Here is a 55,900-nt window from a genome sequence, read left to right as displayed (position 1 = left end):
AGTCCTACGAGGCCCAGTACCAGGCCCCCGAGGCGCTCCAGGCGGGCGGCTACGGGGTTCCGCCGCAGCACCAGTCCGCGCAGACCCAGGTGGTCACGGCTCCGGGCGGGCACGGCGGCCATGGTGGGCACGGTGGTGGCGGCGGCGGTGGTGGCGGTTCCAGCCGTCGCGGGCTGCTGATAGCGGCGGTCGCGGTGGTCGGCGCGGTCGTGATCGGCATCGGTGCGGCGGTCGTCTTCGGCAACGAGGGCAAGGGCAAGGACAAGGACGACAAGGGCCAGGCGGCCGGTCAGTCCCAGCAGCCGGCTTCCCCGAAGGAGTCGACGAAGCCCGAGCCGAGCGGCTCCCCGGAGGCCTCGCAGGCGCCGCTCCCGAAGGGTGACGCGGCGGGCGCCGGCATGTTCCTGTCGGGCGGTGCGCAGTTGCAGAGCGCCGTGCCCGGGTCGAAGAGCACCGGCGGCCAGTACGTGGGTGAGTTCAACCACCAGGGCGCCGCGCTGACGTGGACGGTCGACCTGCCCGAGGACGGCAAGTACACGCTCTTCGTGAACTACGGGGTGCCCGGCAAGGACGCGAAGGCGACCCTGACGATCAACGGGCAGAGCCCCAACCAGAGCCTGAACCTGGCGAACTTCGCCAAGGCGCCCGAGGGCGCCTGGGACAAGGGGTGGACGACCACCTTCGCCTGGATAAACCTGAAGAAGGGCACGAACACGATGAAGATCTCGTGTGAGGCCGGGGACAAGTGCGAGACGATCTTCGACCAGCTCAACCTGGGCCGGGGACACATAAGGCGCTGACCGGGCGCGGCACCCGCGACGGACGGGCCGAACGGGCGGGCCGAACGGACGGGCCGAACGGACGGGCCGGAAACAGGCTGAACGAAACGGGCGGGGCGCACCACGTGAGTGGTGCGCCCCGCCCGTTCGTCTTCCGGCCGCGCGTCGGACCCTCAGGCCCGGCGTCCGACACGGGGGTTGTGGGGGCGCGTCCCCCGATGGGCGTCCGGCGAGCCGGTCGGGGCGGCGCCGGTGACGGCGACGGCGTCGCGGAACTCCTCGTAGGTGCGCGCGTCGAACTCGCCCGCCGCCGGTGCGTGGACGGTGGCCGCCGAGAGGGCGACGGCGCGGGTCAGCCGCTCCGGCCAGGCCAGTCCCTCCACCAGGCCCGACAGCAGGCCCGCGACCGCGGAGTCGCCGGCCCCGGTGGGGTTGCCGCCGAGCACGCGGGGCGGGGTCGCACGCCAGGTGCCGTCGGCGGTGTCGGCGAGGAGTCCGCCCGGGCCGAGCGAGGTGACCACGGCGTGGGCGCCGCGCCGGCGGGCGTCGCGGGTGGCGGGCAGCGGGTCGCGGGAGCCGGTGAGTTCGGCGAGTTCGGCCGCGTTCGGTTTGATCATTTCGGGGCGGGCGGCGATGCCCCGGCGCAGGGCCTCGCCGCCGGTGTCGAGCAGGACGGGGACCCCGGCGGCGCGGGCCGTCCGTATGAGCAGCGCGTAGGAGCCGACCGGTACGCCGGGCGGCAGGCTGCCGCACAGGGCGACCGCCCGGGCGCCGGCGAGGAGTTCGCCGTAGCGGGACAGGAACCCGGTCCACTCGGCGGGGGTGATGTGCGGGCCCGGTTCGTTGAACTGGGTGGTGTCGCCCGAGGTTTCGTCGACGACGGCCAGGGTGCGGCGGGTGTCGCCGGCGCAGGGGACCAGGGCGTCCACCACGCCGGGCGAGTCCGCGAGGAGGTCGCGCAGGACCGCGCCCACCGACCCGCCCGCGAAGCCGGTGGCGGTGACCTCGTGGCCGAGGGCCGCGAGGACGCGGGCCACGTTGAGGCCCTTGCCGCCGGGGCGTTCGCGGGCGCCGGTGACCCGGTGCGAGGTGTGCGGGTGCAGTCGCGGCACCCGGTAGGTGACGTCGAGTGCGGTGTTGAGCGTCACGGTGAGGATCATGGCAGGCCCCGGTCTCGGTGGATGCCGGGATCATGCCAAACGGAAGGCGGCCCGCCCAGTCCCGCCGGCCGACCGCCCCGTCCCCGCCGCCGATCCGGCGCTCAGGAAACCGGGCTGACGATCCATTCGCCGCGCCGCATGACTCCCCTGACCTCGAACTCCGCGTCCAGGACGACCAGGTCGGCGTACTTGCCGGCTTCCAGCGAGCCGACCTCGTCGTACAGGCCGAGGAGCTTGGCCGGGTTCGCGGAGATCGCCTGGACGACGGACTCGACGGGGAGCTTGTCCACGGTCACCGACCGCTTGAAGGCGGTGTCCAGGGTCAGGGTGGAACCGGCGATGGAGCCGCCTTCGACGAGGCGGGCCACACCCTCCTTGACCTCGACCTCCAGCGGTCCGAGGTGGTAGGTGCCGTCGCCGAACCCGGCCGCGTCCATCGCGTCGGTGATCAGCGCGACGCGGTGGGCGCCCGCGTGGTGGAAGGCCAGTTCCAGCATGGCGGGGTGCAGGTGCGTGCCGTCGTTGATCAGCTCGACGGTGACCCGCTCGTCCTCCAGCAACGCCGCGATCGGCCCGGGGGAGCGGTGCTCCAGGCCGGGCATGGCGTTGTAGAGGTGGGTGGCCACGGTCGCTCCCGCGTCGATGGCCTGGCGCGTCTGCTCGTACGTGGAGTCGGTGTGGCCGATCGCCGCGATGACCCCGTGCTCGGCCAACAGCCGTACGGAGTCCAGCCCGCCCGGCAGCTCGGTGGCCAGGGTGAACATCCGGGCGGTGCCGTGCGAGGCGTCGATCAGCTTGCGGACCTCGGCCGGGTCGGGGTCGCGGAGCAGGTCCTCCTTGTGCGCGCCCTTGCGGCAGGGGTTGATGAAGGGCCCCTCGAAGTGGATGCCCGCGATCTCGCCCTGCTGCGTCAGTTCGGCGAGCAGGCCCGCGCGTCGGGCCAGCTCGTCGAGGTCCCCGGTGACGGTGGAGGCGATGACCGTGGTGGTGCCGTGCTCGCGGTGGGTGCGTACCCCCCGGAGGACCTCCTCGGCGGTGCCGGAGGTGAAGGAGGCGCCGCCCCCGCCGTGATTGTGCATGTCCACGAAGCCCGGGACGATCCAGTGTCCGGTCAGGTCCACGACGCGGGTGTCCTCGCGGGCACTGCCCGCGACGCGCTCGCCGTCGACGATGACGCGACCGCCCGCCACGATCCCGGTGGGCAGCACCACCTTGGCGCCGGAGAGAACAGTGCTGTGCGCGCTTCCGGACATCAGGCAGGTACCTCCGTGGCGAGTAGGTCCCAGGCGAGCAGCCCTGCGCCCAGGCATCCGGCGGTGTCCCCGAGGGCCGCCGGAACGATCTCGGGCAGCCGCTGGAACGTCACGCGCTCCTCCACGGCCGTCCGTAGTGGTGTGAACAAGGTTTCCCCCGCCTCGGCGAGCCCGCCACCGATGATCAGCGTGCGGGGGTCCAGCAGGGTGATCGCGGTGACCAGGCCGTCGGCGAGGGCGCTGATGGCGGTCTGCCACACCACTCGGGCGCGTGCGTCGCCGGAGGCGACGGCCTTGGCGCAGTCGGCCGCGTCGGCTTCGGGGTCGCCGGAGGCGGCGGCCCAGGCGCGGCTGACGGCGGAGGCGGAGGCGAGGGTCTCCAGGCAGCCGTGTTGGCCGCAGCCGCAGGCGGGTCCGCCGGGGCGGACCACGATGTGACCGATCTCGCCGGCGTAGCCGTGCGCGCCGGCCTCGATGCGGCCGGCGATGCCGATGGCGCCGGCGATGCCGGTGCCGAGGGGGACGAAGAGGAACCGGTCCGCGCCCCTGCCCGCGCCGATGCGGCCCTCCGCGAGTCCGCCCGTGCGCACGTCGTGGCCGAGGGCCACGGGGATGCCGCCGAGGCGTCTGCCGAGGAGCGCGCGCAGGGGTACGTCGCGCCAGCCCAGGTTCGCCGCGTAGACGGCGATCCCGTTCTCGGCGTCGACGATGCCGGGCACGGCCACGCCGGCGGCCGAGGCGGCCGTGGCGAAGCGGGTACGGCCCAGGTCGAGGAGTTCGCGGGCGAAGTCCAGGATCGTCTCGACGACGGCTTCGGGGCCCCGCTCGCGGCCGGTGGCGCGGCGCGCCTCGTGCAGCAGGGTGCCGTCCTCGGCGACGAGGGCGGCCTTCATCCCGGTGCCGCCCACATCGAGGGCGATGACGTGTTTCACGGGTTTCACAGAGACAGTCTCGCGCGCTTGGGAGGCAAAGGTCTAGTCCAATGGGGAGGATTGTTGAGCGGCCATACAAAATCGGGACCCTGGTCCGGCAACAGTCCGGACACGGTCCGGGCCCGGGGCGCTCCAGGATGTGGACGCGTCGCCAAAGTGGTGTAGACCTTACGTCGAATCGTACGTACAACAAGGGGTGGATCGAGAACTGTGAAGGGCCGTTACCTGAGCCTGGCCGCGACCGGGGCCGCGCTGTGCCTGACCACGACGCTGACCGGTTGCGGATCCGTGTCGGCGCTCACCGGGGACAACGAGGTGACCCTCCGGGTCGTGGCGGCCGACTACGGCGACAATCCGCAGAACTCCTCGACCGGCTACTGGAAGGGCCTCGCCGAGAAGTTCCAGAAGGACCACCCGGGCATCAAGGTCGAGGTCAGCGTCTACTCCTGGACCGAGGTCGACGCGAAGGTCGCCGAGATGGTCAAGGCGAACAAGGCCCCCGACATCGCCCAGATCGGCGCCTACGCCGACTACGCCGAGGCGGACAAGCTCTACACCGCCGACGAGCTGCTCTCCGTGCAGACCGAGGCCGACTTCCTCGCCCCGCTCGCCGACGCCGGCAAGCACAAGCGCACCCAGTACGGCCTGCCCTTCGTGGCCAGCACCCGACTGCTCTTCTACAACGAGAAGATGCTCACGGACGCGGGCGTGCTGGCGAAGGACGCCAAGGGCGGCTGGCAGCCGAAGAGCTGGGCGGAGCTGGAGGCGGCCGCCAAGAAGCTCAAGGGCAACGGCGTCCCCACCCCCTTCGCGCTGCCGCTCGGCCGCGAGGAGGCCCAGGCCGAGACGATGAACTGGCTCCTCGCGGGCGGTGGCGGTTACACCGACAACGAGGAGAACTACTCCATCGACTCCGCGGAGAACGTCAAGACGCTGGAGTTCCTGCGCGACAAGCTGGTCGGCCAGGGCCTGACCGGATCCGTGGAGCCGGGCAAGTACGACCGCCAGGGCGCCTTCGACGCCTTCACCCGAGGCGAGGTCGGCATGCTCAACGGCCACCCCACGCTGATCAAGCAGGCCGCCGCGAAGGGCCTCAAGTTCGGCATGGTGCCCATGCCCACGGTCGACGGCACCGAGCACTCCGCCATGGGCGTCGCCGACTGGGTGATGGCCTTCAAGAACGGCCACCAGAAGGAGTCCGGGCAGTTCCTCGACTTCCTGTACCAGGCCGACAACGTGACCGCCTTCACCGAGCAGTACGGCCTGCTGCCCGTCACCACCAGCGGCTTCCGGGCCATGCAGAACGCCACCGGCGGCTCCGCCCCGCAACTGAGGACCTTCCTGGCGGCCCTGCCCACCTCGAAGCTGTACCCGGTCGGCAAGAAGTCCTGGGCGGGCGTCAGCGAGGACGTGAAGAAGAACATCGGCTCGACCGTCAAGCCCGGCGGCAACCCCGAGAAGGTCCTCGGCGAGATCGCCCAGTCCGCGCGGAAGGCGGACGGGGACCAGTGACGCCCGCGCCGCACCGCCCCGGGGCCGCCGGGGCGGTGTCGGTGGCCGGCGTTAATCTGGCCGTATGACGGACGACGGGCGGTTGACGGCCACCGAGGCCGCCGTGCTCGCGTACGAGGGACGTACCTGGTCGGGGCCCGGCGCCAAGGAGCGGGCCATTCGCGAAGGGCTGGGCATGACCCCCGTCCGGTACTACCAACTGCTCAACGCCCTGATGGACGATCCGCGGGCACTGGAGCACGCCCCCGGCACGGTCAACCGACTCCGCAGGATCCGCGAAGCGCAGCGGGCCCGGCGATAGCCGTCCCACGACCGGACCGTTAGGGTCGTGCCCATGGGGAGCCACCCGCACGATCTGCCGATGCCCGTGCCCGCCACAGCCGCCGGACGCGAGGGACTCGAAGCCCTGCTCCGCGCCCCGCGCCGGTCCGTCGTCGCCCTCGACTTCGACGGCACCCTCGCCGACATCGTTCCCGACCCCGACCAGGCCCGCGCCCACCCGGACGCCGTACCGGCGCTGGCCGCGCTCGCCCCCGAGGTGGCCGCCGTCGCCGTCGTCACCGGCCGGCCCGCCGGGGTCGCCGTCCGCTACGGCGGGTTCGCCGGCGTCCCGGGACTGGAGCACCTGGTGGTGCTCGGGCACTACGGGGCCGAACGGTGGGACGCCGTCACCGGCATCGTGCACGCGCCCGCCGAACACCCCGGGGTGGCGGCCGTGCGCGCCGAACTCCCGGGCTTCCTGGAGTCCATCGGGGCCTGGCGCGGCACCTGGATCGAGGAGAAGGGCCAGGCGCTGGCCGTCCACACCCGCAGGGCCGCCGACCCGGAAGCGGCCTTCGCCGCGCTCCGCGAGCCCCTCGCCGACCTCGCGGCCCGACACGGGCTGATGGTCGAGCCGGGCCGGGCCGTGCTGGAGCTGCGACCGCCCGGCATGGACAAGGGCGTCGCCCTCACCGAGTACCTCGCGGAGGTGGGCGCCGAGGCGGTGCTGTACGCCGGGGACGACCTCGGGGACCTCGCCGCCTACGCCGCCGTCGAGAAGCGCCGCGCCGACGGACTGCCGGGGCTGCTCGTCGCCAGCGGCTCCGAGGTGCCCGAACTCGCCTCCCGCGCCGACCTCGTCCTCCCCGGCCCCGGACAGGTCGCCGCCCTCCTCGCGACGCTGGCCGCGACCCTGCGCGCCTGACGACCCCGGCGGCCGGCGGGAACCCCCGCCGGCCGCCGCCCGCTCACGCGTCCCGCAGGGTGTCCAACTGGGCGCGGAACCAGCGGGCCGGGGGCAGGGAAGTCGCGGCGGCGGCCAGCCGCTTGGTGCGCTCCGTCCGCTCCGACCTCGGCATCGTCAGCGCCAGGTGCAGCGCCTGCGCCGTCTGTGTCACGTCGAACGGATTCACCGTCAGCGCGTCGTCGCCCAGCTCCCCGAACGCCCCCGCACCCGTGGACAGCACCAGGGCGACACCCCGCTCCGAGACCACCGGGATCTCCTTCGCCACCAGGTTCATGCCGTCCCGCACCGGGTTGACCAGCGCCACGTCCGCCAGCCGGTAGGCCGCCAGGGAACGCGCGAAGTCGTCCTCCACCGACACCAGCACCGGCGTCCAGTCCTCCGTGCCGAACTCCGCGTTGATCTCCGCGGCCAGCTCGGCGACCGCCTCCGTGTACGACCGGTACACCGCGAGGTCCTGCCGCGAGGGGTACGCCGACGCCAGGTGCACCACCTGGCCCACCCACTCGGGGCGGGTGGTGAGCAGCTCCCGGTAGGCCAGCAGGCCGCGCAGGATGTTCTTCGACAGCTCCGTGCGGTCCACCCGCACGATCGTCTTGAGGTCGCCGACCTCCGCGCGCAGCGCCGCCAGCTTCTCGTCCACCTCCGGACGGTGGGCCAGCGCCCGCAGCTCCTCGCCGTCCACGCCCAACCCGAAGACCGCCACCTCGGTGCTCCGCTGCGGCCAGATCGAGTACCGGCGGTGCTCGACCCTCGTGCCGTGCACCTGTGCCAGGCCCCACGCGTCGTCCAGGTCCATGGCCCCCAGGAACGCCGCCGCCCACTCCTGGGTGTGGAAGCCGAGCAGGTCGGCGCCGAGCATGCCCCAGGACAGCTCCTCGACCACGTACTGCGGGAGGATCCGCAGGGAGTCCGGCGAGGCCCACGGGGTGTGCGTGAAGTGCGCGATCCGCAGGTCCGGCCGCAGGACCCGCAGCATGCCCGGCACCAGCGCCAGGTGATAGTCCTGCACCAGCACCGACGCGCCCTCGCCGGCCTCCTCGGCGAGCGCTTCCGCGAAGGCCCGGTTGTAGGCGCCGTACGACTCCCAGAGCCGCCGGAACTCGGCGTCGAAGGCCGGCTCGCGCGGGATGTCGTACAGGTGGTGGTGGGTGAACCAGAGCACCGAGTTCGCGATGCCGTTGTACGCGTCGTCGTACACCGCCGGATCGATGTCCAGCATCCGGACCCCGGGCTCGGACACGCCCCGGCGCACCGCCTCCCGGTCCGCGTCGGACAGCGCCGCGCAGATCCACACCGTCTCCGGCTGCTCCGCGAGGGCGGCGGAGAGCCCGGAGACCAGACCGCCCCCGCCGCGCCGGGTGTCGAGGGTGCCGTCGTCGGCGAGGGAGTACGAGAGCGGGCCGCGATTCGCGGCGACGAGTACCTGAGAAGCCATGCGCCGAACCTAGCCCGACCGGAACCCGCTCAAACGTCCGGTTCGTCACGCCACCCGGCGGCCCGCGTACTCCTTGACCTCGATCATCGGCGGCCGTTCCTCGGTGTCGACGGCGTACGTCCGCGGCACGAAGCCGTCCGGGCCCCGCTCGAACTGCGTCAGCTCCGGCCGCGCGAGGTGCCCGCGCGACAGACGCAGTTGCGCCGTCCGGTAGATCGCCGCGGCCATCCGGCCGAGCGCCTGACCGTCCTGGTGCCGATGCAGTCGTACCCCGACGTCCACCTGGGCCAGCGCGTCCAGTCCGACCGTGTGCAGCGCGTCCACCAGCAGCCCCAGCTCGACGCCGTAGCCGACGGGGAACGGCAGCCGCTCCAGCAGCGACCGGCGCACCGCGTACTCGCCGCCCAGCGGCTGGACGAAGCCCGCCAACCGCGGCCAGTGCAGGTTGAGCAGTGGGCGGGCCACCAGCTCGGTCACCCGGCCGCCCTGCCCCGGCGCGTCGCCCAGCGGGCGGTCGTACATCGCCTTCACGAACTGCACCTCGGGGTCGGTCAGCAGCGGACCGACGATCCCGGACACGAAGGAGGCCGAGAAGTCGCGCAGGTCGGCGTCCACGAAGCAGACGACGTCGCCGGTCGTGGCCAGCAGCGAGCGCCACAGCACCTCGCCCTTGCCGGGCAGGGCCGGCAGCCGCGGCAGGATCTCGTCGCGGTGCACCACGCGGGCACCGGCCTTCGCGGCCACCTCGGCCGTCCGGTCGCGGGAGCCCGAGTCGACGACCACCAGCTCGTCCACCAACGGCGTCCCCGGCCCCTCGATCAGCTCGCGGCGGATCACCTCGACGATCTCGCCGACCGTGGCCTCCTCGTCGAGCGCGGGCAGCACCACACTGACCGTGGTGCCCGCCGCCCGTTTCCGGTCGAGCAGCCGGTCGAGCGGTCGATCGGCAGCGGACCAGGAGCGCTCGGCCAGCCAGCGCTCCACCTCTTCCAGCACTTTCGGCACTCCCTGATGGGTCGATCGAGCGTCGGCGGTTTCGGGCGAAATGTGATCCATCTCGCCGTTCGGACGGCTGTCTCAACCGCCCGGGGCTTCGGTTACAGTCTTGAACAACGCGATGGACCACCGCATGCCGGGGGTCCCGCGTGTACAAACGCCCGGGCCCGCCATGGAGTGCGTCACCCGGTGCCATACCGCTCATCCAGAGGGGCAGAGGGACACGGCCCGTTGAAGCCCCGGCAACCCTCCAGTCGGTCTCGCGATCACGCACATCCGCTGCGTCAGCGAGGTCCCCGGCTAGGGAAGGTGCCAATTCCGTCTCATGGCGAAGTGCGCCATGGGGAAGATGAGGAGAAAGGGCCTCGCCATCATGGCTGCACAGACCGTCGCAACCTCTGCCGAAACCGTAGATCTCGGACCCGCCACCGGCCTTTCCTGCCGCGAGTGCGCCACCCGCTTCGAACTCGGTCCGATCTTCGCCTGCGCCGAGTGTTTCGGACCGCTCGAAGTCGCCTACGACCTGCCGACCGGTGACCCCGAGGCGCTGCGCGCCGCGATCGAGGCCGGCCCGAACAACATCTGGCGCTACGCGCCGCTGCTGCCCGTCCCGGCCGACGTGGCCTCCAAGCCGAGCCTGAACCCCGGTTTCACCAAGCTCGTGGACGCCGAGAACCTGGCCAAGGAGCTGGGCGTCACCGGCAAGCTCTACGTCAAGGACGACTCCGGCAACCCGACGCACTCCTTCAAGGACCGCGTCGTCGCCATCGCCGTCGAGGCCGCCCGCGCCTTCGGCTTCACCACCCTCTCCTGCTCCTCCACGGGCAACCTGGCCGGAGCCGTCGGCGCCGCTGCCGCCCGCGCCGGCTTCCGGTCCTGCGTGTTCATCCCGCACGACCTGGAGCAGGGCAAGGTCGTCATGGCCGGCGTCTACGGCGGCGACCTGGTCGGCATCGAGGGCAACTACGACGACGTCAACCGCTTCTGCTCCGAGCTCATCGGCGACCCGCTCGGCGAGGGCTGGGGCTTCGTCAACGTCAACCTGCGCCCGTACTACGGCGAGGGCTCCAAGACCCTCGCGTACGAGATCTGCGAGCAGCTCGGCTGGGAGCTGCCCGACCAGATCGTCATCCCGATCGCGTCCGGCTCGCAGCTGACGAAGATCGACAAGGGCCTCCAGGAGCTGATCAGGCTCGGCCTCGTCGAGGACAGGCCGTACAAGATCTTCGGCGCCCAGGCCGAGGGCTGCTCGCCCGTCTCCACCGCCTTCAAGGCCGGCCACGAGGTGGTCCGCCCGCAGAAGCCGAACACCATCGCCAAGTCCCTCGCCATCGGCAACCCGGCGGACGGCCCGTACGTCCTGGACATCGCCCGCCGCACCGGCGGCTACGTCGAGGACGTCAACGACGAGCAGGTCGTCGAGGCCATCAAGATCCTCGCGCAGACCGAGGGCATCTTCGCCGAGACCGCGGGCGGCGTGACCGTCGGCGTGACGAAGAAGCTCATCGACAACGGGCAGCTCGACCCCGCGCTGACCACGGTCATCCTGAACACGGGTGACGGTCTCAAGACCCTGGAGGCGGTGGCCGCGGACAGCGGGCAGACCGCCACCATCCGCCCGAGCCTGGACGCGTTCCGCGCCGCCGGCCTGGCCTGACCCTCCCCCCGTACTCCGGAAAGGCAGTAGCGCCATGAGCGTCAACGTCCGCATCCCCACCATCCTGCGCACCTACACCGGCGGCCGGGCCGAGGTGTCCGCCGAGGGCGCGACCCTCTCCGAGGTCATCGAGTCCCTGGAGAAGAGCCACCCGGGCATCGCCGCCCGCGTCCTGGACGACCAGGGCAAGCTGCGCCGCTTCGTGAACGTCTATGTCAACGACGACGACGTGCGCTTCGAGGGCGGGCTGCAGACGGCGACGCCCGACGGCGCCGGCATCTCGATCATTCCGGCGGTCGCGGGCGGCTGCTGACCCGTCCCGGACTTCCACGACGGACTTCCGCCGGGACTTCCGCGGGCACTTCCGCGGGCACTTCCGCCGAGCGTCGTCCGTCGACGAAGAGCAAACAGAATTGCCCCCTCCGCCGATAAGCGGAGGGGGCAATTCTGGTTGATTGGGCGCGGTAGAGTTGGGGAAGTCCCCTCCGCCGTACTTGCCCGCCGCATATGAGCGGGCCGCCGGATGGTTGACATTGAGTCAACATGCAAGCGCGCTATGGGTCTTTGGTGCCGAATGTCAGGCCCGAGTTGCCCGGCCATATGCCAAATTTTCACTCTATTTCAATGTTTCCTCGTGTCCTGAATTCTCGTCGGAATGACCTGTTGCACACAGCACTGGTGCGGATACATTCAGCCGCGGTCGAGGCGTTCCGGCGCAAGTTCTGACCCGGGTCCGCGAAGTGCGGTCCTGCGCAAGGGCCAGTAATAGGGGAGTTAGGCATGGCTCAGGGCACCGTCAAGTGGTTCAACGCGGAGAAGGGCTACGGCTTCATCGCGGTCGACGGTGGTGCGGATGTGTTCGTCCACTACAGCGCCATCCAGATGGACGGGTACCGCACCCTTGAAGAGGGTCAGCGGGTCGAGTTCGAGATCTCGCAGGGCCAGAAGGGTCCGCAGGCGGACATGGTCAAGCTCGCACTCGGCTAGTCCCGGCGCGATCGACCACCGACGTACAGACAACGAGGGGCCCACATCCTGGACAAGGGATGTGGGCCCCTCGTGCGTGACCCCGTCCGACCGGCGCGTTCGCGGGGTGTTGCCCGAAGCCGCTTGCACTCGCGGGGGTCGAGTGCTAATCATTGGCGTTAGCACTCTCCAGGTGAGAGTGCTACTCAACGAGGACCGGGCCGGTGAGGCTCGCAGGGTCCGGCGGGAAGGAACCGCCGGGCTCGCTGGCCGTCCGTCGCGGGCGCGGGCGCGGTCCGGAGCAATCCACCCCTGTCCGGGAGGACCACTTCAGATGGCCAAGATCATTGCGTTCAACGAGGAGGCCCGGCGCGGTCTCGAGCGTGGGATGAACCAGCTCGCCGACGCCGTCAAGGTCACCCTTGGCCCCAAGGGTCGCAACGTCGTCCTTGAGAAGAAGTGGGGCGCCCCCACGATCACCAACGATGGTGTCTCCATCGCCAAGGAGATCGAGCTCGAGGACCCGTACGAGAAGATCGGCGCCGAGCTGGTCAAGGAAGTCGCCAAGAAGACGGACGACGTCGCCGGCGACGGTACGACCACCGCCACCGTGCTCGCCCAGGCTCTCGTACGCGAGGGTCTGCGCAACGTGGCCGCCGGCGCCAACCCGATGGCCCTCAAGCGTGGCATCGAGAAGGCCGTCGAGGCCGTCTCCGCCGCCCTGCTCTCGCAGGCCAAGGACGTCGAGACCAAGGAGCAGATCGCCTCCACGGCCTCCATCTCCGCCGCCGACACCCAGATCGGCGAGCTCATCGCCGAGGCGATGGACAAGGTCGGCAAGGAAGGCGTCATCACCGTCGAGGAGTCGCAGACCTTCGGTCTGGAGCTCGAGCTCACCGAGGGCATGCGCTTCGACAAGGGCTACATCTCGGCGTACTTCGCCACCGACATGGAGCGCATGGAGTCGTCCCTCGACGACCCGTACATCCTGATCGTCAACTCCAAGATCGGCTCGGTCAAGGACCTGCTGCCGCTCCTGGAGAAGGTCATGCAGTCCGGCAAGCCGCTGCTGATCATCGCCGAGGACGTCGAGGGCGAGGCCCTGTCGACCCTGGTCGTCAACAAGATCCGCGGCACCTTCAAGTCCGTCGCCGTCAAGGCCCCGGGCTTCGGTGACCGTCGCAAGGCCATGCTCGGTGACATCGCCATCCTCACGGGCGGCACGGTCATCTCCGAGGAGGTCGGCCTCAAGCTGGAGAACGCCGGTCTCGACCTGCTCGGCCGCGCCCGCAAGGTCGTCATCACCAAGGACGAGACCACCATCGTCGACGGTGCCGGTGACAGCGACCAGGTCCAGGGTCGCGTCAACCAGATCCGCGCCGAGATCGAGAACTCCGACTCGGACTACGACCGCGAGAAGCTCCAGGAGCGCCTCGCGAAGCTGGCCGGCGGCGTGGCCGTCATCAAGGCCGGCGCCGCGACCGAGGTCGAGCTCAAGGAGCGCAAGCACCGCATCGAGGACGCCGTTCGCAACGCGAAGGCGGCCGTCGAAGAGGGCATCGTCGCCGGCGGTGGCGTGGCCCTCCTCCAGGCCTCCGCGGTCTTCGAGAAGCTGGAGCTCACGGGTGACGAGGCCACCGGCGCCAACGCCGTGCGCCTGGCCCTGGAGGCCCCGCTGAAGCAGATCGCCGTCAACGGTGGTCTCGAAGGCGGCGTCGTCGTCGAGAAGGTGCGCAACCTGCCCATCGGTCACGGCCTGAACGCCGCGACCGGCGAGTACGTCGACATGATCGCCGAGGGCATCATCGACCCGGCGAAGGTCACGCGCTCCGCGCTGCAGAACGCCGCGTCGATCGCCGCGCTGTTCCTGACGACCGAGGCCGTCATCGCCGACAAGCCCGAGAAGGCCGGTGCCCCCGCGGGCGGCGGCATGCCGGGCGGTGACATGGACTTCTGATCCGCCTCCGGCAGATCGGCAGTTCCGTTCGCGTTCCGAAGGCGGCACCCCCGTGGGGGTGCCGCCTTCGGGCGTTCCGCGGGGCGGACGCGGGGGCGTCGGGAGTGCCGCTGGTGGTTGACTGGACGGATGACTGACGTGTTCATCAAGATCTGTGGGCTGCGGACCGCGCGGGACGTCGCCGCCGCCGTCGACGCCGGGGCCGATGCCGTCGGGTTCGTCTTCGCGCCCGGCAGCCCGCGTACGGTCGACGTCGCCACGGCGCGCGAACTCGCCGCCCGGGTGCCGGCCGGGATCCTCACGGTCGGGGTGTTCCGCGGGCAGTCGGTGGAGGAGGTCGGGCGGCTGACGCGGGAGAGCGGGGTGCGCTCCGTACAACTGCACGGCGACGAGGGGCCCGAGTACTACGAGGAACTGCGCGCGGAGGGCCGGACGCTGATCCGCGCGACGGCCGCCGCCGTCGCCGCCGCGGGGGAGTACGGCGAGGACCTGCTGCTGATCGACGCACCGGACCCGGGCTCGGGCAAGCCCTGGAACTGGGGCTCGGCGGAGTTCACCGCACCCGAGGGCCGCTGGCTCCTGGCGGGCGGGCTGACCCCGGGCACCGTGCGCGAGGCGCTGGCGACCACCGGGGCGTGGGGCGTGGACGTGTCCAGCGGGGTGGAACGGGAGCGCGGGGTCAAGTCCCCCGAGCTGATCCGCGCGTTCATCGAGGCCGTGCGGGGCTGAACCCGGCCGGCGCACCCCGGCGCACCCCGGCGCAGGTCGTTGCCGAATGAAGTCATGTGATTACTCTCGGCAAGATTTATGTGTGCGGGTACAGGTCGGATGGGCATGCCACAGGCATGGACACGGACATGTTCGGATGGTTGCGGCGCCTGACCCGCCGCCTCGCCCCGGGGGACGGTGGCGGTGGCGCCGCGGTGTACTCGCCGCGCCGCGCCCCCGCCTTCACCGCCGACTTCGCCTCGCCCACCCAGTGGATCGCCGGCCGCTCCTGGGCCTATCCCAACGGCGGCCCGGTCAATCCGGGCGACAACAAGCTCGACCACCTCGTCTCCGACCCCTCCTACAGTCGCGGTGGCGTCTTCCGGGCCACGCGACGCCCCGACGGCAACTGGGACGCCGGGCTGCTCACCACGGAGGGCAGCGACGAAGGCTTCATGGTGCGCACCGGCGACGTGCTGGAGGCGCGGGTGAAGCTGCCGGCGGAGCGCGGTGCCTGGCCCGCCATCTGGACCTGGCGGGACGGCGGCCAGGAGATCGACGTCTTCGAGTACCACCCCGACAACCCCGACCTGCTGGAGCTGTCCAACCACGTCCGGGACGCGCACCGCTACCACCGGGACCCGTCGGTGCGGCCCGGCGCGTGGCTCGACCTGAAGGTCGAGTTCGGGCGGAACTCGGTCGTCTGGTGGGTCAACGGAGCCCGCGTCTTCAGCGACGGGCGGGGCGTGGGCCGCTCCTGGCGCGCGTACCTGATCGTCAACCTGTCGGTGTGCGCGGGCAGGTACCACCCGGCGCCCGACCCCGGGGCCAGGGAGATGTCGTACGAGGTGTCCCAACTGCGGGTGTACCGGGGCTAGGTCCTCGCGGTGTCGGTCGGGGGTCGGGGGAGACCCCCTGACGGCAGGGCTTCGGCTCAGGCGTCCGTGCGCAGGCGGGCGTGCAGGTGCTCGTCGTGCCAGCCGTCCGCGTGGAGGAGGGCGCCCCGCATGGTGCCCTCCAGGGGGAAGCCGGCGCCGGTCGCGACGCGGCACGAGGCCGGGTTGGCCACGGAGTGGGTGATGCGCACGCGGTGCAGGCCGAGTTCCTCGAAGGCCCAGCGGCCGACGAGTTCCGTCGCCGGGATCATGGCCCCCTTGCCGCGGCCCTCGGGCAGCAGCCAGTACAGGATCTCCCCGCTCCCGCCCGCGAGGTCGAGGTCCCCGATGCCGATCAGGCCGACCGCCGGGGCGTCCTCGGGGGCGACGGCCCAGATCGTGGCCTGCTCGTTCTGCCAACGGGACCGGAACACGGCGACCTTCGTGACGGCCTCCGCTTCCGTCAGGGGGGTGGTCCGGTTCCAGTGCACGATGTCCGGGTCCAGGCCGGCGGCGGTCAGGGCGGGCGCGTCCGAGGGTTCCCAGGGACGCAGGCGCAGACCGCCGGGAAGCTCGAACGAGGGCTGGGCCAGGCCGCGCAGCCGGCCGGGCGGGACCACGGCGGGTATCGATTCGATCATCGGTCCATGATGCCGCCCGGACGGGGTCCGGCCGTCGGGGGGGTGGTGCGGGCGGGTCAGTGGGTGGGCGCGGGGACGGGCGTCGGGGTGTCCCGCGGGGTGGGCGCCGGTTCGGTGTCGGGTTCCGGGGAGGTGTTCAGCTCGGTCAGCATCTGCCGGGTGAAGCCGAAGAAGTACGTCGCGACGAAGCCCACCAGGTAGCCGACGGCCAGCCCGCCGGCGTAGATCGCGATGGTCGCGCCCATCCCCGCGGCGCCGTCGAGCAGCGGGAACAGGGCCCAGCCGGACGGGCCGATCGCGGTGGAACCGAACGACGAGCCCAGCTGGTTGAAGAGGCCCACGAAGGCCCCGCCGGCCGCGCCGCCCACGCAGGCGGTGACGAAGGGACGGCCCAGCGGCAGCGAGACACCGTAGATCAGCGGCTCGCCGACGCCCAGGAAGCCGGCCGGGAGCGCCGACTTGATGGTCGTGCGGATCGACCGGTTGCGCGGGAGCCGGTAGTAGACGGCGATCGCCGCGCCGACCTGGCCCGCGCCCGCCATGGCGAGGATGGGCAGCAGGACGGTGTGTCCGGACTGCTGGATGAGGGTGGTGTGGATCGGGATCAGGGCCTGGTGGAGGCCCAGCATCACCAGCGGCAGGAAGAGCCCGCCGAGGACGAGGCCCGCGAAGGCGCCGCCGGTGGCGAGCAGCCAGTTGGCGAAGGAGCCGATCGCGGTGGAGACCTCGCCGGCGAGGAACATCAGGCCGTAGAGGGTGACCAGGCCGGAGACCAGCACCGTGAGCGTCGGGGTGACGAGGACGTCCAGCGCCTCGGGGACCCATGCGCGGCACCACTTCTCCACCTGGACGGCGAGCAGGGCCGCCGCGAGCGCGCCGAGCACACCGCCCTGGCCGGGGGAGAGCTGCTGGCCGAACGCGTCGATCTTCGCGACGCCCGGGAAGACGATGATCGCGGCGACCGCGCCGCCGAGGATCGCGGTGCCGCCGAACTCCTTCGCGGTGTTGTAGCCGACGAACACCGCGATCAGCGACATGAACCCGGACGCGATGGCCGCCAGGGCCGGGACGACCGTCGGCAGCCATCCCGCGTTCGTCAGCACGCCGTTCAGGCCGGCGATGATGCCGCAGCCGATCAGCGCGGGGATCAGCGGGACGAAGATGTTCGCGATCCGGCGCAGGAACAGTTTGAACGGCGTGGAGTTCCGCGCGGTGCGCGCGTCCTTCATCGCCGCGCCCTGCGCGGCCAGTTCGTCCGCCGTCACGGGGGCGGGCGGGCCGGCCGCCGAGCGGCCCTCCTCCACCAGCGCCTCGAACTCGGGCGTCACCCGGGCGACGGTGCCCGGGCCCAGGACGATCTGGTACGTGTCGTCCTCGACCACGCCCATCACGCCGGGCACGGCCTTGAGGGCCTCGTCGCGGACCAGGGAACGGTCGCGCAGGCCGATGCGCAGACGCGTCATGCAGTGCGCGATGGAGGTGATGTTGTCCGGGCCGCCGACCAGAGGAAGGATCGCGGCGGCCGTGGCGCGGTTCTTGTCAGTGGACATCGTGGTGTTCGCCTTGCTGCCGGGGGTCAGCGGGTCTGGGTGAGGGCGGCCCGGAGGTGGCCCTGGGAGGCGGTGAGGAGTGCGGCCGCGGTGGGGCCGTCGACCCCGCCGAGGATGACGAGGACGGCGTTCTTGACCTCGCCGCCGGTGGCGGTCAGCGCGGCCTCGATCTCCGCGTCGGGCGCGCCGGTGGCCAGGGCGACGATGCGGCGGGAGCGGGCGCGCAGCTTCTCGTTCGAGGCGCGCACGTCGACCATGAGGTTCCCGTACGTCTTCCCGAGACGGATCATCGTCACGGTCGAGAGGAGGTTCAGTACGAGCTTCTGCGCGGTGCCCGCCTTGAGGCGGGTGGAGCCGGTGAGCAGTTCGGGTCCCACGACCACCTCGATGCCGTGCTCGGCGGCGGCGGCGAGCACGGAGCCGGCGTTGCAGGACAGTCCGACGGTGAGCGCGCCGCGTGCGCGGGCGAACTCGACCGCGCCGACGGCGTACGGGGTGCGGCCGGAGGCGGAGATGCCGACGACGGTGTCGTCGGCGGTCAGGGCGAGGGCGGTGAGGTCCTCGGCGGCCAGTTCCTTGGAGTCCTCGGCGCCCTCGACGGCCTTGACCATGGCGGACGGGCCACCCGCGATCAGGCCGATGACCTGGGACGGGTCCGTGTTGAAGGTGGGCGGGCACTCGCTCGCGTCGAGGACGCCCAGCCGGCCGGCGGTGCCGGCGCCCGCGTAGATCAGCCGGCCACCGCGGGCCATCCGGGGGGCGATGTCGTCGACGGCCGCGGCGATCCGCTCCAACCGGCCGGCGACGGCGGCCGGGACGCCGGCGTCCTCGGCGTTCATCACGCGGGCGATCTCAAGGGTGGACAGCCGGTCGATCTCGGCCAGTTCGGGGCGGAAGGCCTCGGTGGTCAGGGTGTCGAGCTGGGCGCGGAGTTCGGCGTGCGCGGTCATGGGCGGGGGGCTCCTAGCGGGTGGTGCGCCTACTGGTGGGGGCGGTGGCGGAGTGTCGGGGCGCGAGCGCCTCGTAGGAGGCGGCCAGGGCGGGCGCCGCGGTCGCGTACGTCTGCTGCGCGACCCCGACGAACAGGCAGTCCACGACGAGCAACTGACTGGTGCGGCTGGACATGGCCGCCGGGCGCAGCCGGCTCTCGCGGGCGGCGGAGGTGGCGAGCACGTGGTCGGCGTAGTGCGCGACGGGCGCGCCGGGGCGGCCGGTGACGGCGATGGTCGTCGCGCCGCGTTCGAAGGCCCGGCGCAGCGGCTCGATCACGTCGCCGGTGGCGCCGGAGTGGGTGACGGCGACGGCGACGTCGCCGGGGCGCAGTTGGACGGCGTTGGTCACGGCGAGGTGGGGGTCGGTGTGGGCGTGGGCGATGAGGCCGATGCGCAGCAGTTTCTGCGCGAGGTCCTGGCCGACGAGGGAGGACGCGCCGACGCCGTACACGTCGATGCGGCGGGCCGTCGCGAGCGCGGTGACGGCCGCGGCGAGCTGCCCGAGGTCCAGGCCGGCGGCGGTGTCGGCGAGGGTCTGTGCCTCCTCGTGCGCGAGCTTCGCGACGACGTCGGCGATCGGGTCGTCGACCGCTATGTCCACGGTGACGGCGGGGGCCGCGCCGGACTCCTGCTGCGCGGCGAGCGCGGCGAGGGCCAGGCGCAGGTCGCGGTAGCCGGGGTAGCCGAGGAGGCGGGCGGTGCGTACGACGGTGGCCTCGCTGGTGCCGGTGTGTGCGGCGAGGGCGGAGACGGTGAGCCTGGCGCAGCCGGCGGGGTCGGAGGCGACGGCCTCGGCGACGGCCTGCATGGAGCGGGTCATGTGCGGTCCGAGGCTGCGGACGCGGGCGCGGAGGGCGGCCGGGGCGGGGGCCTCGACCGGGAGGGCGGGGGCAGGGGCGTCGACCGGACGGACCGGGGCGGGGGCGTCGGCGGTGGAAGTTTCTTTCACGTTCTCGCTCACTCCTGAAATCTATTTTCAGGCGGGGGTGCGGTCAAGACGCCATGAGGCACCGGTTCCGGTTCCGCGGGACTTCCGCGCCCGGGGCGGGCGTCCTCGGTCCCTCTTCGGCTCGGTCCTCTTTGTCCGGGGGCCTTCGTTCCGGGACCGCCTCGGGTTCACAATGGGCGCATGGACCACGCGACCCCCCTGGAGCAGGCGCTGCACGCCGCCCGTGCCCTCGTACTGACCGATCTCGTCGCGGGCGACGTCGCCGAGGCCGATGTCGTCTCCCTCGTGGAGGACGCCGTCACGCACCGGCGCTGGTGGGTGGAGCAGTGGCCCGAGGGCGTCGACTTCCTCGCCGGCCTCGTCGCCCAGGACGTCCAGGACGCGCTGTTGGAGAAGTACGGCCGCTGGCCCCTGTGTCCCGTCTGCGCGCACGGCGAGCCGCACGCGCTGGACGTGGAACCGGAACTCGGGCCCGACCCGCACTGGGTGTGCTCCGAGGCGGGCGTCCGCGTGGCGGCCGTCGGCGGGCTCGCCCCCGTATTCGGCCGGCGGTGAGCCGCCGGTGACGGTGTACATCGATCCGCCGACCTGGCCGGGGCACGGCCGGATGTGGTCGCACCTGGTCAGTGACGTCTCGTACGAGGAGCTCCACGCCTTCGCGGCGGCGATCGGCTGCCCGCCGAGGGCCTTCGAGCGGGACCACTACGACGTGCCCTCGTACCGGTACGCGGACGCGGTCGGGGCGGGCGCGGTGGAGATCGGCGGCAAGGAACTCGTCCGCCGGCTGACGGCGGCGGGCCTGCGCCGCCCGAAGGGACGCCCGGCGTAGGTCGGGCGGGTGGCGGAAGCGGCCCCCGGAAAGAGCGTGAGACGGCCTCCGCCCCTCGTGGGCGCAGGCCGTCTCGCTGTCCGCGACCGGGCGGCGTCAGTGGGTCCGGGCCGGCTGCGGTTCGGGGACGCCGCCGGAGGCGGACGCGACGACCCGGTACCTGCGGACCGTCCTGCCCCCGCCGTCGCGCCGGTCCAGCCGCAGCGCGGCCACGGCCAGGCCGATCGCGGTGACCGTCATCGCCGCGCCCGCCCAGGCCGTGGCGGAGAAGCCCATGCCGGCGTCTATGACGGTGCCGCCGAGCCAGGGGCCACCGGTGTTGCCGAGGTTGAACGCGGCGGTGGTGGTGGCGCCCGCCAGGGTGGGGGCGGCGCCCGCGATGTTGAACATGCGGGCGTTCAGGGCCGGGGCCGTGAAGAACGCCGACACGCCGAGCAGGAACGACAGCCCGATCGCCGCCACCTGCACGGAGGCCAGCAGGGCCAGGGCCGTGAGGAAGACCGTGGAGGCGGTGATGCCCCAGATCAGCACGCCGAACAGGTGCGCGTCGGCGACCCGCCCGCCGATGGTGGTGCCGATCAGCGCGCCCACCCCGAAGAGGCCCAGGATCCACGGCACCCACCCGGAATCCAGCCCGGCCACGTCCGTGAGCAGCGGAGACAGATAGCTGAACGCGCAGAAGACGCCGCCGGCGGCGAGGGCGGTCATGCCGATGGACAGCCACACCTGGCGGTCCCGGTAGATCCGCAGCTCGCTCTTGATCCGCGGCTTCTCGGCGGGCAGCGGGATCTTCGGGATCAGCGTCAGGATGCCGACGAGGGCGACGGCGGAGGCCGCGCCGACCGACCAGAACGCGGAGCGCCAGCCCAGGTGCTCCCCGAGGAAGGCGCCGGCGGGCACGCCGAGGACGTTGGCGATGGACAGGCCGCCGATCATGACGGCCATGGCGCGGGCCCGCTGGTCCTTGTCGACCATGGCGATGGCGACGGCCGCGCCGACGGCCCAGAAGCCGGCGCAGGCGAGGGCGGAGACCACGCGGGAGGCGAAGAGGAGCTCGTACGAGGGGGCCAGCGCGCCCGCGACCTGCCCGAGTCCGAAGAGGGAGATCAGGGAGACGAGGGTGGTGCGGCGCGGCAACCGCAGTGTGGCGACGGCCAGCAGCGGCGCCCCGACGACCATGCCGATCGCGAAGGCGGATATGAGCAGGCCCGCCTGCGGGATGCTGACGCCCATGTCCTCGGCGATGGGTGGCAGGAGCCCGGAGAGCATGAATTCGCTGGTCCCGAGGGCGAAGACGGACAGGCCGAGCACGTAGACGGCGACGGGCATGCGGGATCGTGTGGGGTCTGCGGGCATGACAGTCACAAACCATCGCGAACGTGCTCGCATTCCCCGGCCGCCCCGCCGGCCTCCGCCCGCCCCCTCAGCCCGGGTCGCCGAGGTCGGTGAGGGTGGCCAGCTCGGCGGCCAGGTTGCGGCGGGCCGGCGCCTCCCAGTGCGCGGCGCCGTACGGGGTGCGGAAGAGCCGGGGCAGGCCCAGCAACTGGCGCAGGACGGCGGCCCGGCCCTCGCGGAAGGTGTCGTCCGGCACGAAGCCGTACTCGGCGCGCACGGCGGCGACGTACGCGGCGTACGCGTCGGGCTCCCCGGCGAGGACGGCGAGGTCGGCGTCACAGAGGACCTCGCCGTCGGCGTCCCCGGGGGCCGGGTCGTGGGTGACGGTGAGCCGGACCAGGCGGGCGACGGAGGCGGTGCGGTCGGCGTCGATGCCCAGCTCGGGCAGGGCGCGCTCGGCGAGGACCGCGCTGCGCTCCTCGTTCTCGGAGCGGTCCGGGCGGTAGACGGCGTCGTGGAACCACGCCGCGAGCTCCACGGCGGCGAGGTCGCGCGCGTGCGGCGCGAGGACGTCGATCCGCCCGAGGACGTCCGTCAGGTGCGCGGTGGTGTGGTAGCGCCGCTGCGGCTCCGCCCAGGCCGCGAGGAGGCGTTTCGCGTACGGGGCGGGGTCCGTGTCGGGCGCCGCTCCGGCGGCGGTGACGGTGGCCTGCCAGCGGGCGCGCAGCGGGGCGGTGTCGAGCGGCGCGGTGTCGTGCGCCGGGTCAGGGGTCATGGGCACATTGTGCGGGTGGCGTGATTGTGCTGGTGGAGCGCGGGCCGAGGCCCGTACCCTGGATATTGGACTAGACCTATTTCCGTACGGGTCGCATACCGGTCACATACGGGCAGTTTTCCGAAGGATGGATGGAATCGAATGAGCAACCGTGCGCTCCTGGAGGTGATCGCCCTCGACGCGGAGGACGCGATCGCCGCCCAGGCCGGTGGGGCGGACCGACTGGAGCTGGTCACCGACATGGCCGCCGACGGTCTCACGCCGCCGCGCGAGACCTTCGCGGCGATCCGGGCGGCGGTCGACATCCCGCTGCGCGTGATGATCCGCCGCACGGACGGTTTCGCGGCCGGACCGCTCGACCTCCTCGTCGAGCAGGCGCGGGCGCTGCGGGCCGAAGGGGCGCGGGAGTTCGTCCTCGGCTTCCTGAACCCGGACGGCAGCCCCGACCTCACCGCCGTGGAAGCGGTCGTCGCGGAGCTGGACGGCTGCCCGTGGACCTTCCACCGGGCCATCGACCGGGCGGCCGACCGCGACCACCTGCGCAAGGCGCTCGCCGACCTGCCGGGCCTGGACACCTACCTCACCGCGGGCTCGGCGACGGGCGTGGACGCGGGCCTGCCGACCCTGCTGGCGGAGGCCGCGCGCGGTGGCGAGCCGGGCTACGGGGCGCGGATCCTGGTCGGCGGCGGCCTCACCCTGGCCCACCTCCCGGTGCTCCGCGAAGCGGGCGTCGACGCCTTCCACATCGGTGGCGCGGCCCGTCCCTCCGGGTGGGACCGGCCGGTGTCCCCGGCGGCGGTCGCGCAGTGGCGCACGGCGCTGGGCTGACCGCCGGCGACCCGGGCCGCCGGGGGTGGCGGGGCAGCGGGGGCGGGTCATCGGTACGCGCCCCGGTCCGCACGTCGCACCCGCGGCCCCGGGTCCCGCGTCCCGCGTCCCGCGTCCCGGGTCCCGGGTCCCGGGTCCCGGGTCCCGGGTCCCGGGTCCCGGGTCCCGCGTCCCGGGTCCCGCGCTCCGAGGCCCGCGTTCCGGGTCCCGCGCTCCGAGGCCCGCGTTCCGGGTCCCGCGCTCCGAGGCCCCCGCAACCCCGGGAGGGCCGGTCACGGCCCGGTCAGGGCCTCCGGGAGGGCGCCGGTCGTGTGGATGACCCGGAGTCCGGAAACCGCGCGGGTCAGGCACACGTACAGCCGCCGCAGCCCCGTCCGCTCGTCCGGTTCGCCGGAGACGACGGCCCCCGGCTCGTCCAGGACCACGTAGTCGTACTCCAGGCCCTTCGCCAGCGACGCGGGCACCAGCGTCAACCGGGACTGCGCCGTCGTCTCCTCACCGGGGTCCAGGTACGGCATGCCCGCCGCCCGCAGGGCCTCCGCGAGTTCCGGGACACGGGCGTCCGCCGCGATCAGTCCGATGGATCCCTCGTGCGCGAAGGAGGCGCGGCAGGCGTCGAGGACCGCGGCCGTGAGGTCGGCGGGGTCGGCGGTCTCCTCGATCAGCAGGGAGCCGGGGGTCTCGCGGACGGAGGAGACGGGGGCCAGGCCGGGGGAGATCGCCGGCAGCAGCCGCGAGGCGTACGCGATCACCTCGCGCGGCACGCGGAAGCCCGCCGTCAGCTCCTCCAGCACCGCCTCCGGCTTGCCCAGGTGGGTCAGCGCCTCGTCCCAACTGCGCGTGGCCCACGGGGTGGTGCCCTGCGCGAGGTCGCCGAGCACGGTCGCGGAGCCCGTCGTGCAGCGCCGTCCGACCGCCCGGTACTGCATCGGGGACAGGTCCTGGGCCTCGTCGAGCACGACGTGGCCGAGCGAGTGCGTGCGCTCCACCAGGTCGGCCGCCTCGTCGATCAGGACCAGGTCGGCCGCCGACCACTTCGCCGACTTCGCGCTCCGGTACGGCTTCGACCACAGCAGCAGTTCCTGCTCGTCGTCCGACAGGATCCCGGCGGCGTGCTCCGCCAGGAACTTCGGGTCGGACAGCAGCCGCAGCACCAGTTTCGCCGGCTCGACCAGCGGCCAGATCGCCTTCACCGCCGCCTTGACGGCCGCGTTCCGGGCCACCGCGTCCTGCACCCGGTCGTCGGGGGCCTCGCCCGCCTGTTCCATCCGTACGAGGATCGCGTGCGCGATCCGCTGCGGCAGCGCCTCGCGGGCGGCGCCGTAGCGGATCTCCCGCTTCTGGAGCTCCTCGACGATCTCCGTCAGCTCGTACGCGGGCACCCGCCACCGGCGCGAGCCGCGGACCACCATCAGAGGTTCCTCGGGGTGGCTGACGTGGGAGTGGACCGCGTTGCGCAGCACCGACGCCATGCGGGCGTCGCCCTTGACCACGGCGGTGGCCGCGCCGTCGGTGCCGCGCACCTCCAGGCCGTCCCGCGAGACGAGGTCGTCGACCGTGCCCTGCTTGACCTCCAGCTCGCCCAGGGCCGGCAGCACCTGCTCGATGTAGTGCAGGAAGGACCGGTTCGGGCCGATGACGAGCGTGCCGGTGCGGGCGAGCCGGTCGCGGTGCGCGTACAGGAGGTACGCGACGCGGTGCAGGCCGACGGCCGTCTTCCCGGTGCCGGGACCCCCCTGCACGCACACGGAACCGGACAGGCCGGAGCGGACGATCTCGTCCTGCTCGGGCTGGATCGTGGCGACGATGTCCCGCATGGGGCCCACGCGCGGCCGCTCGATCTCCTGCTGGAGCAGCCTGCTGACGGAGGCCGCCTCGGCCGGGTCGGAGAGGTGCTCGTCCTCGTACGCGGTCAGCGAACCGCCGGTGTAACCGAAGCGGCGGCGCAGCGCGATGTCCTGCGGGTCGGTCTTGGAGGCCCGGTAGAACGGCTGGGAGACGGGCGCGCGCCAGTCGATCACCATCGGGTCGCCGTCGGCGTCGTGGACGTGCCGGCGGCCGATGTAGAACTGCTCCCCCTCCGCGCCCTCGGCGAGTTCGGCGCCCGGCGCGTGCAGGTAGTCGAGGCGGCCGAAGAAGAGCGGGGTGTGCGCGAGGTCGGCGAGGGCTTTGACGCGGTCGTCGATCTGGGCCTGGAGGACGATCGCGTTGACCCAGTTCGCGGTGACGTCGCGGATGTCGAGGGACTCCACGTCCTCGCGCATCGCGCGGAGCGCGGAGCGGGAGGCGGCGAGGTGCGCCTGTTCGCGGGCGAGGGGGTGCGCGGGGTCGGTTTCGACGGGGGCCCCGCCGGGGGCGGTGACGGTGGCGGGTTCGGGGGCGTGCGCGGGCACGGGACTGCCTCCAGCTACTGATCATCTGCGGCGATCGGAACGGACAGATGCCCGCCGGTTTCCGTGCGGCGGGCGGCTCTCCCCGGTGCGGCGGGAGGCGGCAAGAGCGGAGATTCTAGTCATGGTCGGGGTGGTGCGCGAACGGGTTTCGCGGGGCGCAGGTTCCCCCCGGCGGGACGCCCGTCCGGGTGTCATACCCGGGTGTGTCAGACCTCGGGTAGGGGGACTCGGGGGTGACCTGCGCCTTGAGGAGGACCCGGAATCCCTGATGTTTCCGTCCTGCGGCCGATGTGACATCCCGGGCGAAAACGCATCATGGATATATGAGCACCGCAACCTTCACACCGATCCGGGGCGGCCTCCCCAGCGGGGCCACCGCCACTTCCGATTCCCGTCCGCGCCTCGGCCTCGGCAGCCTCCTGCGCGCCGCCAAGGTCTTCGCCGCCACCGCGGTGAGCGTCGTCGTCCTGGGCGAGTACGCCGAGGACGCGGGCGTCATACGCCGCTGACGAGGACGCCGCGCCTCGCCGGCGCGTCCGCGTACCCCGTCCCCTCGGCCCGGTTCCGACGGCTCGCCCGCACCGGGGCCGTGGCCTGATCCGACTGCGGCCCACCGCTGATCCACTAGGGTCACGCTTCGTGACCCGGAGTCCCGCCCCCGACCGCTTGCCGTCGTTCCTCTCCGGCGTGCTGGTGACGGGCTCGCTGCTCGCGCTGGGAGTGCTCTGCATCGCCTTGCGCGTCCCCGTGGCCGACGCGCTCGCACGCGGTTTCTCCGCCGCCGAGTGGCATCCGCCGGCCGCCTATCCGCCGTTCGCGGCGATCCTGTTCACGCCGGCCGCCTGGCTGCCGACCGGTGTGCTGAGAGCCGTGCTCCTCCTCGGCAGCGCCGGGCTCCTCGCCGTGCTGATCCTGCTGTCGTGCCGCCTCGCGGGGCTGCGCGCACGGCCGGGTCCGGTGTTGGCCGCGACCATCGCCGGGCTGTGGCTGGAGCCGCTGTTCCAGGCCCCGCTGCCCGGACAGATCAACCTGGCGCTGGCCTGTCTCGCCGTCTGGGACCTGAGCCGGCCCCCGGCCGCGCTGGGCCGGGGATTCGCGTTGGGCACCGCCGCGGGGATCACCCTGACCCCGGCGGTCCTCATCGCGTACCTGCTGCTGGCGGGCCGTGTCCGGACCGGCCTGACGGCCCTGGCCGCGTTCGCCGGTACCGCCCTGCTGGGCCTGCTCGTGTTCCCGCAGGCCTCCGCGGAGTTCTGGAGCCGCCACCTTCCCGCGACGGGCCTGGCCCTGCTGCCGGACTGGCCGCCCCTGTGGGTGTGGTGCGTCCCGCTGCTGGCGTACCTCGCGCGTACGGTCCGCCGGGCCCACCGCGAGCACCGCGTCCGCCGCGTCGGCCGTCCCCGGGCCCACGACCGCCCGGAGCACACCGCACCGCCGGCGGCCGTACCGGTCGCTGCACCGATCGCTGCACCGGTCGCCGTACCTGTCGCGGGTGAGACCCCGGGAGGGACATCGGACGAGGTTTCGGACGAGGTCTCGGGCAAGGGGCTGGACGAGGTCCCGGGTGAGGTGCCGGAAGAGGCGTCGGGCGAGGCGTCGGGCGAGGCGTCGGGCGAGGCCCGGGACGGGGTGCCCTCCCCGAGATCAGCCTTCGGGGAGGAGGATGTCCGCGTCGTCGAAGACCCGCAGCACCACGAGCAGCAGACGCCCGCGCGACACCATGTACTCCGCCACGATCTGTGACGTCAGCCGGATCTCACGATCCTGTTCGCCGGCGCCTATCGGCCGGGACAACTCCGTGTAAGGGTCACGCGCCAGTATGTCGAGGGCCTTGTCGAAGGACGCCCGGCGCGGCGGGTCCAGCCGGTCCCGATCGCGGCCCGCCGACTCCGTGAAGAGGACTTCGTAGATCTCCTGGTGCGCCATGCGTCTCTCCTTGCCCGGGCGGGTCACTTCCAGCGTAGTGCCCCGCCCCGACCCCCCTCAGTCGTTGGTCAGGAGCTCGTCGGCGTCCATGATCCGGTACGCGTAGCCCTGTTCGGCCAGGAAGCGCTGGCGGTGTGCGGCGAAGTCCTGGTCGATCGTGTCGCGGGCGACGACCGAGTAGAAGCGCGCCTCGTGGCCGTCCGCCTTCGGGCGCAGCACGCGGCCGAGGCGCTGTGCCTCCTCCTGCCGGGAGCCGAAGGTGCCGGACACCTGGATGGCGACCGTCGCCTCGGGCAGGTCGATGGAGAAGTTCGCGACCTTGGAGACGACAAGGACGCTGATCTCGCCCTCGCGGAAGGCGTTGAAGAGCTTCTCGCGCTGGGCGTTGGAGGTCTCGCCCTTGATGACGGGCGCGTCCAGGTGCTCGCCGAGTTCGTCGAGCTGGTCGATGTACTGCCCGATGACCAGCGTCTGCTCGCCCTGGTGCTTGCGCACCAACGCCTCGGTGACCTTCCGCTTCGTCGCCGTCGTCGCGCAGAAGCGGTACTTCTCCTCCGTCTCGGCGGTGGCGTAGGCGAGCCGCTCGGAGTCGGTGAGGTTGACGCGCACCTCGACGCAGTCCGCCGGGGCGATGTAGCCCTGCGCCTCGATCTCCTTCCAGGGGGCGTCGAACCGCTTGGGCCCGATCAGCGAGAACACGTCCGACTCGCGCCCGTCCTCGCGCACCAGCGTCGCCGTCAGTCCGAGGCGACGGCGGGCCTGGAGGTCGGCGGTGAACTTGAAGACCGGCGCGGGCAGCAGGTGCACCTCGTCGTAGAGGATCAGGCCCCAGTCCCGGGAGTCGAAGAGCTCCAGGTGCGGGTAGACGCCCTTCCGCTTCGTCGTCAGCACCTGGTAGGTGGCGATCGTGACGGGGCGGATCTCCTTGCGGGTGCCGGAGTACTCGCCGATCTCCTCCTCCGTCAGGGACGTCCGCTTGATCAGCTCGTGCTTCCACTGGCGGGCGGAGACGGTGTTCGTGACCAGGATCAGCGTGGTCGCCTTGGCCATCGCCATGGCGCCCGCGCCGACCAGCGTCTTGCCGGCGCCACAGGGCAGCACGACCACGCCGGAGCCGCCGTGCCAGAAGCCCTCGACGGCCTGCTGCTGGTACGGGCGCAGTGCCCAGCCGTCCTCGACCAGGTCGATCTGGTGCGCCTCGCCGTCGACGTACCCGGCGAGGTCCTCGGCCGGCCATCCCAGCTTGAGCAGGGTCTGCTTGATCTGCCCGCGCTCGGAGGGGTGTACGGCCACGGTGTCGGGGTCGAGCCGGGCGCCGACGAGCGGGATGATCCGCTTGGACCGCAGGATCTCCTCCAACACGGGCCGGTCGGTGCTGGTCAGGACCAGACCGTGGACGGGGTGCTTGGAGAGGGTGAGTCGGCCGTAGCGGGCCATGGTCTCGGCGACGTCGACGAGCAGGGCGTGCGGGACGGGGTAGCGGGAGAACTCCACGAGGGCGTCGACGACCTGCTCGGCGTCGTGTCCCGCGGCGCGGGCGTTCCACAGTCCGAGCGGCGTGATCCGGTAGGTGTGGATGTGCTCGGGGGCCCGCTCCAGCTCGGCGAACGGGGCGATGGCCCGGCGCGCGGCGCCGGCGAGCTCGTGGTCGACCTCGAGAAGGAGTGTCTTGTCGCTCTGGACGATGAGAGGCCCGTTCACAGAGGTCCCTTCCGGTGGCGGCGACCGCCCGAACGCGGACGGCCAAACCTCCAGTCTGCCGCATCGCCCCGCGGACGGGGTGGTTCTGGGGCCGACGGCCCGGGACGTGACCCGCGAACCCGCCCGGCACCGCGGGCTCCGAACCGGGCGGGGGTGGCCGGGGGGCGGGCCGGGGGCGGCCGGGGGCAGGGCGGTCAACAGTTCGGCCGCGCCGTCGAAAGCCGCGTAGACGCCGGACCGGACGTCCTCGTCCTCCAACTCGTGCAGCGCGGCCAGGCACGCGTGCGGGTCGTGGTCGGGGGCGACGGCCGCGAAGGTATCCATCGGGCGGGTCCGCAGGGCCACCGCGTGGACCTCGTCGGCGTCCGGACCGTACCGCGCGGCCCAGGTCTCCCAGACCCGGCGCTGGTTGGCGACGGCGTCGATCAGCGTGCCGTCCACGTCGAACAGGATGTGACGGGAGGCGGGAAGGGGTGCGGGGGCTGCGCTGGTCACCGGTGGATCACGCCGGAGCGGCCGGAGCGGCCGGAGCGGCCGGAGCCGGGATCCCCCGCCTCCAGACCTGACCCCCCGCCTCCAGAGAGGGGCCCCCGTTTCCGGACCGGGTCCCCGCCTCTAGACCTGGTCCTCCGCCAGTTCCGCGACACCCGTGATCCGGTGCAGCGCGTACGTGCGCACCTCGTCGGCCGTGTGGTCGTAGCCGGTGACGAAGCCGCCCTCCACCCGCACCGGGGCGATGACGCGTTGGCTCGCCGCGCCCTCCGCGTTGACGTACCCGATCCACACCGCGGACCCCGTCAGCGCGGCCGCCTGCACCGTCGCCAGGGTCTCCGCCGCGCTCGTGCGCGGGAGTTCGCCCGGGGCGCCGGGGAGGCCGGCGGCCGGCGCGGGTTCCTTGCGGACCGCCGTCGCCGCCAGGTCGCCCGCGCGGATGGCCCGTACGGCCGCCCCGAGCAGGGTCGCGTCCGGGACCGGCGGCCCGTCCGGCACCGGGGTCGGCGCCGAACGCGCCGGGGTGCGGTGCGCGTCGGCCCGGGCGACGAGCACGTCGCCGGTACGGGACTCGGCGGCCGGGGCGTAGCCCATCGCCCGCAACCCGTCGAGCAGCACCGTCGGGTCGGCTTGAGCGGCCAGCACCGTCGGCGCGAGTCGGCGCAGCCCCAGTCCGGCGGAGCGCTTGTCGGCGAGGATCTCGCCCAGCATGGCGTCGTCGTCGCAGCGCACGTACGAGGAGGCGGCGCCCACGCGCAGGTGCCCGTGCCGCCGCGCCACGTCGTCGATCAGGTACGCCAGCGGCTGCGGGACCGGGGTGCGGCTGTGCTCGGCGAGGAAGGCGTGCAGGTCGACGGCGGTGTGCCCGGAGTCCAGGGCCCTGCGTACCGAGCCCGGGGTGAACCGGTACACCGTCGCCCCGCCCTTGGACTCCACGTCGGCCAGCGTGGCCAGGACGTCGCCGATCCCGCGCCGCAGCGGCCCGGGGGCCACCGCCGTCAGGTCGGCCTGGAGCAGGACGTGGTCCACCGGCTCGGGCAGCAGTGGGGCGAGCAGCGGCGCCGGGTCGCGGTGTTCCAGCAGGGCCCGGCCGAAGGCGGCCAGCGCACCGCGGCCGGTGACGCCGAGGACCTCGGCCTCGGTCAGCGTCCAGTGCGCGAGGCGGGCGCGCAGATCGCTCGTGCCGCGCACCGGGCGTTCCCAGGCGAGCCGGGCGAGCAGGGTGTCCGGGTCGGCGGAACCGCCCTCGGGCAGTTCGGCGAGCAGGTCGAGGACCCGGCGGCGGACCTCCGGGGCGGCGGACCGGTCGAGGTCCGGGCCGAGCACCGCCAGGGTGCGGCCCTTGCCGTCCTGTTCGCCGACGAGGGCGTTGGTGCGGGTCGCGGGCAGCCAGGCCCGTGCGAGCGTCGACCAGCGTTCCGCGGGCGGGAGTTCGCACCAGTCGTCGAAGGCGGGGGTGGGCGCGTACCGCTCGTCGGCCTCGCCGTCACTTGCCAACAGGCCCGCCGCATAAGCGAGTTCGATCCAGAACGCCGCCGATGCCTCGGTGGTGTCCAGGGTCGACGCCGTCCGCTTGAGGTCCCGTACGGACAGTCCGCCGGCCCGCAGCACCGCCGGACCGGCGTGCTCCCAGGACTTCACCAGTTCCTCGACGGTCGACAGCGCGGCGAGCGCCTGCCCCGCCGCGTTCGCGTCCACAAGCTGTGGACGGTGCTCGCGGTGCGCGGGCACGGCGGGCGCGAGCGGCTCCGTCACGCGGTGCGCGAGCCCGCCCCGCAGGTACAGCGCCACCTCGCGGGGCAGGACCACCGTCCGGGCCGAGGAGGGCAGCAGCAGACCCCGGTCGCGCAGCCACCGCACCGGCGGCGTCGGATCCGGGGTCACCTCCCCGTACGGCGGCCCCCACACGAGCCGCCCCAGCACCTGGTGCGCCTCCGCCGGCGCCTCGTCGAGCAGCGCCGACATCCGTTCCGGGTCGGTGAACAGCCCGGTCAGCGCGGTCACCGCCGACACCGGGTCGTGGGTGGCGGGCAGCCCGGCCGCCGCCACGATCTCCTGCACCCGGGTCGGTGACATCCCCGCGGTGGCCTCGGCGACCGTCGGGCCCAGCCCGGTCGGGGACGGTCTCCCGGCGGCCGGGGCGAGCAGTTCCCGGGCGGTGCGCACCAACCGCAGCCGCTCGTGGTCCCCCCACACCAGGGCCTGGTCGCGCAGGGTGCCCAGGGCTCGGGGGAGGGCGGCACGGGCCCCGTTGTCCTCGGCGGAGGCGGTCCCGGTGTCGCCGGTCAGCAGCGCCTCCAGCACCGGGTACGGGCAGGGGTCCGGGGCGACCGCGAGGGCCTCCGCCGTCTGGAGGGCGAACCGGTCCAGGCGGTCCAGGGCGCGCACCACCGACGCCCGGGTGCCGGCTCGGGTGGCCAACTGGGTCACGTCGCCCGGCACCGGGTTCAGCAGGTCCGGGCGGGCGTGCAGCAGCGCGGCGAGCGCCACGTCGTCGCGGGCGCGCAGCGCCTCGGCGAGGGAGCGCGGGGCGCTCGCCGAGGTTTCGGCGGCTCCCGCGGCGTTGCTTGGCTCGGGCACCTGTCGCCTCCTGGTCACGTCGGCCGGTCGTCGGCCGGTCCCCATCCGGTCAACGGTATCCGCTGTGCCCGCGCCGGCTCCACGGGCGCACGCGCTACCGTCGGGACAGACGGGACGGGAGGAGCCGGGGCGTGGGCATCGAGAGCGACCAACTGGTCTACGAATACCTCAGCAGGGTCGGGGACTTGGCGCAGCGGCGACAGCTGCCGTCGGGTGACCGGATGCGGCTGGTGTCGGGGTTGCGGGACGAGATCGACCGTCGGCGCGCCAAGTACGAACCGGAGACCCCGGCGGCGGTACGGCGCATCCTGGAGCGGATCGGCACGCCGGAGGAGGTGCTGGACACGCTGGGCACCCTGAGCCGGCCGGCGTCCGCGTCCTCCGCCGCCCCCGCGCGCCCCGACCCCGCCCCCGATCCGGCGCCCGCCGTGCCGACGCAGCGCACGGGCCTGCGCCGCAAACCCGCCCCGCAGCCGCGCCCCGCCGAGAACGTGCCGCCGCACCTGGCCGGGCTCGACGAGCTCGGCGACGGGGCCGACGCCGAGCCCGACTGGTGGCGGCTGTCCCCGGGCGGACCGGGCGGGTTCGGGGGGCCGCAGGTCGAGGGCTTCGCGGGCGGGATCGAGATCCCGGACCTCTTCAAGGACCCGGAGGAGGACGAGGGCCCGGCCGGCGGCGCGCGGCAGCCCGAGCAGCCGCCCGGACCGCCCGAGTCCCGTACGAGGACCCTCGTGAGCTTCCTGCGCGAACGCCGGCGGAAGCGGAAGGCGGCGGCGGCCGAACCGGCCCCGGCCGCCGAGGTCGTCGCCGTGGCCCGTCCCAAACCGCACGCCTTCCTGCTGCTGGCGGCCGTGGTGCTCGTCGTCGGCGCGGTCACCGGCCACTGGCTGCTCCTCGTGGGCGGCTGGCTCCTCGCGTACGTCTCGCGGGTGCTGGGGCCGACCGAGCGCAAGGCGGTGGTGTTCGGCGTGCCCGGCGCGGTCTTCGCCGGGGCGGTGGTGTGGCTGTGGGGCCGCGGCGACGGCCGGTGGGGCGACGCGTTGGCCGGAGACCAGATGTCCGGGGTGTTCCAGGACATGTGGCCGTGGCTGGCCCGGGTCGCGGGCGTCGCCTCCGCGCTCTACCTGGCGTGGCGGGCGCGCCGCAGGTAGGCCCTGGCCGTCCCCTCTCGGACCGCTGTTCACCGACCGGCAAGACGGGCCCCGGACCGCGTTCCCGCCCACGTGGTCCGGCTCGGCACAATGGCGGCATGAGCTCCGAGACCACGTCCACCGCGCCCGCCGTCCCGCTGCTGACGGTCGGCTTCGACCTCGACATGACCCTCATCGATTCGCGCCCCGGCATCAAGGCCGCCTACCAGGCACTGTCGGCCGAGACCGGTACGTTCATCGACGCGGACCAGGCGGTCACGCGGCTCGGACCGCCGCTGGACGAGGAGCTCGCGAACTGGTTCCCGGCGGCGGAGATCCCCGCGATGGCCGACCGCTACCGGGAGATCTATCCCACACACGCCATCGACCCCACCCCGGCGATGCCCGGCGCCCGCGAGGCGATCGAGGCCGTCCAGGCGCTCGGCGGGCGCGCGATCGTGGTCACGGCGAAGCACCAGCCGAACGCCGTCCTGCACCTCAGGCACCTGGGCATCGAGCCGGACGCGGTCGTCGGTTGGCTGTGGGCCGAGGCGAAGGCGGTCGCCCTGCGCGAGTACGGCGCGCAGGTCTACGTCGGCGACCACGTGGGCGACGTACGCGGTGCCCGCGCGGCCGGCGCGGTCTCGGTGACCGTGCCGACCGGCCCCTGCCCGGAGCCGGAGCTGCGCGCGGCGGGCGCCGACGTGGTGCTCCCCGACCTCACCGCGCTGCCGGGGTGGCTCACGGAGTACGTCCGCACGCGCGAGGTCTGATCCCGGCGCGGAACGCCCGACGCCGTCAGGCGGCCTGGGAGGCCCGGGCCGCCTTGCGTTGCGCCGCGGCCGAGCGGAGCACGCCCGCCGCCGAGATGGCGAAGCCGACGCCCATCAGCATGCAGACGGCCCACGCGTACGAGGGGAACGGGTCGGTGTCGAGGAAGAGCGGGGCCATCGTCGCGAGCGTGGCGACGGCGCCGGCGATGAACACGATGCCGCCGGCCTTGACCAGTCCGTCGCCGGGCCGGGCCGCGTCGTCGTCGGGATGAGGAGTAACAGTCACCCCACCAGGGTAGTTCCCTGGCCGAAGCGGCGGAGCGCGAAGGACCGGGGAACGACTTGTCTCCGCATTCCGGAGCACTAGCCTGGAGGTGGCGGGTCAGGGGACCCGCCGCGCTGCTATCCGGCAACCGCCCACGCGGTGTCCCGGACCCGACGAGTACAAGGACAGAGGACGGACGTGCCTACCGGCAAGGTCAAGTGGTTCAACAGTGAGAAGGGCTTCGGCTTTCTCTCCCGCGACGACGGCGGCGACGTCTTCGTCCACTCGTCGGTGCTGCCTGCCGGGGTGGACGCCCTCAAGCCGGGCCAGCGGGTCGAGTTCGGTGTCGTCGCGGGACAACGCGGTGACCAGGCACTTTCGGTGACCGTGCTGGATCCGACGCCTTCGGTCGCGGCCGCTCAGCGCCGCAAGCCGGACGAGCTGGCCTCGATCGTGCAGGACCTGACGACCCTGCTGGAGAACATCACCCCGATGCTGGAACGCGGCCGCTACCCCGACAAGGTGCACGGCGGGAAGATCGCCGGCCTGCTGCGGGCGGTCGCCGACCAACTCGACGTCTGACCCCCGCCGACTCCGCGCACGACCGCGCCCCGCCACTCGAAAGAGCGGCGGGGCGCGGTCGATTCGGTACCTCTCGCGGCTAAGGGAAAGTCAGCGCGTCGGGCCCGATGGCCGGAACCAGCCCCTCGGCCGCGGCCCTGGTCAGCAGCCCGCGGACGGCCGCGTACCCGGCGTCACCGAGGTCGGCGGTGAACTCGTTGACGTACAGCCCGATGTGCTGGTCGGCGACCTTCGGGTCCAGCTCCTGCGCGTGGGCGCGCACGTACGGCCGGGACGCCTCGGGGTCCTCCCACGCCATCCGCACCGACGTGCGGGCCGCGTCGGCGAGCACGCGCAGCGTGTCCTCGCCCAGCGAGCGCCTGGCGATGATCGCCCCGAGCGGGATCGGCAGGCCGGTGGTGGACTCCCAGTGCTCGCCCATGTCGGCCAGGCAGTGCAGCCCGTAGTCCCGATAGGTGAACCGGGCCTCGTGGATGACCAGTCCGGCGTCCACCCGACCGTCGCGCACCGCGGGCATGATCTCGTGGAACGGCAGCACGACCACCTTGCCGACCCCCTCGGGCAGCACGTCCGCCGCCCAGAGCCGGAACAACAGGTAGGCGGTGGACCGTTCGCTCGGCACGGCGACGGTCCTGCCGGTCAGGTCCACCCCGGGCTCACGGGTGAGGACCAGCGGTCCGCAGCCGCGCCCCAGTGCCCCGCCGCAGGGAAGCAGCGCGTACTCCTCCAACACCCAGGGCAGCACCGCGTACGACACCTTCAGCACGTCCAGCTCGCCGCGCTCGGCCATGCCGTTGGTGATGTCGATGTCGGCGAAGGTGACGTCCAGTTCGGGTGCCCCGGGGACCCGGCCGTGCGCCCAGGCGTCGAAGACGAACGTGTCGTTCGGGCACGGCGAGTAGGCGATGCGGAGCGGCTCACCTGTGCTGTTCATGCTGTCCTCCCCAGTGGGCGAGTACGGGTCCCAGCGCGCGGAAGCCGTCGCCCAGCGCGGCCAGCGCGTCCCCGATCCGCCACGCGTCGCGGTCACGGGGTCCGACCGCGTTGGACACGGCGCGGATCTCCAGTACGGGCAGCCCGTGTGCGGCGGCCGCCTCCGCCACCCCGAAGCCCTCCATGGCCTCCGCGCCGGCGAGCGGGTGCCGGGCGGCGAGTTCGGCTGCCCGTGCGGCGGTGCCGGTGACGGTGGAGACGGTGAGGACGGGTGCGAGGAGCGCCCCGGTCGCCTCGGCGGCGCGGGCGGCGAGTTCGGCGGGCGGCAGGTGCGCGCTGCGGCCGAAGCCGAGCGCGTCGACGGACAGGTACCCGTCCGGTGTGTCGGCGCCCAGGTCGGCGGCGACCACCGCGTCGGCGACGACGAGCGTGCCGAGCGGGGCGGCGGGCGCGAACCCGCCGCCGATGCCGGCGGAGACGACGAGCGTGTAGTCGGCCAGCGCGAGCGCGGTGGCCGTGGCGGCCGCCGCTGCGGCCGGGCCGACGCCGCCGACGAGCACGTCGACGGCGAGGCCGGGCAGGTCCCGGCGGGTGACGAGGTAGCCGCCGCGGGACAGGGTGCGCGGGTCCGGCGTGGCCGGGTCCGGATGAGGGGTGAGACCGGCGACCACGGAGTCTGCCTCCGCGGCCACGGCGGTCACGATGAGCGCGCGCACCCTGCTGCCCTTCGCCGAGTACTGCGTGGAGCCGCTAGGACTTGAGCTTGAGCTTGAACGCCCAGACGGCGAGCGGCTTGCCCCCGTCGCCCACCTGGACGAAGCCGAGCATCTTCGACGTGGGCGCCTCGCCCTGGCCGCCGGTCGCGAAGACGTCGGCGCCGCTGAAGCTGCGGTAGGTGTTCGAGGAGGGCTCGGTGATGGGCTGGCCGTCCAGGAGGGCCTGCCACTGCTTGCCGTCCTCGACGACCTCGGGCTCGACACCGAGGCGCAGCGTGTCGCCGCGGCCGTACTCGATGGTCTTGGCTTCCTTCACGTTGGTGAGGCACTCCTGGACCTTGTCCACGGAGAGTTCCTTGCCGTCGTTCTGGCAGGCGGCCTCGGCGGACACCGAGGACGTGCCGACGGTCACCGTCGCGAGCGGCGTCGGCTTGTCGCAGGCGGACAGGAGGAGGAGGCCGGCGGAAACGGCTCCGAGGGCCGCGACGCTGCGGCGGGCCCTACCCGAGAAAAGCGGTGCGGTCATGAGCCGAAGGCTATCGGGCCGCCCGGCCTCGTCGCCGCACGGGGGTCCTCCGGCGGTGCGCGTGGCTCCGCCGCCGTGCCGGACGGCGACGCCCCGGCGCTCGGCCCGGGAGCCGTCCCACCGCTCGACCCGTTCGTCGGCGCGCCCGGCGACTACGCCACCCGGGCCCGCGCGGAACCCTGCGGCCGGCGCGGGGAGGTGAGGACGCCGCGCAGGGCCATCGTGGTGCCGGCCGCGACGATGGCCGCCGCGACGGCCATGCCCAGGACCCCGTTCAACGGGAGCGCGATCCCGATCGCGCCGCCCAGCACCCACGCCATCTGCAGCAGCGTCTCCGAGCGGGCGAAGGCCGAGGTGCGCACCGCCTCCGGGACGTCCCGCTGGATCATCGCGTCCAGTGACAGCTTCGCCAGGGCCTGGCAGAACCCCGCCGTGGCCGCCAGCACCGCCATGAACAGCCCGCTGACGAAGACGGCCGCCAGGACCGCGACCCCCAGGGTCAGCGACAGCACCGCCGCGATGATGGTCTCCGGCGCCCGGGCGCGCAGCCACGCGCCGACCGCCGTGCCGACCGCGTTGCCCAGACCGGCCGCGACGCCCACGATGCCCAGCGACACCGCCGCGCTCTGGCCGGCCAGCGGGTGGTCGCGCAGCAGGAACGCCAGGAAGAAGATCAGGAACCCGGACAGTCCGCGCATGGCCGCGTTGGCCATCAGCCCGCACAGCACCGGACGGCTCACGGTCCGCAGACCGGGTTTGCGCGAGTGCGCCTCGTGCGTGGACAGCCGGGCCCGTCGCTCGCCCTTGGCCTCGTCCACCTTGTGCGGCAGCGCGAACGCGGCGAAGGTCCCCCAGATGAAGATCGCGCACGCCCCGTACAGCGGCCACGGCGGGCCGATCGTGTGGAGTCCGGCCGCCACCGGCGCGGCGGCCCCGGTGGCGAGCAGTCCGGCCAGCGTGACCCGGGAGTTCGCCTTGACGAGGGAGAACTTCGGCGGGAGCAGTCGGGGCACCACGGCGCTGCGGACCACTCCGTACGCCTTCGACGCGACCAGGACCCCCAGGGCGGCCGGGTACAGCTCCAGTCCGCCGGTGGCCACCGCGCCGGACATCATCACCGCGAGCAGGGCCCGGGCCAGCATCGCCGCGGCCATCGCGGCGCGCCGACCGTGCGGCAGTCGGTCCAACAGCGGGCCGATGACGGGGGCCAGCAGGGTGAAGGGGGCCATGGTGATGGCGAGGTAGAGCGCCACCCGGCCGCGCGCCTCGTCCGTGGGGACGGAGAAGAACACCGTGGAGGCCAGCGCCACGGTGATCATGACGTCGCCGGCGCCGTTGATGGCGTGGAGTTCGATGAGTCTGCCGAGCCCCGACTCGCCGGCCCCGTGGGCGTGAGTGGCCCGCCGGATCCCGCGTGCGGTGCCGGTGATGGGCAGGTGCAGGGCGCGCCCGACAGCCCGGCCGGCCCGCCTGGCCGGTCCCGAGCCGTCGTCGGACGACCGTACGGGTGCCACGGGCCCATAGTGCCCCACTCGGCCCCCTCGGACGCCTCCCGAACGGCCCCCGGCGCGTTTCGGACCCCGTGGCCGGTCTTGGGTTGTCCGCGAATCGGACCTTGCATGTGGGCCGAAGGCTTCGGAGGAGGTAGCGTGCGTAGCGCGCCACCGGCGGTTGCTCTGGCCGCGCGCCTCTTCGTGATCCCGCAGAATGGATCGCAGGTAGGTGCGCCCGGACCCGATCGGGCGTGGACGTCGACGCGGCCCTCTGGTCCGCTCCGCCCGCGCTACGTAGGGGACAGCCGACGGGTCGTTGTGGACGACAGTACGGACGGCGCACTCGTGAGACGGCGTAGGAGAGAACGAGACCTGTGAGTGCTGCGACGACGCGAAGCCGTACCCCCGACCGCCTGTGCGCCGAGGCGGTGGACCTCGCCCGCGCGGCGGCCGAGGAAGCCGCCGCCCCCGGAGTGGTGGGCGAGCACCTCTCGGTGATCGCCGAGGGCGACCGGGTCGTCACGCACTTCTTCGAGTGCAAGGATCCCGGCTACCGAGGTTGGCGCTGGGCCGTCACCGTGACCCGGGCCTCCCGTGCGAAGAACGTCACCCTCGACGAAACGGTGCTGCTTCCGGGCGACGACGCCCTGCTGGCGCCCGAGTGGGTGCCGTGGAGCGAGCGGCTGCGGCCCGGGGACATGGGCCCCGGGGACCTGCTGCCCACCGACGCCGAGGACCTGCGACTGGAGTCCGGCTGGTCGGGCGAGGACGCGCCGCCGCCGAACTCGGTCGTCTCCGCCGAGATGGCCGAACTGGTCGAGGCCGAGGACGCGGACGTCACCGACCGCACCGTCGTGCCGGTCCGCGGTTCCATCACCTCGGTCGCCGAGGAACTGGGCATGCGGCGGGCGCGGGTGCTGTCCCGCTACGGCCTGCACAGCGCGGCGGACCGCTGGGACGAGGCGTTCGGCGCGAAGACCCCGATGGCCCAGGCGGCGCCCGCCTCCTGCGTGTCGTGCGGATTCCTCGTCGCGATCGGCGGCTCGCTGGGCCAGGCCTTCGGCGTCTGCGCGAACGAGTTCGGCCCTGCGGACGGCCGGCTGGTCTCCCTGTCCTACGGCTGCGGCGGCCACTCGGAGGCCGCGGTCATGCCGAAGCCGCCGCGTCCGGCGCCGCCGGTGCTGGACTCGATGGCCTCGGACGAGTTCCCCCTGCGGCCGTCCCGGGACACCGGCTCGGTGCCGACCGGCGACCTCACCCCCGCGGACCTCGGCCACTCCTGAGGGATCGGCCCCGCCCGGCGGCCCGGCCCCCGCGTCGGGGGCCGTTCGCCCGGTCGGGTGAGCGCGCCGCCCGTTCGGTGTCGAACGGTCCGTGTCGAACGGTGCGTGTCGAACGGTGCGGTGGCGGCCGGGCGTTGTCCGCGCCGTACGAACCGTCAGGCCTGCGACGCCGTCAGGCCGTGCGCTGTCGCCGGACCTGCGTCGTCGTCGGACCTGCGACGCCGTCAGGACTTGGGCGTCCGGCGGCGCACCAGCCGCCGTCCCGCCATGACCAGGACCGTCCCGCCCGCCAGCACGAGGGCGACCTTCGCGAAGCTCCCCTTGTCCTGCGGGCCCTGTGTCTGCGCCGCCGCGGCCGGCGAGCCGGGTCGGGCCGGCGCCCGGGTGCCGGCGGAGGGGGCCGGGGCGGCGCCCGCCCGCGCCGGCACCGGTACCGCCACCACCCGGCTGCCCGCCCCCTCCGCCCCGAACATCAGCGCCGTGCCGTCCGCCGTGTACGTCACCGACTCCGCCTGCCCCTGCCACGGGGCGGCCACCCCCTCGCCGGAGCCCACCGGGCGGCCGTCCTTCCAGGCCCACGTCCGCGCGAAGAAGTACCCGCGCAGGGTCAGCGCGCCGCCGTCCGGCGAGAACGCCCCGTCGGTCACCCACGGCAGGTCCGCGACCCGCCGGAACACGTTCGGCCCACCGGCGGTCAGCCGGCCCGGCCCCTCGTACAGACCGCCCTTGTTCTCGTCCTTGCTCGCGATGTACACCCGCCCCGTCACCGGATGCACCATCAGGGCCTCCGCGTTCCGCGGCCCGTCGGCGTACGTCACCGTGAACTGCTCGGCCCCGACCGTCGCGTCGGCCAGCACCTTCGGCTCGGGGAAGCGGTAGATCCACACGTGGTCCCAGGTGCCGCCCTTGTTGTCCCCGATGTCGCCGACGTACAACTGCCCGTCCGGCCCGAGCGAGATGCCCTCGACGTCGCGCGGCCGGCCGATCCCGGTGAGGGTCACCCGGGCCACGGTCTTCCCGCTCGCGGAGTCCACGGCGTACACGTACGGCCCGTCGTCGCTGTCGTTGTGCGTCCAGTACACGCCCGGGTGGATCCGGCTGGCCGTCAGCCCGCTGGACTCCTTGATCCGGGGGTCGGTGATCGTGAACCCGGAGGGGGTGTCGGCCGCCGCGGCCGGTCCCGCCGACACGGCGAGGACGAGGGCGGCGGAGCAGGCGGTCAACGTCGGGAGCAGGCGCATCCCCCAAGCCTGCCGGCCCGCGCCGCGTGTCCGGCATCACAGGGGTACCTGTCGCATGATCCGCGATGATGACCGGATGCGTTTCATGTTCGTCGGCGACTCCATGACCATCGGACGCGCCGGCGACTACACCTGGCGCTACCGGATGTGGCAGCACCTGAACGCCACCATGGGCGGGCCCTACGCGATCGTCGGCCCGCGCGGCGAGGTGTACGACTCCCTCACCGACGCGCCCACCAGCCACGAGTACGCCGACCCGGGCTTCCCCGCGTCCGCCCGCCGCCACCTGGCCGGTTGGGGCGAGGGGTGGCAGCACATGGCCCCGCTCATCGGACCGGCCGTCCGCGAGGGCCGGGCCGACGTCCTGCTGGTCTCGCTCGGCCTCATCGACCTCGGCTTCTACACGAAGGCCGAGCAGACCGCCGACAACGTCCGCCGATTCGTCGAGCAGGCCCGCGCCGCCCATTCCGGGGTCCGCATGGTCCTGCTGCCCGTCATCCCCAACGTCCGGGCCGAGTCCGACGCCCCGTTCGCCGCCGAGGTCGCCCGCTTCAACGAGCTGCTGGCGAAGGCGGTCGCGGACCTGTCCACCGACGCCTCGCCGATCCTGCTGGCCGCCCGCCCGCAGGCGTACGACATCCACCGCGACACCTACGACGGCACGCACCCCAACGCCTCCGGGGAGCACCGGTTGGCGGGGGAGTTCGCCGCGGCCCTGCACCAGGCGTGGGGCATCGGCGGCCCCTACCAGGGCCTGTGACACGCCCTTCACGAGGGGGCTTGCCTGGAGCGCACTCCAGGCAGTTGGGTGGTGACCCATGAAGTACACACAGCTCGGACGCACCGGCCTCAAGGTCAGCCGACTTGTACTCGGCACCATGAACTTCGGCCCCCAGACGGGGGAGCCCGAAAGCCACGCCATCATGGACGCGGCCCTCGACGCCGGCATCAACTATTTCGACACGGCCAATGTGTACGGCTGGGGCGAGAACAAGGGCAGGACCGAGGAGATCATCGGCACCTGGTTCGCCCAGGGCGGTCGCCGGCGCGAGAAGACGGTCCTCGCCACCAAGGTCTACGGCTCCATGGCCCCGGAGGGCGAGTCGTGGCCCAACTACGACCGGCTCTCGGCGCTGAACATCCGGCGGGCGGTCGACGCCAGTCTCAAGCGCCTGAACACCGACCACATCGACGTCTACCAGTTCCACCACGTGGATCGGCGGACCCCCTTCGAGGAGATCTGGCAGGCCGTCGAGGTCCTGATCCAGCAGGGGAAGATCCTCTACGCGGGTTCCTCGAACTTCCCCGGCTGGAAGATCGCCCAGGCCAACGAGACCGCCGCGCGCGCCGGCCGGCTCGGTCTGGTCAGCGAGCAGTGCCTCTACAACCTGGCCGAGCGGCGCGCCGAGATGGAGGTCATCCCGGCCGCCGAGGCGTACGGGCTCGGCGTCATCCCGTGGTCGCCGCTGCACGGCGGGCTGCTGGGCGGGGCCATCCGCAAGTCCGCGGAGTCGGGTCGTACGGCGTCCGGACGTTCGGCGGACGCGCTGTCCAACAGCTCGGTACGGGCGCAGGTGCAGGCGTACGAGGACCTGCTCGACAAGCACGGTCTGGAGCCCGGCGAGGTCGCGCTGGCCTGGCTGCTGACCCGCCCGGGCGTCACCGGGCCGATCGTCGGCCCGCGGACGCCCGAGCAGCTCGCGTCGGCGCTGCGCGCGGTGGAACTGGAGCTCTCGGAGGAGGTTCTGGCGGGCCTCGACGAGATCTTCCCGGGTCCGGGAGCCTCGCCGGAGGCCTTCGCCTGGTAGCGGAAGGGGCGGGCGGCTACTGGCCGACGGCCGCCGCCACGGCGACGACGACGAACATCAGCACGAGCACACCGGCCATGACACGGTTTCTGGTCTTCGGATCCACCCGTCGAGACTAACGCGGCGGCCCCCGGCCCTCGGGCCGGGGGCCGCGAGACGTGCGTCATGCCGGGCCGGGTCCCGGCCGCCGCGCACCGCGGTCAGCGGGCCGCCGCGGCCAGGGGCCAGGCGCCGACGACCTCGTAGCGGGGTTGTTCACCCGGGATCCCGCTCACGGGCAGGTTGCTGCGCACGAGGCTGAGGGTGTCGACCCGCCAGGGCGTGCCCTCGAAGCCGGCGAGGGACTCCAGCAGGGGGCCGAGGTCCACGCCGCCGCCGGTCCGGCCGCGGGCCAGGGTCAGGTGGGGCGTGTACCGGTGGTGTTGCTCCATCGGCACGCCGGCCCGTCGGGCGGCGGCGTCCGCGCGTTCCGCGAGCATCCGCATCCCGTCGAGCCCGCCGGCGGCCCCGGCCCACAGGGTGTTCGCCCCGAAGTGTCCGGCGCCGTGGATCCGCAGCGAGAACGCCTCGGTGCGGGCGGCGGCGCGGGCCAGGCGGGCGTGCAGGTCGGGGAGCACGGCCTCGCGGACCTCGCCCATGAAGGCGAGGGTGAAGTGCCAGCCGGCCTCCGAGGTCCAGCGCAGACCCGGTTCGTTCGGCAGGGCCCGTACGGCGTCCCGCAGTGCGGCGACGGCGGGCGGGGGCGGCACCACGGCGGCGAACAGCCTCATGCCCCGACGGTAGCGCGGCCGGTCCGGCCGCGGGTGCCTCCGCCGGCCGGATCGGGGCGGCGGAGGCGGTGCGGGTCAGGCCGCGGCGACCAGGTCGCGGGTGCGGTCCGAGGGCACGAACGCCACTCCGCGCCGGCTCACGCGCAGGCGCAGATTGCCGACCCGGGACAGCACCACCGCGATGGCGAGGGCGGCGGCCAGGGAGATCAGACCGCCGACGGCCATGCCGGCGCGCGCCCCGTACGTGTCGGTGATCCAGCCGACCAGCGGTGCCCCCACGGGGGTGCCGCCGGTGAACACCATCATGAACAGGGCCATGACGCGGCCCCGCATCTCGGGGTCGGTGGCCATCTGCACGCTGGAGTTCGCGGTGACGTTGACCGTCAGGCCGAACATTCCGATCGGCACGAGCAGCGCCGCGAACAGCCAGAACCCCGGCGCGAACGCGGTCACGGTGAGCAGCAGCCCGAACAGCACGGCGGCCGCCACGAGGACCCGCAGCCGGGAGTGGCCGCGCCTGGCCGCCAGCAGGGCGCCGGCCAGGGAGCCGGCCGCGATCAGGGTGTTGAACAGCCCGTAGGTGCCGGCGTCGCCGTGGAAGACGTCGCTGACGAAGGCCGACAGCCAGATCGGGAAGTTGAACCCGAAGGTGCCGATGAAGCCGACCAGCACGATGGGCCAGATCAGCTCCGGCCGGCCCGCGACGTAGCGCAGGCCCTTGCGCAGTTGTCCCTTGGCGCGCGGCTGCGGCACCATTGGGTGGAGTTCGCTCGTCCGCATCATCAGCAGGCCGGCGATGGGGGCGGCGAAGGACAGCCCGTTCAGCAGGAAGGCCCAGCCGGAGCCGACGGCGGTGATCAGCACGCCGGCGATGGCCGGACCGACCAGCCGCGCGGACTGGAAGTTGGCGGAGTTCAGGCTGACCGCGTTGGCGACCTGGTCCTTGCCGACCATCTCGGAGACGAACGTCTGGCGCGCCGGGTTGTCCACGACGGTGACGAGGCCGAGCAGGAAGGCGGCGAGGTACACGTGCCAGACCTGGACGTTGCCGGCCAGGGTGAGCGCGGCGAGCGCGACGCCGGTCAGGCCCATGGCGCTCTGGGTGGCCAGCAGCAGCGGCCGCTTGGGCAGCCGGTCGGCGAGTACGCCTCCGTAGAGGCCGAACATCAGCATCGGCAGGAACTGCAGGGCGATGGTGATGCCGACGGCCGAGGCGGAGCCGGTCAGGGAGAGGACGAGCCAGTCCTGGGCGATGCGCTGCATCCAGGTGCCGGTGTTCGAGACGACCTGTCCCGTGGCGAAGAGCCGGTAGTTGCGGATCTTCAGCGAGCTGAACATGGACTGCTTGTGCCCAGTCGCGTCGTCGGTGGTGGATATGTGGCCGGGTGCGGAGTTTGCTCCGGTTCCCGTACTCAAAAGTGTCGCCTCCTGGCGTGTGCGGTTACAGGTGCGCGAGCTTCTCCAGGACGGGCGCGGCCTCGCGGAGCTTGGCCCATTCGTCCTCGGTCAGCTCGGCCGCGAGCCCGGCCAGGAAGGCGTTGCGCTTGCGACGGCTCTCTTCGAGCATCGCTTCGGCCTCCTCGGTCTGGCTGACCACCTTCTGGCGGCGGTCGTCGGGGTGCGGCTCCAGCCTGACCAGTCCCTTGGCTTCCAGCAACGCGACGATGCGGGTCATCGACGGCGGCTGCACGTGCTCGCGCCGGGCCAGCTCACCGGGGGTGGCCTGGCCGCAGCGGGCGAGTGTGCCGAGCACCGACATCTCGGTCGGACTCAGTGACTCGTCGACCCGCTGGTGCTTGAGTCGGCGGCCCAGCCGCATGACGGCGGAGCGGAGATCGTTCACGGCGGCGGCGTCGTCACCATGGGAAAGGTCGTGCATGTTCCTTAGAATAACTCATTACTCTTCCTAAGGAACACCCGGTTTCAGGCGTCACACCTCACACCATGCGCGGGTTGCGGCGGTGTCACTCGTAAGGGTGAGTTGGTTCCGAAAAGCGACCCGCGTCCACGGCCCCTGCCCCGACTCTTTCGGCATGGGGACACATGTGCTGAGCATGCGCATAGACGGGGAGCTGCTCGAACGCCTCCGGACTCATGCGGCCAAACGCGGAATGAGCGTCCAGGACTATGTGGTCCGGACGCTCATTCGCGATGATTTCGACGAGCGGTTCAAGACGGCCGTCGACGAGACGGAGAAGTTCTACGGGCTCACCTGAGGGTGCCCCCGTGAGCTCCGTGAGGATGTCAGGACCGGTTGGTCCGTTCGGGCTACGTCAGGCCGAGCGCGGGCATCGCGTAGTAGAAGACGAACACCGCCGCGACGACGTACATGGCGGGCGGGACCTCGCGGCCCCGGCCGGTCGTCAGGCGCAGGACGCAGAAGCTGATGAAGCCGATGCCGATGCCGTTGGTGATCGAGTAGGTGAAGGGCATCATCACCATGGCCAGGAAGGCCGGGACGGCGATGGTGAAGTCGTTCCAGTCGATGTCCCTGATCGATCCTGCCAGGATCAGGAAGCCCACCGCGATCAGCGCGGGGGTCGCCGCCTGGGACGGGACCATGGTCGCCAGCGGCGTGAGGAACAGCGACACGGCGAAGAGGCCGCCCGTCACGACGTTCGCCAGGCCCGTGCGGGCGCCCTCGCCGACACCGGCCGTGGACTCCACGAAGCAGGTGGTGGCGGAGGAGGAGGTCGCGCCGCCCGAGGCGACGGCCAGCCCGTCGATCAGCAGCACCCGGTTGATGCCGGGGAAGGTGCCGTCCGGCCTCGTCAGCTTGGCCTCGTCGCCGACGCCCAGGATGGTGCCCATGGCGTCGAAGAAGCAGGACAGCAGCACGGTGAAGACGAACAGGACGCCGGTGAGCATCCCGACCTTCTCGAAGCCGCCGAAGAGGCTGACCTGACCCACGAGCCCGAAGTCGGGTGCGGCCACCGGATTGCCCGGCCACTCCGGCACGGTCAGCCCCCAGGCGAGGCCCGGCAGGTCGGCGACCAACTGCACGACGACCGCGATCACGGTCATGACGACGATGGAGATCAGGATCGCGCCGGGGGTCTTGCGGATCAGCAGGGTGAGCGTGAGCAGCACGCCGAGCACGAAGATCAGTACGGGCCAGCCGTCCAGGTGGCCGTTGCCGCCGAGCTGGAGCGGGACCGTGGTGTGCGCGGCGTCCGGGATGCGGGTGACGAAGCCCGAGTCCACCAGGCCGATCAGCATGATGAACAGGCCGATGCCGATCGCGATGCCCTTGCGCAGGCCCAGCGGGACGGCGTTCATGACCCGCTCGCGCAGGCCGGTGGCGACCAGCAGCATCACGACGAAGCCGGCGAGCACCACCATGCCCATGGCGTCGGGCCAGCTCATCCGGGGGGCGAGCTGGAGGGCCACGACGGTGTTGACGCCGAGGCCGGCCGCGAGCGCGATGGGGACGTTGCCGATGACCCCCATGAGCAGGGTGGAGAACGCGGCCGTCAGGACCGTGGCGGTGACGAGCTGGCCGCCGTCGAGCTGGTGGCCGTACATGTCCTTCGCGCTGCCCAGGATGATCGGGTTGAGCACGATGATGTAGGCCATCGCGAAGAAGGTCGCCAGGCCGCCCCGGACCTCGCGGGCGACGGTCGAACCACGCTCCGAGATCTTGAAGTGGCGATCCAGGGCGTTGGTGGGGGCCGCGGCGGGTGCCGAGGTGCTCATGCGGTCCTCAAGGGGATTTGGTGGTTCGTACGAGTAAATCCGGTCGCAGGCAAACCGTTTCAGTATGAACACATGAGCGACGGAGCGTCCATCTCCGCGCGTAGACCGCGATTCGCGGCACCTAGACTTGGACACATGGCGAAATGGACCGCACAGCACGAGGCCCCCGAGCCCCTGGAGGGCCCCGTCGTCGCGACCGTCGTCGGCGGCACGATCATCTGGTTCGTCCTCTTCCTCGTTCAGCTCCCCTTCTACGGGTGGTTCGCCGACCGGGGCATGTTGTGGTGGGTCTGGACCCCGCTCGCCGGCGCGGCCCTCGGCCTGTTCGGCATCTGGTACGCCCGAGGTCGCGAGGCGGCGATCAAGCGCCACAAGGAACAGCAGGCCGCCGAAGCCGGCGGGACGGGCGCGGCCGGAGCACGGTAGGACCCCGGGGTCCAGTCCCCCTTCGGCTCCCTCGCCGAGGGTGAGGGGAGTCCCGAGGGAGGATTCGGGTCATCCCGAAGTCGGATCTTCGTCCTGCTCGGCGGGTGAAGCGTTCGAAGGCCCTTTACCGTCGAAAGCATGACGCAGCGGGCAGAGACCGAATCCGAGGGACCGCGGCCGACCGGCAGGGGCGGCGCGGGTGCCGGCGCCGCCGGCCGCGCCCCGGTCGGAACGGCCATCGACGCGGGGTCCGAACTGGACCCGGTCCACCCGATCAAGCCGCCCGCTCCCCGCTTCAAGCCGGGCGGACTGAGCACCGCCGAGGTCGCCGAACGCGTCGCGCGCGGAGACGTCAACGACGTCCCCGTCCGCTCCTCGCGCTCCACCTCCGAGATCGTCCGCGCGAACGTCTTCACCCGCTTCAACGCCATCATCGGCGTGCTCTGGGTGATCATGCTCGTCGTCGCCCCGATCCAGGACAGCCTGTTCGGCTTCGTGATCATCGCGAACACCGGCATCGGCATCATCCAGGAACTGCGCGCCAAGAAGACCCTCGACGGACTCGCCGTCATCGGCGAGGCCAAACCGAGCGTCCGCCGCGACGGCGCCACCGGCGAGATCTCCACCTCCGAGATCGTCCTCGACGACGTCATCGAGCTCGGCCCCGGCGACAAGGTCGTCGTGGACGGGATCGTCGGCGAGGCCGACGGACTGGAGATCGACGAATCCCTCCTCACCGGCGAGGCCGACCCGGTGCTGAAGAAGCCCGGCGACCCCGTCATGTCCGGCTCCTTCGTGGTCGCCGGCGGCGGCGCCTTCACCGCCACCAAGGTCGGCCGCGAGGCCTACGCCGCCCAGTTGGCCGAAGAGGCCTCCCGCTTCACGCTCGTCCACTCCGAGCTGCGCTCCGGCATCTCCACCATCCTCAAGTACGTCACCTGGATGATGATCCCGACCTCCATCGGCCTGATCATCAGCCAGCTCGTCGTCAAGGACAACAACCTCAAGGACGCCATCGCCCGCACCGTCGGCGGCATCGTCCCGATGATCCCCGAGGGCCTCGTCCTACTCACCTCCGTCGCCTTCGCCATCGGCGTCATCCGGCTCGGCCGCAAGCAGTGCCTCGTCCAGGAACTCCCCGCCATCGAGGGCCTCGCCCGCGTCGACGTGGTCTGCCTCGACAAGACCGGCACCCTCACCGAGGGCGGCATGGACGTCACCGAGTTGCGCCCCCTCGGCGGCGCGGATCCGGCCTACGTACAGAAGGTCCTGGGCGCGCTCGGCGAGTCCGACCCCCGCCCCAACGCCAGCCTCCAGGCCATCATCGACGCCTACCCCGACAGCGCCGACTGGCGGTGCACCGAGTCGCTGCCCTTCTCCTCCGCCCGCAAGTACAGCGGCGCCGGCTTCAGCGAGGGCGACGGCGAGAACAACACCTGGCTGCTCGGCGCCCCCGACGTCCTCCTCCCGGCCGGGGACCCGGCCCTCGACGAGATCAACGCCCTCAACGAGGAGGGGCTGCGCGTCCTCCTGCTGGCCCGCTCCGGACGCGAACTCGACGACCCGGCCGTGGCCACCGGGGCCAAGCCCACCGCCCTGGTCGTCCTGGAACAGCGGCTGCGCCCCGACGCCGCCGACACCCTGCGCTACTTCGAGGACCAGGACGTCAAGACCAAGGTCATCTCCGGTGACAACGCGGTCTCCGTCGGCGCGGTCGCCGGCAAGCTCGGCCTGCCGGGCGCGCAGAACACGGTCGACGCCCGCAAGCTGCCGACCGACCAGGCGGAGATGGCCCGGGCCCTCGACGAGAACGCCGTGTTCGGCCGGGTCACCCCGCAGCAGAAGCGGGACATGGTCGCCGCCCTCCAGTCCAAGGGCCACACGGTCGCGATGACCGGCGACGGCGTCAACGACGTGCTCGCCCTCAAGGACGCCGACATCGGCGTGAGCATGGGATCCGGCTCCGAGGCGACCCGGGCCGTGGCCCAGATCGTGCTCCTCAACAACAGCTTCTCCACCCTGCCCTCGGTGGTCGCGGAGGGCCGCCGGGTCATCGGCAACATCACCCGCGTCGCGACGCTCTTCCTCACGAAGACGGTCTACTCGGTGCTGTTGGCCGTCCTCGTGGTCTGCTCCCAGGTCGAGTACCCGTTCCTGCCGCGCCACCTGACGCTGCTCTCCACCCTCACCATCGGCATCCCTGCCTTCTTCCTGGCCCTGGCACCGAACAAGGAACGCGCGAAGCCGCACTTCGTGAAACGGGTGATGCGCTACGCGATCCCCGGCGGCGTGATCGCCGCCGTCGCCACCTTCGTGACGTACCTGATCGCCCGCCACCACTACAGCGGCCCGAACGCCCTGGAGGCCGAGACCAGCGCGGCGACGCTGGCGCTGTTCCTGACCTCCATGTGGGTCCTGGCGATCATCGCCCGCCCCTACACCTGGTGGCGGGTCGCCCTGGTCGGCGCGATGGGCGCGGCCTTCCTGGTCGTCCTCGTCGTTCCCTGGCTCCAGGAGTTCTTCGAGCTGAAGCTGGTCGGCGCCGTGATGCCGTGGACGGCCGTCGGCATCGCCGTGATCGCGGCGGCCCTGATCGAGTTCACCTTCAGGTGGGTCGACCGGAAGTTCCCGGCCTGACCCACCCGAAGGGCCTGCCATCCGAAGGGCCTGCCACCCGAAGGGGGCGGGCGGAGTCCGTCGAGGCGGACCCGCCCGTCAGTCGAACCAGCGGTCGCGGGCCAGTTCCGCCGTGCGCGAGGGGTCCTCCAGCAGGGCCGCGACCTCGAAACGGCGCGGCCACTGGCCCGCCGCCCAGGCCAGGCCCGCCGCCACGCCCTCCAGGGTCGAGGCGTGCAGGGTGCCGTCCGGGGTGCGGCGCCAGTCGAGTTCGGTGCCGCCCGCCACGAGCTCCTCGTGCTCGAGGTAGCGGAGCGGGGTGGCCGGACCCAGTAGCCGCAGCACCGAATCCGGGACCTCGTGCTCCTCGCCCGGCGTGCTGACCTCGGCCGGCACGGTGTCCGACAGACGGCGTACCTGGAGCAGTTCCGCCAGGTCGGCGGCGCGCGCCGGGGCGACCGGCAGCAGCGGCAGCCCGGCCGTCAACGGCAGCAGGTCGGGGGCGTCCGCGATCACCGCGTCGGCCGCGTCCACCACGCGGATCTCGCCGTCCACCACCACCCGCAGGTCGTCGGGGAGGGTGACCTGCTCCGGGTCCAGGTCGGCCAGCGCCCCGTACAGGGCGTGCAGTTGCCGGTCGGAGACCTCGCGGTCCGGGTCGGCGAGCCGGCCCAGGAGTTCGGCCGCGCCGCCGGGCTCCTCCAGCAGGGCCGCCACGGTGGTCCGTACGCCGAGAGCGCGCAGCACCTGCTCGTCCTCGAACCCGGTCGCGTCCGCCGAGGTGTACAGGCCCGCGAGCAGGGGGTCGCCGCCGGCCGCGCGCAGTCCGGCCGGGCGGCGGCCGTCGAGCACCGGGTGGTCGCGCAGCCACCAGGCGGTGTACGAGCGCACGGAGCGGGTGGTGCCGTCCGGGAGCAGCACCCGCACGGGCTGCGTGAGGGCGTCGCGCAGCGGCGGCTGCGCGAGCATGGCCAGCGCCTGCGGCCAGCAGTCGTCGTCGACCAGGTCGAGGTCCCGTACGGCGATCAGCTCGGTGGCGACCGGCGGCAGCGGGGTGTCCGGCAGTTGGTCCAGCAGGTCCTCGCACCACACGTCCACCGCGTCGAGCAGGCCCGCGTCGTCCGGTTCGGCGAAGTCCCCGTCGCGGGGCTCCAGTTCATCGGGGTCCAGGACCACGTCGGTGGCGCGCACCAGTTGGAACGTGGCCAGCACCCCGACGGCGGTCAGCGTGTCGGCGTCCCAGCGTTCGGTCAGCTCGGCGTCCAGGCAGGGCACCTCGTCCTCGCGGATGACCGAGGCCAACGGCGAGCCGGGAAGCAGGAGTTCGCCCGCCGGGGTGAGTTCCCCGTCCTCGTCGGGGAGTGCCAGCGCGCCCAGCCAGGGTTCGTCGCCGGGTGCCAGGTCGGCGTCGCGGACCAGGGTCAGGACGATCTCGACGAGTTCGTCGGAGTCGACGCCGTCCTCGTCCCAGATCTCGCCCGCGTCCATGGAGGCGGCCACGGCCGCCCGGACCTGCGGGGTGGTCAGCACGGAGCGCGGGGTCGCCGGGAGCGCGCCCAGCTTCTCCAGCAGCGGGTGCGCCGCGTCCGGGTGGGCCACCTTCAGGCCGAGCCGGGCCAGGCTCGGCGGGGTGTCGGCGCCGGGCAGCAGGATGTGCCGGGGGCCGATCGCGGTGCGTCCGTCGGCCAGCGGCACGGGCAGCCCCGACAGCCGGTCGGGATCCACGCCGGCGAGGCTGTCGTACAGCCGGTACCACCACTCGGGGGTCCGCTCGATGCCCGCGATCCGCTCGATGGCGTCGCCCAGCGGAAGCCGGCCGACACCCAGGGTGCGCAGTTCGGCGCGGCGTTCCAGCCCGGCGGGCAGCAGGGTCGGCAGCACCTCGGCGAGGACGTTCACGGTGTCGGAGCCGGCGCCCTCCACCACCTCGGCCTCGAAGGGCCGCAGGGCGGAGCGTTCCTCGGGCGTCTCGGGGGTGGGGGTCTCGGCGGGGGCGGCCGGCGCGAGGAACGCCGTGCGGGGCAGCCGCTCGATCACGGCGGCGCGCAGGTCCCCGTCCAGCGGGCCCTTGCCGAGCGGGCCGGGCACCAGGTCCACGAGGCCGATGCTCACCGGGTCCCAGGAGCCGAGGAGTTCGGCGTACGCGTCGGCGGCCCGCTGCACCAGGAAGTCGGTCAGCGGCCCCGGCGCGGGGTGCCGGCGGCTGGTGTCCAACGGCAGCGAGGCGATCAGCAGGGCGGGGATGCCCAGCGGCTCGTCGGTCGGCGTCGGCGCGTGCACCACCGGCGCGGTGAGCGGGTGCACGGGCGCCCCGTCGGCGTCCACGGGCGCCGCCCAGGTGATCGTCCAGGTGGGCCGCAGCCGTTCCTCGACGGGCCGGTCGGCGAGCAACTCCTTGGCGATGGGGCCGTGGTGGCGCACGGTGCGCCAGCGGTGGGTGCCGGAGGCGGAGTCCTCGATGACGGTGTACGGGCCCTCGGCGCGCCGGTACAGCACTCGGTGTCCGCCGGCGGGGGTCTCCACGACGACCTCGCGCAGCCCGGGGAGGGTCAGCAGCAGGGCGTCGTCGATGCCCGCCAGCAGCCGCTCCACCAGCTCCTCGGCGGCGCCGTCGCGCAGCGGCAGCACCACGACGGTGTCGTACCCCTCGGGGGCGGTGCCCTCGGCGGGCAACGGCAGGCGCAGCAGCGGTACATGGCCGTCGCGGCGGCGCAGCTCGTCACCGAGTCCGGGGCTGCCGTTGGCGGCGTCCCGGGCCAGTTCGCGGGCCTCGGCCAGGGACCAGCGGACACCGCCGTGCCGGCCGAGCACCGCCGGTTCGTCGGAGACCGCCAGGACGGCGGCGAAGCCGACGCCGAAGCGCCCCACGGTCTCCGCCGAGCCGGCCGCACCGCTCGCCGCGTCCGCGCCGGCGCCGGCGGGCTCCCGCTTCGCGGAGGCGCGCAGCGTGCTCAGCGACTCCACGCCCGTGGCGTCCAGCGGGGCACCGGTGTTGGCGACGGCGAGCACCGCGGGCTCGCCCTCGCCCGGGTGCAGGGTGAGCCGCAGCCGGCCCGGGACCCGGGCGCGGGCCGCCGCGTCGGCGGCGTTCTGGGCCAGTTCCACGACGAGCCGGTCCCGGTAGCCGCCGAGCGCCAGGTCCTCCTCGGCGTTGGCGTCCTCGCGGAACCGGGAGGGGCCCGCGCCCCAGGCGTCGAGCACCCCGCGCCGCAGCCGGGCCGTGCCGAAGGGGTCCACGCCACCCTGGGCCGCCGTTACTCGCACGCTCACGCCGCTGCCTCCAAGAATTGCCGAGCCGAACCGGGCCGAACTCCTGAAGGTATCGCGTGCCGGGCTACTCCCGGCCGGTGAGGTGCGCGTACACGACCACGTTGGAGTCCCAGTGACGGTCCGCGGTGAGGGCTCCGCCGCAGGTGATCAGGCGCAGTTCGGCCTTGCCGCGGGTGTCCCCGTAGACCTTGTCGGTGGGGAACGCGTCCTTCTTGTAGGTGTCCACCGCGTCGACGGCGAAGACGGCGGTGCTGCCGTCGGTGCGGTGGACCCGGATCGGCTCGTCCTTCTTCAGCTTCCCGAGGTTGAAGAAGACGGCCTCGGGCGCCTGCGGGGTGTCCAGGTGGCCGACGATGGCGGCGGCTCCGGCCTCGCCCGGGGTCGGACCGTCCTTGTACCAGGCCGCGTCCTTCGGCTTCGCGAAGTCCGGTTCCCGCATCACCCCTTCGGCGTCGAGTCCGACGGTGTCGAGCGGGGCGTCGACCTTGATGTCGGGGATCGCGACGCGGTCCGGGACGGAGGGCGCCAGTACGTCGGCCCGGTGGGCCGCCGGGGCGGACGCGGTGTCGGCGGCGGAGGAGCAGCCGGAGGCGAGGACGAGGGCGAGGCCGGCGGTGCCCGCCAGGGCGGCCGCGCGGCGTGCGCGGCCGCCCCGGCGGAGGGTGGGCAGGTCAGGCATTGCGGGTCGTGTCCTGAGCGGCCCCGGCGTCGGTCCCGGTGCTCCCGGTGGCCGTCCCGGTGGCGGCGAGGGGGGCCTGGCCGGTGTTCACGGAGCCCTTGGGCTTCTTGTGCTCGCTCGGCTTCAGCGGGGTCACCGGCTGCGCGGGGGTCACCGGCTTCACGTCGGGCTTCTTGTCGTGGCCGGAGGCCTCGGTGGAGAACTTCACGGTGTCGAACTTCTTGCCTCCGGCGAAGGCGTCCACGCCGTAGTAGCCGGTCTTGACGTCGTTCGCGACGACGGCGGTGCCGGTCCAGGTGCCCTTGCCGTCGCTCGTGAGGTTGACCTGGCCGCCGGCGAAGGCGCCGGACTTCACCTGGGCGCTCTTGTCGCCGGCGCCCGCGGTGACGGTGACGGCCACCTTGTCGCCGGGGCGGCCGAAGTCCTTGGACAGGCGCAGGGTGGGGGACTGCGGCTTCGGGTCCGGCGCGCCGGCCTTGACCGTCAGGTGCGCGGTGGCCCGCACCTTGCCGCCCGGGGCCGAACCGGTGAGGGCGACGCCGTAGTCCCCGTCCTTGACGTCGGCGACCTTGGCGGTGCCCGTCCAGGTGGTGCCGCTCTTGCCCTCGGTCAGTTTGACGTCGCCCAGCGCGGCGGAGGAGACGGCCAGGGAGGTGGAGCCCTCGGGGGCGGTGACGCTGATCTCCACGCTCGCGCCCGGCTTGGCGGTGGAGGCGGAGAGCTTCAGGCTCGCGTCGGTGGTGCCGGCCTTCGCCCCGCTGTCGCTGCCGCTGCCGCTGTCGGTTCCGGTGCCGGTTCCGGTGCTCGCGCTGCTCGTGGGGGTCGGGTGGGGAGTGTCGGCGGCGAACGCGGTGCCGGTGACGCCGAGGGCCATCGACGAGGCGAGGACGATGCCCGAGATGGTGAATGCCTTGCGCATGGAGTTCCTCCTGAACGGGCCGGGGTTCGTTCCCGGCGCATCAGACATGAGGGACATCCAGGGCGCTTTGGTTGCAGGGGTGGCGCGGGCCCCGAGAGGGCCCGGCCGAAGGTCCCCCGGTGGGAAACCGCAGGCCGCAGCAGCCTGCGGGATGCTCCGTTTGCGGGCTCTTTGCCCCGATTTTTGGGACCAAGGTCCCGGCGCGGAAGCCACCCCCGGGACCCGCGAACGCCGAGGCCCCCGGCGACGCGAACGTCATCGGGGGCCTCGGGAAGAACGGGAGGAGCGAGGAGCGGGAGGAACGGATCAGAGCTTCTCGATCACG

General features: G+C 72.9%; 53 protein-coding genes and 1 riboswitch (2 of these 54 cut by a window edge). Of the genes, 24 read left to right on the top strand and 29 right to left on the bottom strand.

Annotated elements, in window-relative coordinates:
- Positions 1-800 carry the 3' portion of a CBM35 domain-containing protein gene (locus tag ACFYW3_RS30230; RefSeq protein WP_389387934.1) on the top strand. It extends 271 nt beyond the left edge of the window, so only the last 800 of its 1,071 coding nucleotides appear in the window; the start codon falls outside the window, past its left edge; its stop codon occupies positions 798-800.
- Between the two features lie 152 nt (positions 801-952).
- Here the strand turns inward: ACFYW3_RS30230 and ACFYW3_RS30225 are convergent, their stop codons facing one another.
- The 3 genes from ACFYW3_RS30225 to ACFYW3_RS30215 all read right to left on the bottom strand — a co-directional run bounded on the left by ACFYW3_RS30225 (position 953) and on the right by ACFYW3_RS30215 (position 4,124).
- On the bottom strand, positions 953-1,939 hold the full coding sequence (locus tag ACFYW3_RS30225) for a 1-phosphofructokinase family hexose kinase (protein ID WP_389387933.1): 987 nt from the start codon (positions 1,937-1,939) through the stop codon (positions 953-955).
- A 101-nt stretch (positions 1,940-2,040) separates the two neighbouring features.
- Positions 2,041-3,192 (bottom strand): N-acetylglucosamine-6-phosphate deacetylase, encoded by a 1,152-nt coding sequence (gene nagA / locus ACFYW3_RS30220; RefSeq protein ID WP_351750242.1) that lies wholly within the window; start codon positions 3,190-3,192, stop codon positions 2,041-2,043.
- A complete protein-coding gene (locus ACFYW3_RS30215) occupies positions 3,192-4,124 on the bottom strand; it encodes an ROK family protein (RefSeq protein WP_389387972.1) in 933 nt (310 codons plus the stop codon). Before ACFYW3_RS30215 ends, nagA begins: the two co-directional genes overlap by 1 nt.
- Before the next feature lie 210 nt (positions 4,125-4,334).
- Here ACFYW3_RS30215 and ACFYW3_RS30210 point away from each other — a divergent pair, with 210 nt between their 5' ends.
- The 3 genes from ACFYW3_RS30210 (at position 4,335) to otsB (ending at position 6,822) form a co-directional block, all read left to right on the top strand.
- The gene (locus tag ACFYW3_RS30210) at positions 4,335-5,636 is read left to right on the top strand and encodes an extracellular solute-binding protein (RefSeq protein WP_351750243.1); all 1,302 of its coding nucleotides are present in this window, start codon (positions 4,335-4,337) and stop codon (positions 5,634-5,636) included.
- 64 nt (positions 5,637-5,700) lie between these two features.
- Positions 5,701-5,937: a DUF3263 domain-containing protein gene (locus tag ACFYW3_RS30205; RefSeq protein WP_351750244.1), complete on the top strand. Its 237-nt coding sequence runs from the start codon at positions 5,701-5,703 to the stop codon at positions 5,935-5,937.
- A 33-nt stretch (positions 5,938-5,970) separates the two neighbouring features.
- On the top strand, positions 5,971-6,822 hold the full coding sequence (otsB, locus tag ACFYW3_RS30200) for a trehalose-phosphatase (protein WP_053681128.1): 852 nt from the start codon (positions 5,971-5,973) through the stop codon (positions 6,820-6,822).
- Positions 6,823-6,865: 43 nt separating this feature from the next.
- On the opposite strand, the gene ACFYW3_RS30195 is transcribed toward otsB, so the two are convergent.
- Positions 6,866-8,299, bottom strand: a complete 1,434-nt coding sequence (locus tag ACFYW3_RS30195) for a trehalose-6-phosphate synthase (RefSeq protein WP_351750245.1) — start codon at positions 8,297-8,299, stop codon at positions 6,866-6,868.
- A 45-nt stretch (positions 8,300-8,344) separates the two neighbouring features.
- A complete protein-coding gene (locus ACFYW3_RS30190; RefSeq protein ID WP_389387932.1) occupies positions 8,345-9,295 on the bottom strand; it encodes a glucosyl-3-phosphoglycerate synthase in 951 nt (316 codons plus the stop codon).
- Positions 9,296-9,493: 198 nt separating this feature from the next.
- A riboswitch (SAM riboswitch) is annotated at positions 9,494-9,651 on the top strand.
- Between the two features lie 17 nt (positions 9,652-9,668).
- Here ACFYW3_RS30190 and thrC point away from each other — a divergent pair.
- The 6 genes from thrC to ACFYW3_RS30160 all read left to right on the top strand — a co-directional run bounded on the left by thrC (position 9,669) and on the right by ACFYW3_RS30160 (position 15,461).
- The gene (gene thrC / locus ACFYW3_RS30185) at positions 9,669-10,952 is read left to right on the top strand and encodes a threonine synthase (protein WP_351750247.1); all 1,284 of its coding nucleotides are present in this window, start codon (positions 9,669-9,671) and stop codon (positions 10,950-10,952) included.
- A 34-nt stretch (positions 10,953-10,986) separates the two neighbouring features.
- On the top strand, positions 10,987-11,265 hold the full coding sequence (locus ACFYW3_RS30180) for a ubiquitin-like small modifier protein 1 (RefSeq protein WP_351750248.1): 279 nt from the start codon (positions 10,987-10,989) through the stop codon (positions 11,263-11,265).
- Between the two features lie 467 nt (positions 11,266-11,732).
- The gene (locus tag ACFYW3_RS30175; protein ID WP_030009783.1) at positions 11,733-11,939 is read left to right on the top strand and encodes a cold-shock protein; all 207 of its coding nucleotides are present in this window, start codon (positions 11,733-11,735) and stop codon (positions 11,937-11,939) included.
- A 313-nt stretch (positions 11,940-12,252) separates the two neighbouring features.
- On the top strand, positions 12,253-13,875 hold the full coding sequence (groL, locus tag ACFYW3_RS30170; RefSeq protein ID WP_053681120.1) for a chaperonin GroEL: 1,623 nt from the start codon (positions 12,253-12,255) through the stop codon (positions 13,873-13,875).
- A 129-nt stretch (positions 13,876-14,004) separates the two neighbouring features.
- Complete coding sequence (locus ACFYW3_RS30165) at positions 14,005-14,604, top strand: phosphoribosylanthranilate isomerase (RefSeq protein ID WP_389387931.1); 600 nt, start codon at positions 14,005-14,007, stop codon at positions 14,602-14,604.
- Positions 14,605-14,720: 116 nt separating this feature from the next.
- Positions 14,721-15,461 (top strand): family 16 glycosylhydrolase, encoded by a 741-nt coding sequence (locus tag ACFYW3_RS30160; protein WP_107089262.1) that lies wholly within the window; start codon positions 14,721-14,723, stop codon positions 15,459-15,461.
- Between the two features lie 56 nt (positions 15,462-15,517).
- Here the strand turns inward: ACFYW3_RS30160 and ACFYW3_RS30155 are convergent, their stop codons facing one another.
- The 4 genes from ACFYW3_RS30155 to ACFYW3_RS30140 are packed head-to-tail and all read right to left on the bottom strand — an operon-like array spanning position 15,518 to position 19,602.
- On the bottom strand, positions 15,518-16,099 hold the full coding sequence (locus tag ACFYW3_RS30155; protein WP_351750250.1) for a GNAT family N-acetyltransferase: 582 nt from the start codon (positions 16,097-16,099) through the stop codon (positions 15,518-15,520).
- Positions 16,100-16,155: 56 nt separating this feature from the next.
- The gene (locus ACFYW3_RS30150; RefSeq protein WP_389387930.1) at positions 16,156-17,649 is read right to left on the bottom strand and encodes a PTS transporter subunit EIIC; all 1,494 of its coding nucleotides are present in this window, start codon (positions 17,647-17,649) and stop codon (positions 16,156-16,158) included.
- 26 nt (positions 17,650-17,675) lie between these two features.
- Positions 17,676-18,599, bottom strand: coding sequence for an N-acetylmuramic acid 6-phosphate etherase (gene murQ, locus ACFYW3_RS30145; RefSeq protein WP_351750252.1), 924 nt, complete (start codon positions 18,597-18,599; stop codon positions 17,676-17,678).
- 13 nt (positions 18,600-18,612) lie between these two features.
- Positions 18,613-19,602, bottom strand: a complete 990-nt coding sequence (locus ACFYW3_RS30140; RefSeq protein ID WP_389387929.1) for a MurR/RpiR family transcriptional regulator — start codon at positions 19,600-19,602, stop codon at positions 18,613-18,615.
- Between the two features lie 168 nt (positions 19,603-19,770).
- Between ACFYW3_RS30140 and ACFYW3_RS30135 the strand changes: the two genes are divergently transcribed.
- A complete protein-coding gene (locus ACFYW3_RS30135; RefSeq protein ID WP_351750254.1) occupies positions 19,771-20,145 on the top strand; it encodes a hypothetical protein in 375 nt (124 codons plus the stop codon).
- A 7-nt stretch (positions 20,146-20,152) separates the two neighbouring features.
- Positions 20,153-20,419, top strand: a complete 267-nt coding sequence (locus ACFYW3_RS30130) for a DUF4031 domain-containing protein (protein ID WP_351750255.1) — start codon at positions 20,153-20,155, stop codon at positions 20,417-20,419.
- A gap of 96 nt (positions 20,420-20,515) precedes the next feature.
- On the opposite strand, the gene ACFYW3_RS30125 is transcribed toward ACFYW3_RS30130, so the two are convergent.
- Both ACFYW3_RS30125 and ACFYW3_RS30120 read right to left on the bottom strand, forming a co-directional pair.
- Positions 20,516-21,748 (bottom strand): Cmx/CmrA family chloramphenicol efflux MFS transporter, encoded by a 1,233-nt coding sequence (locus ACFYW3_RS30125; protein ID WP_389387971.1) that lies wholly within the window; start codon positions 21,746-21,748, stop codon positions 20,516-20,518.
- A 94-nt stretch (positions 21,749-21,842) separates the two neighbouring features.
- On the bottom strand, positions 21,843-22,529 hold the full coding sequence (locus ACFYW3_RS30120) for a hypothetical protein (RefSeq protein WP_389387928.1): 687 nt from the start codon (positions 22,527-22,529) through the stop codon (positions 21,843-21,845).
- A 141-nt stretch (positions 22,530-22,670) separates the two neighbouring features.
- Here ACFYW3_RS30120 and ACFYW3_RS30115 point away from each other — a divergent pair, with 141 nt between their 5' ends.
- On the top strand, positions 22,671-23,357 hold the full coding sequence (locus tag ACFYW3_RS30115; RefSeq protein ID WP_389387927.1) for a copper homeostasis protein CutC: 687 nt from the start codon (positions 22,671-22,673) through the stop codon (positions 23,355-23,357).
- 272 nt (positions 23,358-23,629) lie between these two features.
- On the opposite strand, the gene ACFYW3_RS30110 is transcribed toward ACFYW3_RS30115, so the two are convergent.
- Positions 23,630-25,750 carry a HelD family protein gene (locus tag ACFYW3_RS30110; RefSeq protein ID WP_389387926.1) on the bottom strand — a complete coding sequence of 707 codons (2,121 nt, stop codon included), beginning with the start codon at positions 25,748-25,750 and terminating at the stop codon, positions 23,630-23,632.
- A 323-nt stretch (positions 25,751-26,073) separates the two neighbouring features.
- Here ACFYW3_RS30110 and ACFYW3_RS30105 point away from each other — a divergent pair, with 323 nt between their 5' ends.
- Both ACFYW3_RS30105 and ACFYW3_RS30100 read left to right on the top strand, forming a co-directional pair.
- Complete coding sequence (locus ACFYW3_RS30105) at positions 26,074-26,259, top strand: hypothetical protein (protein ID WP_351750258.1); 186 nt, start codon at positions 26,074-26,076, stop codon at positions 26,257-26,259.
- 130 nt (positions 26,260-26,389) lie between these two features.
- On the top strand, positions 26,390-27,493 hold the full coding sequence (locus tag ACFYW3_RS30100) for a glycosyltransferase family 87 protein (protein WP_389387925.1): 1,104 nt from the start codon (positions 26,390-26,392) through the stop codon (positions 27,491-27,493).
- On the opposite strand, the gene ACFYW3_RS30095 is transcribed toward ACFYW3_RS30100, so the two are convergent.
- From ACFYW3_RS30095 to ACFYW3_RS30085, 3 genes are all read right to left on the bottom strand, one after another.
- Entirely contained in the window at positions 27,395-27,676 is a 282-nt protein-coding gene (locus tag ACFYW3_RS30095; RefSeq protein ID WP_053681095.1) for a type II toxin-antitoxin system RelE/ParE family toxin, read from the bottom strand. The genes ACFYW3_RS30100 and ACFYW3_RS30095 overlap by 99 nt on opposite strands.
- Before the next feature lie 57 nt (positions 27,677-27,733).
- Complete coding sequence (locus tag ACFYW3_RS30090) at positions 27,734-29,377, bottom strand: DNA repair helicase XPB (protein WP_053681094.1); 1,644 nt, start codon at positions 29,375-29,377, stop codon at positions 27,734-27,736.
- Between the two features lie 615 nt (positions 29,378-29,992).
- Entirely contained in the window at positions 29,993-32,494 is a 2,502-nt protein-coding gene (locus tag ACFYW3_RS30085; RefSeq protein ID WP_351750260.1) for a helicase C-terminal domain-containing protein, read from the bottom strand.
- Positions 32,495-32,580: 86 nt separating this feature from the next.
- On the opposite strand from ACFYW3_RS30085, the gene ACFYW3_RS30080 reads away from it, so the two are divergent.
- Complete coding sequence (locus tag ACFYW3_RS30080; protein ID WP_389387924.1) at positions 32,581-33,600, top strand: hypothetical protein; 1,020 nt, start codon at positions 32,581-32,583, stop codon at positions 33,598-33,600.
- Positions 33,601-33,698: 98 nt separating this feature from the next.
- Entirely contained in the window at positions 33,699-34,352 is a 654-nt protein-coding gene (locus tag ACFYW3_RS30075; RefSeq protein ID WP_389387923.1) for an HAD family hydrolase, read from the top strand.
- Between the two features lie 25 nt (positions 34,353-34,377).
- Here ACFYW3_RS30075 and ACFYW3_RS30070 read toward each other — a convergent pair whose 3' ends face one another.
- Entirely contained in the window at positions 34,378-34,638 is a 261-nt protein-coding gene (locus tag ACFYW3_RS30070; RefSeq protein WP_053681074.1) for a hypothetical protein, read from the bottom strand.
- Between the two features lie 177 nt (positions 34,639-34,815).
- Between ACFYW3_RS30070 and ACFYW3_RS30065 the strand changes: the two genes are divergently transcribed.
- Positions 34,816-35,199, top strand: coding sequence for a cold-shock protein (locus ACFYW3_RS30065; RefSeq protein ID WP_053681072.1), 384 nt, complete (start codon positions 34,816-34,818; stop codon positions 35,197-35,199).
- A 79-nt stretch (positions 35,200-35,278) separates the two neighbouring features.
- Here ACFYW3_RS30065 and ACFYW3_RS30060 read toward each other — a convergent pair whose 3' ends face one another.
- The 4 genes from ACFYW3_RS30060 to ACFYW3_RS30045 form a co-directional block, all read right to left on the bottom strand.
- Positions 35,279-36,133, bottom strand: coding sequence for a 1,4-dihydroxy-6-naphthoate synthase (locus ACFYW3_RS30060; protein WP_351750263.1), 855 nt, complete (start codon positions 36,131-36,133; stop codon positions 35,279-35,281).
- A complete protein-coding gene (locus ACFYW3_RS30055; protein ID WP_267799083.1) occupies positions 36,117-36,848 on the bottom strand; it encodes a futalosine hydrolase in 732 nt (243 codons plus the stop codon). Before ACFYW3_RS30055 ends, ACFYW3_RS30060 begins: the two co-directional genes overlap by 17 nt.
- A 34-nt stretch (positions 36,849-36,882) precedes the next feature.
- Positions 36,883-37,374, bottom strand: a complete 492-nt coding sequence (locus ACFYW3_RS30050) for a DUF2771 domain-containing protein (protein ID WP_351750264.1) — start codon at positions 37,372-37,374, stop codon at positions 36,883-36,885.
- A gap of 152 nt (positions 37,375-37,526) precedes the next feature.
- Positions 37,527-38,906, bottom strand: a complete 1,380-nt coding sequence (locus tag ACFYW3_RS30045; RefSeq protein ID WP_389387922.1) for an MFS transporter — start codon at positions 38,904-38,906, stop codon at positions 37,527-37,529.
- 335 nt (positions 38,907-39,241) lie between these two features.
- On the opposite strand from ACFYW3_RS30045, the gene ACFYW3_RS30040 reads away from it, so the two are divergent.
- Entirely contained in the window at positions 39,242-40,150 is a 909-nt protein-coding gene (locus ACFYW3_RS30040) for a DUF3027 domain-containing protein (protein WP_351750266.1), read from the top strand.
- Positions 40,151-40,374: 224 nt separating this feature from the next.
- Here the strand turns inward: ACFYW3_RS30040 and ACFYW3_RS30035 are convergent, their stop codons facing one another.
- The gene (locus ACFYW3_RS30035; protein WP_351750267.1) at positions 40,375-41,391 is read right to left on the bottom strand and encodes a WD40 repeat domain-containing protein; all 1,017 of its coding nucleotides are present in this window, start codon (positions 41,389-41,391) and stop codon (positions 40,375-40,377) included.
- A gap of 76 nt (positions 41,392-41,467) precedes the next feature.
- Here ACFYW3_RS30035 and ACFYW3_RS30030 point away from each other — a divergent pair, with 76 nt between their 5' ends.
- Positions 41,468-42,151: a GDSL-type esterase/lipase family protein gene (locus tag ACFYW3_RS30030; protein ID WP_351750268.1), complete on the top strand. Its 684-nt coding sequence runs from the start codon at positions 41,468-41,470 to the stop codon at positions 42,149-42,151.
- Positions 42,152-42,209: 58 nt separating this feature from the next.
- Positions 42,210-43,199 (top strand): aldo/keto reductase, encoded by a 990-nt coding sequence (locus tag ACFYW3_RS30025; protein WP_351750269.1) that lies wholly within the window; start codon positions 42,210-42,212, stop codon positions 43,197-43,199.
- A gap of 200 nt (positions 43,200-43,399) precedes the next feature.
- Here ACFYW3_RS30025 and thpR read toward each other — a convergent pair whose 3' ends face one another.
- The 3 genes from thpR to ACFYW3_RS30010 all read right to left on the bottom strand — a co-directional run bounded on the left by thpR (position 43,400) and on the right by ACFYW3_RS30010 (position 45,848).
- Complete coding sequence (gene thpR, locus ACFYW3_RS30020) at positions 43,400-43,969, bottom strand: RNA 2',3'-cyclic phosphodiesterase (protein WP_389387921.1); 570 nt, start codon at positions 43,967-43,969, stop codon at positions 43,400-43,402.
- A gap of 75 nt (positions 43,970-44,044) precedes the next feature.
- Positions 44,045-45,385 (bottom strand): MFS transporter, encoded by a 1,341-nt coding sequence (locus ACFYW3_RS30015; RefSeq protein ID WP_389387920.1) that lies wholly within the window; start codon positions 45,383-45,385, stop codon positions 44,045-44,047.
- A gap of 25 nt (positions 45,386-45,410) precedes the next feature.
- Positions 45,411-45,848 (bottom strand): MarR family winged helix-turn-helix transcriptional regulator, encoded by a 438-nt coding sequence (locus ACFYW3_RS30010; protein ID WP_266574971.1) that lies wholly within the window; start codon positions 45,846-45,848, stop codon positions 45,411-45,413.
- A 154-nt stretch (positions 45,849-46,002) separates the two neighbouring features.
- Between ACFYW3_RS30010 and ACFYW3_RS30005 the strand changes: the two genes are divergently transcribed.
- The gene (locus ACFYW3_RS30005) at positions 46,003-46,185 is read left to right on the top strand and encodes a ribbon-helix-helix protein, CopG family (RefSeq protein ID WP_078999227.1); all 183 of its coding nucleotides are present in this window, start codon (positions 46,003-46,005) and stop codon (positions 46,183-46,185) included.
- Between the two features lie 52 nt (positions 46,186-46,237).
- Here ACFYW3_RS30005 and ACFYW3_RS30000 read toward each other — a convergent pair whose 3' ends face one another.
- Entirely contained in the window at positions 46,238-47,665 is a 1,428-nt protein-coding gene (locus ACFYW3_RS30000; RefSeq protein WP_351750272.1) for an NCS2 family permease, read from the bottom strand.
- Positions 47,666-47,800: 135 nt separating this feature from the next.
- Here ACFYW3_RS30000 and ACFYW3_RS29995 point away from each other — a divergent pair, with 135 nt between their 5' ends.
- Positions 47,801-48,091: a DUF2530 domain-containing protein gene (locus ACFYW3_RS29995; protein ID WP_053681045.1), complete on the top strand. Its 291-nt coding sequence runs from the start codon at positions 47,801-47,803 to the stop codon at positions 48,089-48,091.
- Positions 48,092-48,229: 138 nt separating this feature from the next.
- Positions 48,230-50,728, top strand: coding sequence for a cation-translocating P-type ATPase (locus ACFYW3_RS29990; RefSeq protein ID WP_351750273.1), 2,499 nt, complete (start codon positions 48,230-48,232; stop codon positions 50,726-50,728).
- A 78-nt stretch (positions 50,729-50,806) separates the two neighbouring features.
- Here the strand turns inward: ACFYW3_RS29990 and ACFYW3_RS29985 are convergent, their stop codons facing one another.
- From ACFYW3_RS29985 to serC, 4 genes are all read right to left on the bottom strand, one after another.
- Positions 50,807-53,977: a sacsin N-terminal ATP-binding-like domain-containing protein gene (locus ACFYW3_RS29985; protein ID WP_389387919.1), complete on the bottom strand. Its 3,171-nt coding sequence runs from the start codon at positions 53,975-53,977 to the stop codon at positions 50,807-50,809.
- Between the two features lie 64 nt (positions 53,978-54,041).
- Positions 54,042-54,656, bottom strand: coding sequence for a class F sortase (locus ACFYW3_RS29980; protein ID WP_351750275.1), 615 nt, complete (start codon positions 54,654-54,656; stop codon positions 54,042-54,044).
- Complete coding sequence (locus tag ACFYW3_RS29975; RefSeq protein ID WP_389387918.1) at positions 54,649-55,575, bottom strand: hypothetical protein; 927 nt, start codon at positions 55,573-55,575, stop codon at positions 54,649-54,651. The genes ACFYW3_RS29980 and ACFYW3_RS29975 overlap by 8 nt, the downstream gene beginning before the upstream one ends.
- A 306-nt stretch (positions 55,576-55,881) precedes the next feature.
- Positions 55,882-55,900: the 3' portion of a phosphoserine transaminase gene (serC, locus tag ACFYW3_RS29970; protein WP_351381316.1), read on the bottom strand. 1,103 nt of this gene lie beyond the right edge of the window; only the last 19 of its 1,122 coding nucleotides appear in the window; its start codon lies off the right edge, out of view; it ends in the stop codon at positions 55,882-55,884.

The sequence above is a fragment of the Streptomyces sp. NPDC002602 genome, from assembly GCF_042889445.1.
GTDB lineage: Bacteria > Actinomycetota > Actinomycetes > Streptomycetales > Streptomycetaceae > Streptomyces.
This window is presented reverse-complemented; position numbering and strand designations above follow the sequence as displayed.

Bases quoted from the DNA above. Each gene is read 5' to 3' on its own strand.
- ACFYW3_RS30225 (WP_389387933.1), bottom strand. From the start codon at position 1,939: ATGATCCTCACCGTGACGCTCAACACCGCACTCGACGTCACCTACCGG.
- nagA (WP_351750242.1), bottom strand. From the start codon at position 3,192: ATGTCCGGAAGCGCGCACAGCACTGTTCTCTCCGGCGCCAAGGTGGTG.
- ACFYW3_RS30205 (WP_351750244.1), top strand. From the start codon at position 5,701: ATGACGGACGACGGGCGGTTGACGGCCACCGAGGCCGCCGTGCTCGCG.
- otsB (WP_053681128.1), top strand. From the start codon at position 5,971: ATGGGGAGCCACCCGCACGATCTGCCGATGCCCGTGCCCGCCACAGCC.
- ACFYW3_RS30195 (WP_351750245.1), bottom strand. From the start codon at position 8,299: ATGGCTTCTCAGGTACTCGTCGCCGCGAATCGCGGCCCGCTCTCGTAC.
- thrC (WP_351750247.1), top strand. From the start codon at position 9,669: ATGGCTGCACAGACCGTCGCAACCTCTGCCGAAACCGTAGATCTCGGA.
- ACFYW3_RS30180 (WP_351750248.1), top strand. From the start codon at position 10,987: ATGAGCGTCAACGTCCGCATCCCCACCATCCTGCGCACCTACACCGGC.
- ACFYW3_RS30175 (WP_030009783.1), top strand. From the start codon at position 11,733: ATGGCTCAGGGCACCGTCAAGTGGTTCAACGCGGAGAAGGGCTACGGC.
- groL (WP_053681120.1), top strand. From the start codon at position 12,253: ATGGCCAAGATCATTGCGTTCAACGAGGAGGCCCGGCGCGGTCTCGAG.
- ACFYW3_RS30165 (WP_389387931.1), top strand. From the start codon at position 14,005: ATGACTGACGTGTTCATCAAGATCTGTGGGCTGCGGACCGCGCGGGAC.
- ACFYW3_RS30160 (WP_107089262.1), top strand. From the start codon at position 14,721: ATGGACACGGACATGTTCGGATGGTTGCGGCGCCTGACCCGCCGCCTC.
- ACFYW3_RS30155 (WP_351750250.1), bottom strand. From the start codon at position 16,099: ATGATCGAATCGATACCCGCCGTGGTCCCGCCCGGCCGGCTGCGCGGC.
- ACFYW3_RS30150 (WP_389387930.1), bottom strand. From the start codon at position 17,649: ATGTCCACTGACAAGAACCGCGCCACGGCCGCCGCGATCCTTCCTCTG.
- murQ (WP_351750252.1), bottom strand. From the start codon at position 18,599: ATGACCGCGCACGCCGAACTCCGCGCCCAGCTCGACACCCTGACCACC.
- ACFYW3_RS30135 (WP_351750254.1), top strand. From the start codon at position 19,771: ATGGACCACGCGACCCCCCTGGAGCAGGCGCTGCACGCCGCCCGTGCC.
- ACFYW3_RS30125 (WP_389387971.1), bottom strand. From the start codon at position 21,748: ATGCCCGTCGCCGTCTACGTGCTCGGCCTGTCCGTCTTCGCCCTCGGG.
- ACFYW3_RS30120 (WP_389387928.1), bottom strand. From the start codon at position 22,529: ATGACCCCTGACCCGGCGCACGACACCGCGCCGCTCGACACCGCCCCG.
- ACFYW3_RS30115 (WP_389387927.1), top strand. From the start codon at position 22,671: ATGAGCAACCGTGCGCTCCTGGAGGTGATCGCCCTCGACGCGGAGGAC.
- ACFYW3_RS30105 (WP_351750258.1), top strand. From the start codon at position 26,074: ATGAGCACCGCAACCTTCACACCGATCCGGGGCGGCCTCCCCAGCGGG.
- ACFYW3_RS30095 (WP_053681095.1), bottom strand. From the start codon at position 27,676: ATGGCGCACCAGGAGATCTACGAAGTCCTCTTCACGGAGTCGGCGGGC.
- ACFYW3_RS30085 (WP_351750260.1), bottom strand. From the start codon at position 32,494: ATGGGGACCGGCCGACGACCGGCCGACGTGACCAGGAGGCGACAGGTG.
- ACFYW3_RS30075 (WP_389387923.1), top strand. From the start codon at position 33,699: ATGAGCTCCGAGACCACGTCCACCGCGCCCGCCGTCCCGCTGCTGACG.
- ACFYW3_RS30060 (WP_351750263.1), bottom strand. From the start codon at position 36,133: ATGAACAGCACAGGTGAGCCGCTCCGCATCGCCTACTCGCCGTGCCCG.
- ACFYW3_RS30050 (WP_351750264.1), bottom strand. From the start codon at position 37,374: ATGACCGCACCGCTTTTCTCGGGTAGGGCCCGCCGCAGCGTCGCGGCC.
- ACFYW3_RS30035 (WP_351750267.1), bottom strand. From the start codon at position 41,391: ATGCGCCTGCTCCCGACGTTGACCGCCTGCTCCGCCGCCCTCGTCCTC.
- ACFYW3_RS30030 (WP_351750268.1), top strand. From the start codon at position 41,468: ATGCGTTTCATGTTCGTCGGCGACTCCATGACCATCGGACGCGCCGGC.
- ACFYW3_RS30025 (WP_351750269.1), top strand. From the start codon at position 42,210: ATGAAGTACACACAGCTCGGACGCACCGGCCTCAAGGTCAGCCGACTT.
- thpR (WP_389387921.1), bottom strand. From the start codon at position 43,969: ATGAGGCTGTTCGCCGCCGTGGTGCCGCCCCCGCCCGCCGTCGCCGCA.
- ACFYW3_RS30010 (WP_266574971.1), bottom strand. From the start codon at position 45,848: ATGCACGACCTTTCCCATGGTGACGACGCCGCCGCCGTGAACGATCTC.
- ACFYW3_RS30005 (WP_078999227.1), top strand. From the start codon at position 46,003: ATGGGGACACATGTGCTGAGCATGCGCATAGACGGGGAGCTGCTCGAA.
- ACFYW3_RS30000 (WP_351750272.1), bottom strand. From the start codon at position 47,665: ATGAGCACCTCGGCACCCGCCGCGGCCCCCACCAACGCCCTGGATCGC.
- ACFYW3_RS29995 (WP_053681045.1), top strand. From the start codon at position 47,801: ATGGCGAAATGGACCGCACAGCACGAGGCCCCCGAGCCCCTGGAGGGC.
- ACFYW3_RS29990 (WP_351750273.1), top strand. From the start codon at position 48,230: ATGACGCAGCGGGCAGAGACCGAATCCGAGGGACCGCGGCCGACCGGC.
- ACFYW3_RS29980 (WP_351750275.1), bottom strand. From the start codon at position 54,656: ATGCCTGACCTGCCCACCCTCCGCCGGGGCGGCCGCGCACGCCGCGCG.
- ACFYW3_RS29975 (WP_389387918.1), bottom strand. From the start codon at position 55,575: ATGCGCAAGGCATTCACCATCTCGGGCATCGTCCTCGCCTCGTCGATG.